The sequence below is a fragment of the Luteimonas salinisoli genome, assembly GCF_013425525.1.
Classification (GTDB): Bacteria; Pseudomonadota; Gammaproteobacteria; order Xanthomonadales; family Xanthomonadaceae; genus Luteimonas; species Luteimonas salinisoli.
Genome location: NZ_JACCKA010000010.1, coordinates 1 through 45,315 on the forward strand (window position 1 = coordinate 1; position 45,315 = coordinate 45,315).

Here is a 45,315-nt window from a genome sequence, read left to right on the forward strand (position 1 = left end):
CAGGCGCAGGCCGCATCCGCAACGCCGCCGCCCGCGCCGGCGGACCGTCGCCGCCCGGACCAGCGCTGGGACAGCCAGCCCGCTCCGGCCGAGGCGGCCACCGACGTTTCCGAGCGGTGAACGCGCTGGCGCGGCCGCGGCCGTGAGCACGTCCCTCGCCTGCCCAGCACCATGTCGTGACGTCCCGCGTCCGCCGTCGCGGTCGCGGTCGCGGCCGGGAGAGCCAGCACGCCCCCGCCGTGGCGGACCGGAGGCGCGGATGGCGAGCGCCCCGCCGGGGCCGAGGCCATGAGCGCGCCCGTCGCCCCCCCGGCCAAGGATCAGCCCCTGCCGCACCCGCCGCCGCCGACGCGGCCGCGCGCGCCGGTCTCGGTGGTGGTGCTGGCCGGGCTGGCGTTGGGCTACACGCTGTGGGCCGCGCAGGGCGTGGTGGTGCCAGTGCTGCTGGCGATGTTCTTCGCCCTGGTCGGCAACCCGATCCTGCGCGCGCTGCGGCGGGTGTGGATCCCGCGCTTCATCGGCGCGCTGCTGGTGCTGGCGATCGGCATCACCGCCACGGTGATGCTCGGCCGCCAGCTGGTGGTCCCGGCCAGCGAGTGGATGCAGCAGGTGCCGCGCGAACTGCAGCTGCTCACCCCCAAGCTGAAGGAGATGGCGGCGCCGATGCAGCGCGCCAACGAGGCCGCGCGCACCTTCGCCGAGGCCACCGATGGCAGCGGCACGCATCGCGTGCAGATGGTGACCATCCGCGAGAACGATCCGTGGAAGCGGCTGTCGGCCACGCCGCGGCTGCTGGCCTCGGTGCTGGCGGTGGTGCTGCTGACGTTCTTCTTCATGGTGTACGGCGAAAGCCTGCAGCGGCACGCGATCGCGCTGCTGCCGCACCGCCACCAGAAGCGGCTGACGGTGGGGATCCTGCAGTCGATCGAGATGGAGATCTCGCGCTACGTGCTGACCATCACCGTGATCAACATGCTGCTGGGCGCGGCGCTGGCCGGCACGCTGGTGTGGCTGGGCGTGGGGCCGCAGGAGGCGCTGCTGTGGGGCACGATCGTCGCGGTGCTCAACTACGCGCCGTACGTGGGCCCGGCGATCGGCGCGGTGCTGATGCTGCTGATGGGCTTCGTGACCTGGAACGAGGTGGGGCCCTCGCTGCTGCCGGTGGTCATCTACGTCGCCCTGCAGACGCTCGAGGGGCAGCTGCTGACGCCGATCGTCCTCGGCCGGCGGATGGCGCTCTCGCCGCTGGTGCTGATCCTGGCGCTGATGCTGTTCGGGTTCCTGTGGGGCATCCTCGGGCTGCTGCTGGCGGTACCGCTGCTGGCCTGCGCCAAGCTGGTGCTGACCCGCATCGAGGGCCTGGAGGGCTGGGCGCGGCTGCTCGAATAGCCGCCCGGTCTTCTGCAACGCTCCCGCCGCCGCGGAAAACCTGCCCCTGCAGACGCGATCCGCCTCTGTAGGAGCGATCCATGGTCGCGAAGGCCGCGGGAGGCGCCGGCCGGGTCGGCGGCGATGCCGGGTACGGCCAGACGCGCCGGCTTTCGCGGCCATGGGCCGCTCCTACGAGAGCCCGTCGAATCGCTTGCAGCAGAGGCCCCGCGTCGATCGCTTCCCTGGAGCGACCCATGGTCGCGAAGGCCGCGGGAGGCAGCGGCCGAGTCGGCGACGATGCCGGGTGCGGCCAGACGCGCCGGCTTTCGCGGCCATGGGCCGTTCCTGCGGGATACACCGCCTCGGGTGCGCACGGGCCTTTCATGGCGGACGGTACAATGGCCCGGTGAGCTTCTTGGTCCGCGCCATCACCCTCGATCTCGACGACACCGTCTGGCCCTTCGCGCCGATCGCCGAGCGCATCGAGCGCGTGCTCGACGACTGGCTGCGCGCCCACTGCCCGCGCACCGCCGATCGCTTCCCCGCCGCGGCGATGCGCACGCTGCGCGAGCAGGTGTTCGCCGAACATCCGCAGCTGGCCCACGACCTGTCCACGCTGCGGCGGATGACGCTGGAGCGCGCGCTGCGCGAGAGCGGCGACGACCCGGCGCACGCCGAGGCCGCGTGGGAGGTGTTCTACGCGGTACGCAACCAGGTGGAGTGCTACCCCGACAGCGTCGCAGCGCTCGAGCGCATCGCCGCGCGCGTGCCGGTGGCGGCGGTGACCAACGGCAACGCCGACCTGGCGCGCATCGGCCTGGACGCGCACTTCCGCTTCAACCTGACCTCGCGCGAGCACGGCAGGGCGAAACCGTCGGCCTGCATCTTCCACGCCGCCTGCGCGCGCCTGGAGTGCGCGCACGGGGAGGTGCTGCACGTCGGCGACCATATCGAAATGGACGTGGCCGGCGCCGCCCGCGCGGGGCTGCGCAGCTGCTGGATCAACCGCGAGGGGCGCGACTGGGCGCATCCCGAGATCGATCCCGACCTGCAGTTCGACACCCTGGCCGCGCTGGCCGACTGGCTGGACGCGCACACCGCCCCCCGACACGACAGGACCGCCCCCGCATGAGCTTGCCGACCGGATTCGTCTCCCCCGATGCCGCGGACGCGCCGCGCGCGCTGCACCTCGTCGACGCCGGCGCCCTCGACGCCTGGTGCGACCGCCAGGGCGCGGCGACCGCGCGCTGGGTGCGCTCGCAGGGCTGGGACGCCTCGCCCGGGAGCGTGCTGCTGCTGCCGGGCGCGGACGGCGGCGCGGACGGCGCGGCGCTCGGCGTCGGCGAGGGCCTCGACCCGTTCTCGTACGCGCATGCGCCGATGGCACTGCCGCCCGGCGACTGGCGACTGGCCGACGACGGCGGCCTCGCGGCCGAGGCGCGCGCCGCGCTGCTGGTGGGCTGGGGCCTGGGCAGCTACCGCTTCGACCGCTACAAGCAGGCGCCGCGTGCGCCGGCCCGGCTGGTCGCCGAGCCGGATGCCGAGAGCGCCGACCTGGTGACCGCGTGCTGCCGGGTCCGCGACCTGGTCAACACGCCCACCGAGCACATGGGTCCAGACCAGCTCGAGGATTTCGCGCGCGCGCTCGCCGAAGCGCACGGCGCTGGCTTCGAGAGCATCGCCGGCGACGCGCTGGTGGCGCGCAACTTCCCCGCCATCCATGCCGTCGGCCGCGCCTCGCACCGCGCACCGCGGCTGCTGCAGCTGACCTGGGGCGACGCCGCGGCCCCGCACCTGGTGCTGGTCGGCAAGGGCGTGTGCTTCGACACCGGCGGCCTGAACATCAAGCCGGGCGAGGGCATGCGCAACATGAAGAAGGACATGGGCGGCGCCGCCCACGCGCTGGCCCTGGCCGGGCTGGTGATGGCGCGCAAGCTGCCGGTGCGGCTGACCCTGCTGGTGCCGGCGGTGGAGAACGCGATCGGCCCGGACGCGTTCCGCCCCGGCGAGGTGATCGCCACCCGCAAGGGCCTGTCGGTGGAGATCGACAACACCGATGCCGAGGGCCGGGTGGTGCTGGGCGATGCGCTGACCTACGCCGGCGAGCTCGAGCCGGAGCTGGTGATCGACTTCGCCACGCTGACCGGCGCGGCGCGCATCGCCCTGGGCCCGGACCTGCCGGCGCTGTACAGCAACGACGACGCAGTGGCCGGTGCGTGGCTGCAGGCCGGCGATGCGCAGCGCGACCCGCTGTGGCGGATGCCGCTGTGGCGGCCCTACCTGCGCTATCTGACCAGCCGCATCGCCGACCTGGCCAACGCCGGCTCGCGCATGGCCGGCTCGGTGACCGCGGCGCTGTACCTGGAGCGTTTCGTGCCGCCCGGCACGGCCTGGGCGCACCTGGACGTGTACTCCTGGAACGACAACGACCGCCCCGGCCGCCCCGCCGGCGGCGAGGCGCAGGCGCTGCGTGCCGCCTGGGCGATGCTGAAGGCGCGCTACGGCTGACGTCGCGGCCGCTCGCCTTCGGCAGCACCCGCCACCCGTAGGAGCGGCCCATGGCCGCGAAGGCCGGCGTGGCCTGATCGCGCTGGCGACGCCGCACCGCATGACGCCTCAAGCCGATATGCGGCGTACGTCATCGCCGGATGACGCGTGGGCCTTCGCGGCCATGGGCCGCTCCGACGGGGGCGCTGCGCTGGCTTGCGGCCTGAGGGTCCGATGGCTCAGGCGGGCAGGTCGAAGAGGAGGAGATCGGCGGGCGCGTCGTCGCCTTCGATGCCGTCGATGCGCAGTTCGCCGGATTCCTCCGCCCAGCCGATCGCATCGCCCGCCGCCAGGCGCCGGCGGCCCACCTCGGCCTGGCCGCTGGCGACGTGCAGCCAGTAGCGGTGCGAGGCGTCCATGGCCCAGGTCACCGATTCGCCGGCGCCGAGTTGAACGCCGCGCAGCCAGGCCTGCTGGCGGATGGCGATGCTGCCGTCCTCGCCGTCGGGCGAGGCCAGCGCCGCCCAGCGCGCACGGCGCGCGGCCGGGTCGAACGCGCGCTGCTGGTAGGCCGGCTCGGCGTTGAGGCGATCGGGCTGGATCCAGATCTGCAGAAAATGCACCGGCTCGACGTCCGAGCCGTTGTACTCGCTGTGCTCTATGCCGTGGCCGGCGCTCATCCACTGCAGCTCGCCCGGGCGCAGCACGCCCTCGCCGCCGCCGCTGTCGCGGTGCGCGAGCGCCCCGGACAGCACGTAGCTGAGGATCTCCATGTTGGCATGCCGGTGCGGGGCGAAGCCCCCGCCCGGCTGCACCCGGTCCTCGTTGATCACCCGCAGCGCGCCCCAGCCCATCCAGTGCGGGTCGTGGTAGTGGCCGAAGGAGAAGCTGTGGCGGCTGTCGAGCCAGCCGGCGGCGACATGGCCGCGTTCGCTGGCGGGTCTATGGATGCGCATGGCGGCGAACTACTCGGCGTCGGTGTCGCCTGCGGGCGCCGGGACCATCGCCTCAGTGGTGATGCGCAGCTCCACCTCGTCGCTGACGTTGGGCGCGTACATGCCCAGGTCGAAATCGCTGCGCTTGAGCGTGGTGGTGGCGTCGAAGCCGATCGCTTCGCGCTTGGTCATCGGGTGGGGCTTGGCGGCGTTGAGGGCGACGTCGAGCACCACCGGGCGGGTGATGCCCTTGATGGTGAGGTCGCCAGTGACCTTCAGTTTGCCCTCGCCTGCCGATTCGACCGCGGTGCTGCGGAAGGTGGCCTGCGGGTGGTTGGCGGCATCGAAGAAGTCATCGCTGCGCAGGTGGTCGTCGAACTTCTGCACGTGCGAGTTCAGCCCCGACAGCGGCAGGGTGACCTCGACGCTGGACGCGGAGACGTTCTCGGCGTCATAGACGATGGCGCCCTCGACCTCGCCGAAGTGAGCGATGGGATTGGAGAAGCCGAAATGGCTCCACTGCGCCACCACGTCGGTGTGGTTGGGATCGATCTCGTAGGTGACCGGCGCGGCGAGCGCGGGTGCGGCGGCCAGCGCCAGGGCGGCGGCGAGGAGTGCGGTCTTGAACAAACCGGAAGAGCGGAGGGGCTTCATGGCGGGAGGGCTCCAGGTGACGGACGACCGGTGGAAGGACGGCTGCGGTGCAGCCGGGGCTGCGGGGTCGGGTGCGCGCTGGCGTTCCGGAACCCGCTGATCTTGTAACGCTGGTTGAAACACTCTGGGTGGAACACGCTGGTTGGGTGGAACACGCTGGTTGGAGCATGCCGATGGAGAGCAGACCGATCGAGAACAGACTGATCGACGACACGCGGGTTCGGAACTGGCTGCCTTGGAACGCGGTGGTTGTGGAGCGCTGCCCCGGCGGATCACTCGATGCGGCAGGCCTCGTCGAACGACAGCCGCGGCGAGCGCTCGAAGATGCTGGCCGGGTCGCCCTTGCCGAGGTTGACCAGGAAGTTGGAGCGGATGGAGGTGCCCTTGAAAAATGCCTCGTCCACCTTGGCGGCGTCGAAGCCGGTCATCGGCCCGGTGTCGAGGCCCAGCGCGCGCGCGGCGAGGATCAGGTAGGCGCCCTGCAGGGTGCCGTTGCGGAAGGCATGGTCGCGCCGCTTCTCCTGCGGGCCCTCGAACCAGCTCTTGGCATCGGTGTGCGGAAACAGGTACGGCAGTTTGTGGTGGAAGTCGAGGTCGTAACCGACGATCGCCACCACCGGCGCCTCCATGGTCTTCTTGCGGTTGCCCTCGTCCAGCGCCGGCTCCAGCTTCGCCTTGGCCTCCTTCGAGCGCACGAACACGAACCGCGCCGGACTCTGGTTGGCGCTGGTCGGCCCCCACTTCAGCAGCTCGTAGAGCTGGCGCAGGGTGTCGTCGCCCAACTCGCCGCTGAAGCGGTTGTAGGTGCGGGCGGTGCGGAACAGGCGATCGAGGGCGGAATCGTCGAGCACGTCGGTCATGTCGGGCTGTCTCCTGGCGCGGCGCGGCCGCTCGTGAAGGTGGACCAGTGTAGAGTTCCACCGATGAACTCGCAGCCATGACTCCGGAACGGATGGTCGCAACCGTGGAACAACGCAGGGCAGGAGCCGCAGGATTGGCGCCGCCGGTGCAATGCTGGACGCTCAGCGACGGCCGCGCCGGCAACGCGCGCCAGGCGACGGCGCTGGCCAGGGCGCTGGGGCTGGCGGCGCGCGACTGGCTGCTGGAGCCGCGACCGCCTTGGGGCTGGGCCGCGCCGCGCCTGCTGCCCGGCAGCGAGAAGGCGTTCGGCACCGGTTTCGCCCAGGCACTGGCCGCGCCGCCCACCCTGGCGATCGGCTGCGGCCGCCAGGGCGCGCTGGCGACGCGACTGTTGCGCACGGTAGGCGCGCGCACGGTGCAAATCCTCGACCCGCGCGTCGACCCGGCGCACTGGGACCTGGTGGTGGCGCCGGAGCACGATGCGCTGCGTGGGGCCAACGTGGTCGGCATGCTCGGCAGCCTGCACCCGGTCGACGATGCCTGGCTGACCGCCTCGCGCACCGGCTTCCCGGCCTTCGCCGACCTGCCGCGCCCGCGCACCGCACTGCTGCTGGGCGGCAGCAGCCGGCATACGCGCTTCGACCGGCTCGCCTTCGACGCGCTGTCTTCGATGCTGCAGACGGTGCTGGCGCAGGCGGGCGGCAGCGTGCTGGCCACCACCTCGCGGCGCACCCCGCGCGACCTGGGCGAAGCATTGCATCGGCGCTATGCGGAGACGCCTGGGGTGGTCTGGACCGGCCCGGACGACGGCCCCAACCCCTATCCGGGCCTGCTCGCCTGGGCCGACCGCATCGTCTGCTCGCCGGACTCGGTGAACATGATCTCCGAGGCCTGCGCCACCCGCGCGCCGGTGTTCGTCTTCGACCCCGCGCGCGTGGGCGGCCGTCCGCGCCGCTTCCTCGACGCCCTGCTCGCCCGCGGCCGCGTGCGCGCGATGGACGCCACGCTGGCGCCGTTCGAAGTCGAACCCCTGCGCGAAACCGCACGCGTCGCCGCCGAAGTGCGCACGCGCCTGGGGATTCCGGCATCGCCCACACCGTCTCCATAGGATTCGGGCGCCGGGCCGACGCCAACGGCCCGCTCACCGGCCACTCCACCGCGACACCCCTGTAGGAGCGGCCCATGGCCGCGAAAGCCGGCGCCGCAACCAACGCCCGGGATCACCGCCGACCCGACCGAACCCCTAGCGGCCTTCGCGGCCATGGGCCGCTCCTACGGATCTGCGGCGATCTTCTCCAGACGGGCCTGGATCTCCTCCTCCGGCAACCACTGCCCTCGCACCATCACGCCGGCGCGCCTGCGCACGTTGCCGATGTCGTCGAACGGGTTGGCTTCGAGCAGGATCAGGTCGGCGCGGCGCCCGGGCGCCACGGCGCCGAATGCGTCGGGCGTGCCGAAATACAGCGCCGGGTTGCGTGTCCCCGTGGCGAGCACCTGGTACGGCGTGAGCCCGGCATCGACCATCATCCGCATCTCGTGGTGGATCGAGAACCCGGGCACGTTGAAGAACTGCGGCGCATCCGACCCGAGCGCGATCGGCGCGCCGGCATCGTGCAGCGCCTTGAGCAGCCGGCGCCGCACCTCGACCAGGCGTCGCGCAGCATCGGGCTGGAAGTCGGCGCGCGCGGCGAACTCCCGCTTCGCGCGCGCCCACCCGTCGCGCACCTCGCGCGGCATGTAGCGCATCTCCGGCCAAGCGATCATCGCCTCCGGCGATTCCACCGATGCCAGGTGCTCGACCAGGCTGAGCGTGGGCACGTTCCAGCTGCCCGCCGCAGCCGTCAGGCGCACCGCCTCGTCGATGCGGCCGGCGTCGATCAGGGCGGCCCAGCCGCTGCCGAAGAACCCGGGCTCCAGCCCGTCCGTCGCCGCACCCTCAGGCACCAGGAACTCGGCATAGCGGTCGAAGTGATCGATCGAGGTCTGCCGCGCCTCCAGCGCGCGCACCAGCCCGACTTCCTCCGGGATGTGCCCGCCGAACGGCATGCCGACCGCGCGCGCCGTCTCCGCCATCGCCTCGTAGGCGGCGGCCGGGATGCTGCCGAGCTTGATCAGGTCGAAACCCGCATCGTGGTGTTCGTGCACCATGCGCGCGGCGTCGGCCGGCGTCCCCGCCTGCTCGGCGTTGAGCCAGGGGCTGGCCGTGAACAGCGTCGGCCCCAGGAGATCTCCGGACGCGATCCGCTCCCGCAGCGCCAGGTGATAGGCGTGCCCGGCCATGTTGCGCACCGTGGTCACCCCGTTGGAGACGTACAGGAACAGCACGTCTTCCGCATAGCCGGGATCGTCCGGTCCCGGCACGTGACCGTGCATCTCCGCCAGCCCCGGCATGAGATACCGCCCGGAGCCGTCGACGCGCTGGGCGCCCTCGGGGATCTCGATCTCGGCTGCCGGCCCGACCGCCACGATCCGATCGCCTTCGACGATCACCGTGTGGTCCGCAAGGACCGCTTCGCGATCCATCGGCAGCACGTTGACGGCCGTGAACGCGATGATGCCGGCATCGGTACCGGCGCCAGTCGCAGGCGCGACCTCGGGTCCGGCGCCTGTCTTCGCCCCGTCGGCGGGCGGCGATGGCGCGCACGCGCACAGTGCGGCGAGCACGAGGCCGGCAGCCCACCGGGGCGCGCAAGACCGCATCGAGATCGCCGGCAACGATGGCATTGGCGTTCTTGGTTCTACGGAACTGGGACCTTAACCACGCGTGTCGCAAGTACGCAAGTACAAGTGGCGGGCCAAGGTGTCGTCATCGCTACCGAGGTCCGTCAGTTCATCCCCACCAGCTTCACGGCTGGCGCAAGCACCTGATGCTCGGGTCGACGTCTCCCGTGACAGAATCGCCGCCGTCTCCGAGCCTGTTTCTGACCCTTCTCCATTGCGGGCGAATTGTCCCTGGCACGCTTTTCCGTCTCTTGCACGTTTCTCCCTGGCGTCGATCGCCGTATCAGGCCCGCCCCGGAAAACGGGTCGGAACCGTAGTGCCGTTGTGCGCATTTACTCCTGGAGGCTAGGTTCGTCAACTAGCTGCTGCAAGGATTCTCCGACCCACCTCCGACGACACCGGGCGCACAAACCTAATCTCCGGGCGACGCGAGACCTGGCCTTTCTTTTTATTGGTCAACGACTCCCACGCAGCGAGAGAAAGTCTACTCTGACCCCTGCTTTCCCTGTTTTCGACCCCTTTTTTCGGAACGGGCCGGAACCGCAGTGCCGTTGTGCGTATTTACTCCCGAAGGAACCGGTCGTCAACAGATTCTTTCGACAACTTCGCAGAGGCCTTTCCAACCTCTGTCATGAACTTCGTTCCGGACAGGAACACGCCCACCCTCAGCGTCCAACATGAATTTCTTCCTCAAGTACCCTCAGATCCTCCAATTTTCCTGCTCTTTCGATATTTCCAGTTGGGTCCGCTCGCTCATAGCGACCAACCACGCTAACCAATACCGAGGACCTGCCATCCAGAATCTTCCTGGCGCTGTCAACGCACGCCTGGTCTGCGATCGCGACGCTTTCGACGTCAATAAAGTTCTCTGCCGCAAAATGATCACGATGAAGGACGCATGAATCGAACTCCACAGACAACACCGACTTTACGGCCAAGTACTGCCCCCGATAGGACTCCGGACTGGACAGCAGCCTAGGAAACGAGACAACGCACAACGGCACTCCATAACCGTCTTCAACCGAGAAACAAGAGTCCTCATTAGGCCTACTAACGGGAACTGATTCGCCGCTGCCACGAATACACCCCGACAACGCCAGCATCGGGATAATGAGCAACACTCTAGCGAATACGTTTTGCATGATCTACGTAACCATCCCATGTCGACACGCCAGGAATTTTTCCAACAACGGAAGTATTGAACGAGTAGATGCGCCCATCTGGACGAGAAACATACGCAGTCTGGTGGGCACCAGAGAACCCCCTTTCACTCCAGGCGAACGCCAGGTCGTCTCCTGAGAATCTAGATGCCACTGGATGCGTATGCAACGATCCCGCCACACGACCCCCGGCCAGACTCTGACTCAATCGAAGAGTGACACCGCAACCCAATGCTCCGTGCCCACACATCTGACCATCGCTGACCACCGTCCCGGCTTCATAGTAGTCGCCATTCTTGAAGAATCGCACGCCGACCTCGACATCATATCGGTCCGTTACGGGTTGCAGCGCATCCGATGTTGCCGTCGCAAGATCGTCCAGCACCGTGTACTTGCGTGACCGAACAGCCTCCATAGCTGCCTCGCCCTGCTCAATTGCGAGCTCCTTCAGATGCTTTGAGTATGCCCCTTCGCGGCCGCCGTCCGGACTTCTGGAACGACCACCCCCCATCATCGCCGCCTGGATCGATCCACTTATCGCCCCATTGGCGAATTTTCCACCGCTCAGCGCTGAAATCGTGCCGCCGATTAACGCGCCTTTGACTCCCCTAATCGCTCCGTTGCGATGCCCCGCCTGGGGCATGAACGCCGTGGTCAATCCGGCAGCCATGAAACCGCTGCCAAAACTTCCACCCTGCAAAGATTCTACGATACCGCCGGTGATCGCTTGGGTCGCCACCATCTGCATGTACCCCCAATCATTGGCGATCGCTGCCCACCCGAGCCCAAAGCTAACACCGGCAGTGAAGGCCCCATACACGCCGCCACGCAAACTTCCCGTTGAGGCATAGCCAGAGGCCGCTCCGAACGCCATTGCCATACCCAGCTTCGCAAAGAATCCTCCATCCATCCCTGCGGTCACATAGGTCCCGACGATCGCAATCGCAATTCCCAAGATCTTTCTAAAACTGATCATTCCCGTCGGATCCGTATAAACCAACGGGTTGTTGAACACATACGTGTACGCATTCCACCCCTGCAGGTTCCCCGGCGCCTGGATCACCGGGTCCGGCTGCAGGAAGCGGTGCAGGGTGGGATCGTAGATCCGGCCGTTCATGTGGATCACGTCCAGGCCGTCGAGGTGCTCGTGGCCGGTGTAGCCGCGTGGGGTGATTGCGGCGGCGGTGCCGGCGGCGGTGGGGTCGGTATAGCTGCGCCTGGATCCGTAGGCGCGGTAGTCCTGGCTGTTCTGCACCACGCCGCTGGCGTCGGTGATGCGCACCACGCTGCCCAGGTGATCGTGGAACAGGTAGCGGTTGGTCGCGGTGCTGCCGACGATGGTCTGCAGCATGACGCCGGCAATGTTGCGCTTGATGGTGGTGGCGGCGCCCTCGGTGACGATCTCGACGTTGCCGATGTACAGCGTGCGCCGGCCGTTCTGGTCCTCGCGCTTGTAGCGCTGGCCATCCGGGCCGTACCAGAACCGGGCGCGGGTGCCGTTGCCCAGCCGGACCTCGTGCGCCTTGTCGTCGAGGCTGTAGTGCACGGTGCGGTCGTTGGCCGTACCCGGGGCGTCGCGACTGGTCTGGTTGCCGCGCGCGTCGTAGTAGTAGTGCATGTCGCGGTACTGGGCCACGCGGTGGGGTCTGGCGCCGGTGGTGTTGCCGCTGCCGTAGCCGCTGTTGCCGGCGCCCAGTCCACAGCCGGCGCGGCCGTCATAGACGTAGTTGTGGTTGCCGCCGTCCTCATCGCGGCGGCAGGGGTTGCCCAGGCGATCGTAGCTCTGCGCCAGCAGAGTCTGGTTGACGGTGGCGCCGTTGCGCATCGTCAGCTTGGCGCTGCTGAAACGGTTGAGGTTGTCGTAGGCGAAGGTCTCCAGGTAGCGGCTTTCCTTGCGCTGGGTGCTGAGGTTGCCGGCCATGTCCCAGCCGTAGGCCTCGTCCATCAGGTTGCAGGTGGTGGCGTTGCCGGCGCAGATGCGCGCGAGCCGGCCGGTATTGGCCCAGTATTCGCGCGACACGCGCATTGCGTCGTTGTAGCTGCGCCGCTCCTCGGTGACGTTGCCCCAGGCGTCCGCCTCCAGGTGCTCGAGATAGGTGTTGGCGCTACCGGGGCAGTTGCCGCTGGTATCGGCCTCGTTGCTGTTGCACACCGCCCGGGTCATGCCGCGCGCGTTGAAGGAAGATTTCGACCACCTGCCCGAAGCGTCCAGTACCTTCCAGGGCCGCCCCAGGCTGTCGTACTGGACGGCGGTGGGATAGCTGGTGCCATCGATGACCGTTGTCGCGCCCAAACCTCGGCCCAGGCTGTCGTAGGTGTAGCTGCGGCTGTAGCTCAGCGCGGTACCGGACTGCCCCTGCCAGGCCAGGTAGGTGCCCCAGATGGTCTCGTTGGCCGGCTGGCCACGGCCATTGGCGGCGGTGTCGAAGTTGAACGTGGAGCGCGACTCGATGGTGCCGTCGGCGGTCTTGACGATGCGCCGCCAGACCCGCCCGCGACCGTCGATCTCGTTCTCGATGCGATTGCCGATGCTGTCCTGCTGGGCGATCAGCTCACCCAGGGCGTTGTACTCGAAATGGGTCGTGCCGGAGTCCGGATCGACCTGCCGAATCTTCCGGCCCGCGGCGTCGTAGTAGAAGGTATTGCGGATCTGGCCGCGCCCCGAGTCGCGGTGGACATAGAAGAGGCTGCCGTCCGCGTAATAGCTGTACACGGTGTCGGTGCCGATTGCATCGGTCACCTTGGTCAGCTCGCCCAGGCCGTTGCGGGTCTGGGTGGTGGCCTTGCCGCGCTGGTCGGTCACGGTGGTCGCCAGGCCGGCGTAGGCCGTCTGGACCGTGCTGGTGTCCGCGCCGGTCACCAGGGCCGGACGCCCGAGCGCGTCGTAGGTGGTGGTGTTCCAGGCGCGCCCGGCGGTGCAGACGTTCGCGGCGACCGACGGCCCTGCGCCGCCCGCCGTGCTTGCGGTACCCGCCAGGAAGAACGGATTGGACACGCGCCGCGGCCGGCCGGCCGCATCGTAGTCGGTGCAGACCGCGGACGCGTCCTTGCCGCTGACGCCCACGTTGAAGCTCTGGGTGGCCTGCAGGATCGGACGGCCCAGCGCATCGAAGTAGGTCCACTGCACCGGCGCCGCCTCGGGGGTGATCTGCTGGCGGAACTTCGCGCCCGCCGGACAGGTGATGGTGCCGCCGCACCAGCGGTAGTGGGTGCGGCTCTCGACACCGCCGGCGGGATCGCCAGGGGTGCTTCCCGGCACCGTTTCGACCCAGGTGTAGAAGGGGCGCCCGAAGCTGCCGGTCACCGCGAGGGTATCGACGCCGTTGACGTCGTAGGCCTGGGTGACGTCGCCGAAGATGTTCCGCGCGACCACGGTCTGGGTCTTGATCTCGATGCTGCCCGAGGCCGACTGGAACGGCTCGTAGGTCGCCAGCGCGTAGCGCCCGCGGCTGTCGAAGGTGGTGCGCGAATAGCGGTGCACCGTCTGCAGGTTCGCGGGACGGAAGGTGAACCCGCCCGTCGTGCACGGCGAGACCGGCGCCGCGCAGGTCACCGTCTGGACCACGTTGCCGAAGGCATCGCGGGTGTACTCCTTGCGGATGTCCTGGTCGGCGCCGGCGTCGCGCTGCGAGCGCTCGACCCGCAACAGCCCGGTCACCGGGCCGCTGCCGGTGTCGTAGGCGAAGTCCGCGGTGCGCACCACATCGTCGCGGCTGGGGCGACGATGGGTGACGGTACTGCTGGTCATGCGCCCGAGGCGCCACAGCGTGGCGTTGTCGGAGTAGGCGTTCTGGGTGATGACGGTGGACATCGGCGACGACGCCGTGCCGGTATGGGTATCGACCGAGGTACTGACGACGTTGCCGTACGCGCCATAGTCGAACGTGGTGACGACCTTGCTGGTGGTGGCGCCGGTGAACGGGTCGCGCAGCGTCTCCTCGGTGCCGAGCGTGCGCACGTGCAGCGGCCGCTGCACGCCGGCCGCGAACAGGGCCGTCCCGGTGCCGATATCGCCGTCCGCCTCCCATTCGTGCGTACTGGTGGAGAACACCGAGCCGCCCACGCTCGGGAAGCTCTGCCCGGGGGTGGCGAAGCAGGCATTGGTGATGGCGCTCCCGTTCAGGCAGGTCGGAATTGCGAAGCTCGCACCGGCGACGACGCGCTTGTTGGTCGACGTCGGCATGCCGATGAAGGGAAAGTTCTGCGCGTAGTTGCTGCCGACGACGACGTAGCCGCCGGATTGATTGGCGTCGTAGGTGACGATCTGCCGGAAGCCGAGGAAGCCGCGCCCGCCCGCCTGGACCTTGGCGCCGGTATAGCGGTAGTGCACCGTGGCCAAGGCGTTCGGCGCGCCGGCCTGCGGCGAGCTGCTGGAGACCCGCGCCACGGCGTAGATCGGCGCCAGCAGATCCATGACCGGCGAGCCGCGGCCCCAGTTGAGCGCGCGCGATCCGGTATCGCGGCGATGCAGATCCTTGTTGGTCAACGGCGCGAGGACGATATTGGTTTGCGCGCCCAGGCCGTTGGTGATGCGGGTGATCGTGTCGCGGGGCACGTGGCGACTATTGCTCCGCGAGACGTACACCGTGGGATTGTTCTGCAGGCGCAGCGACATGAAGTCGAGGTGGCCATCGCCATCGAAGTCGGCGAACAGTGGCGTCATCAGGTTCTGGTTGCAGCCGCTGCCCTCGCAGATCCTGGCGTTGCCGCCCGGGAGCAGGGCCGATGGGCCGTAACCTCCGTTGGGAAGGGCGTACTTGACGTAGTAGGTCTTGTTGGATCCGGACACGCCGACGTGCACCATGTCGGTGCGGCCATCGCCGTTGACGTCGACGAATCGCGCATGTTCGCGGTAGTCGCTCAGCGCCAGGGTGCCGCCCCACTGGAACCCGCGGCCGTTGTTGAGCAGATACTGCCAGTCCGAATTGCCCGCGTAGCGGACGTAGATGTCGGTGAGCCCGTCGCCGTTGGCGTCGCCCATGACGATCGTCTGGGGCGTGCCCTCCGCCGGGATCCCGTAGTCCGCCACGGTCACGCTGCTGGAGGTCTGGGATTTGACGGTGAAGGCGTGGAGGCGCTTGCTGTGGTTGGTGACCCAGCACTGCCCCCATTCATTGGCCGCAGCCATCACGGCGTCGGACACATAGGGCAGGACGACCGAGCCGGGCTCCTCACCGGCCAGCGCGGCAGTACGGCCACCGAGAGGAATGATGTCGTCGCACCCCGGGCCGTAGTTGTAGAAACGGGTATGGGTGGTGACGTGGATCAGCAGGTCCGATGCCGCGTCGCTGTTGAAGTCCGCCATCTGCATGAAGCCGGACTTGGTATTGGGGATGCCGGAGACGTAGCGCTCGCAAAAGGAGTTCGGATTGGTGAAGCAGGCCTGCGGCAGCGGCGGCAGCGAGGCCTCGTCCACGGCAACGACGCGCTCCGACCCCCAGGCGAACGCAGCCCCCTGCCGCTGCATGGTGCGCGCGCGCAAGGCGCCATCGCGCGGATACAGGATGTCGACCAGGCCATCGCCGTTGAGGTCCGCCAGCTGGATCTGGTCGTCGACGGCGGTGGAAGACGGCACGAAGATGCCGGCGATCAGGTTCTGGGCGGTGTTGAAACCGGTGCCGTTGGAAGGATGCAGCCGCCACCCCTGGCCGGTGCCGGCGGAAACCATCAGGTCGTCGCGGCCGTCGCCGTCGTAGTCGAACAGGTGCCAGGCGCCCTCCCCGCGCGAGGCGATAGCGGCGGGAAGACAGGCGCTGCTCCAGCCCTCGAACGTGGGCCGCCCGGAGGCGTCGAGGCGCGAGAGTCCGGTGACGATCCAGTTGGTGGAGCATCCGGAACTGGACCCGCGCAGGTACACGATGTCCGGGCGGCCGTCGCCGTCGATGTCGCCCAGCTTGAATCCGGCCAGGCTGCCCATGTCGGTGACCAGATTCGCCGGCTTCTCGACGGTGGCGAACTCGTGCTTGCCCAGGCTCCACTCGAACGTGGTCGGGGCCATGCACACCGCGGCGCTGCTGTCGCGGCACTCCTGCAGGCCGATCAGCTGATCGAACTGCGAGCCCGGGGCGCTCGCCGCATAGGTCAGCACGTAGTAGCGCGCCTGGTTGGCGACAGTGCAGCCGCTCGCCGCCGAGGCGCAGGAGGTGATGCTGGTCAGCCGGTAGCGCTGGGTATGAGTGCTGCCACCCGCCTGGTAGCCGAAGCCCCATTTCGACGACGGCAGGGCGGTGTAGTTGAAGACGATCTTGGCATAGGGGGCGAGCGCGCTGCCCGACTGGCCGGTCAGCACCGTCTTGCCGGTATAGCGGACTTCCTGCAGCAGGTGTTCGGACGACCCGCCCGCCGTTCCCGGGTTCTCCAGGTAGGTGTAGTCGATGTAGTTGCCGGTGGAGTCCTGGAACCGGGTTTGCGCCCACACCAGCGCCTTTGCGGTGTGCCCGGGTGCGTTGGTCTGCACGTATCCGTCCGGCCGGTTGGCTGCGGCATCGGAGCTGCGGTCGCCGTACCAGGACGTCGACCCGTCCTTCCTCGCGACGGTGAAGAACGCCGGCCCGTTGCTGCCGCCGGTGGGCGTGTAGGCGCATACGCGCTGGAAGGACTCGATCTCGGTGCGCAGGGTCTGGACCGACATGCCCGAGACCGCGGGGCAGGCCGCGCCTCCGGTGCCTGGCACCAGGCGCTGGCCGTCCAGGCAGTAGCGGTCCGTGGCGGTGTAGTTGATCGCGGCCGGGTTGCCGTCCACCGGCGCGCCGCCGCTGATGAAGTCGCCCGCCTCCCGCGTGGCGCGGCAGCGGCCGATCGCCGACAGGCCGCCGATCGACCAGCCCTTGCCCAATGGGCCGTACCCGCCCTGGCTGGAGTAGTTGAGGGAAAGCTGCGGCATCACCCCGGCGGTGCCGGGGACGCCGTAGATCGGCACGGAATAGGTCGCCGCCCCGGATTCGTCGACCCGGAACTCCGCCGCCGTCGCGGCGACCTCGTCGGAAAGAGAGTCGGCAACGATGGCGGTGGAGGCCGCGCCACCGCCGGGATCGGCGAGCGCCCGCGACCGCTGCAATGCGATCTGCCACATGACCAGAAAGACGAATGCGACGAGCACGAACGCCGGTGCCTTCGCGCGACGCGACAGCTTCATCAACGCCATGGTGGCGGCTCCCCCCGAAACCGCAGGGCGCGCATCCGGGCGCGCCTGCCTCCATGCCACTGCCGTCCCTGGCGTCGATCGCCGTGTCAGGCCCGTCCCGGAAAACGGGTCGGAACCGCAGTGTCTTGGTGCGTGTTTACTCCCAGGATCGGTGGATCGTCAACAGGATTTTTGCATTCTCTCCCGGCCCCCGATCGACGCGCGTGCGGACGGCCCTATATGTATGGAATGCCCGCTCGACGGCGGCTGCCGCCTCAGCCGGACGACCCCGGAAGACCGAGATCCCGCCAGGCCTGTTGGATCGCCGCACGCGTCGCGGCCAGGGGCTCCGACTCCGGCACCAGGCGCGGCCGGCGGTCCAGGGTGCGCTCCAGGCCGAGCGCGAGGAGGGTGGCGTGCGCCTGCACCAGGGCATCGGCGGTCGCGGCGGCCAGAAGCCCGGCATCGCACGCCGCCTGCAGCAGCGCCGGGGTCGCGCGCGGCGCCAGCAGCGCGGGGTGCGCATGCGCCTCGCGCAGCACCAGGTACTGCAGCATGAATTCCAGGTCGACCAGGCCGCCTTCGCCCTGCTTGAGATCGAAGCCGCCCGGTCCGCTGCGGTCGAGTTCGGCGCGCATCCGGGCACGCATCTTCGCCACGTCCGCGCGCAGCTCCGCCGGGTCGCGCACCCGCGCCAGTGCGGCGCGGCGTACCTGGCCGAAGTCGCGGCACAGGGAGTCGTCGCCCGCCAGGCAGCGTGCGCGCACCAGCGCCTGGTGCTCCCAGGTCCAGGCGCGCTCGCGCTGGTATTCGTCGTAGCTGGCCAGCGAGGAGACCAGCAGGCCGCTGGCGCCGTCCGGGCGCAGGCGGATGTCGACGTCGTACAGGCGGCCCGGGCCAGTGGCGGTGCCGAGCAGGGCGACGATCTTCTGCGCCAGGCGCGCGAACCAGCGCGTGGCATCGAGCGGCCGGGCGCCGTCGGACTGCGCCTCGCCGGCGGCATCGTAGAGGAACACCAGGTCCAGGTCGGAGCCGATGCCGAGCTCCTCGCCGCCGAGGCTGCCGTAGCCCAGCACCGCGAAGCGCGCGCCCTCGATGCCGCCATGGGCGCTGCGCAGTTCGCGCTGCGCCAGTTCCAGCACCACCGCGACCACCGCGTCGGCCAGCCACGCCAGCTGCCGGGCGCTGTCCTGCGCCGGCTGGCGGCCGTCGAGCGTGGCCAGGGCGACGCGGAAGCTCAGCGCCTGGCGGGTCTCGTTGAGCGCGAACAGCACCGCCTCCAGATCGCCGCGCTTGAGGGCGGCGCGGCAGGCGGCATCGAGTTCGGCGCGCTGCGGCAGCGGCCCCTCGGCGCGCGCGTCGAGCAGTTCGTCGAGCAGCAGCGGGTGCGCGGCCACGCGCTCGGCCAGGAACGCGCTGCGGGTGACCAGGTCGATCAGCCGCGCCAGCGCCTGCGGTTGCTCGTCGAGCAGCGCCAGGTAGCTCACCCGGCGCAGGATGTTGTGCACCAGGGCCAGCAGGCGGCGGACCGCCAGCAGCGGCCGCTCGGCGGGGGCGCTGGCCTGCAGCAGCACCGGCATCACCCGGTCCAGGCGCTCGCGCGCGCCGTCGGACAGCTCGCGTACGCTCGGCGAACGCACGAAGTCGCGCAGCGCGGCGTCCACCGGCTGCGCTTCCGCGAAACCGGCCGCCTCGAGCACGGCGGCCTGGCCACCCTCCGGCAGCGCGCGCCAGTAACCGGCGATGTCGCTGTCGACCGCCGGCTGCTGCCGCCGTTGCGCCAGCAGCGCGGCGAACTCGCCGGCGACGCGGCCGCGGTGGGCGCGCAGTTCCCGCTGCAGCGCGTCCCAGTCGCGAAAGTCCAGGCCGTGGGCGATGCGCGCGCGCTCCAGCGGCTCTGCCGGCAGCAGGTGGGTCTGGGCGTCGCGCAGCATCTGCAGGCGGTTTTCCAGCCTGCGCAGGAAGCGGTATGCCGCCGATAGCGCCTCGGCGCTGTCGGCGGGGATCTGGCGCGCGTCGCGCAGGGCGCGCAGCGCCGGCTGCAGGCGGCGCTCGCGCAGGGCGGGCTCGTGGCCGCCGCGGATCAGCTGCAACACCTGGGCGAGGAACTCGATCTCGCGGATGCCGCCGGCGCCGCGCTTGATGTCGTCCTCGAGTTCCTTGCGCGCGACCTCGGCGGCGATCGCCGCCTTCATGCCGCGCAGGCCGTCGAGCGCGCCGTAGTCGAGATAGCGGCGGTAGACGAATGGGCGCAACGCATCGAGAAAGCGCGCGCCGGCATCGAGATCACCGGCCACGGGGCGCGCCTTCTGCCAGGCGTAGCGCTCCCAGTCGCGGCCCTCGCGCTGGAAGTACTGCTCCATCGCCGCGAAGCTGAGCGCCACGCGGCCGGCGCTGCCGAACGGCCGCAGGCGCAGGTCGACGCGGTGGCAGAAACCGTCGGCGGTGATCTCGTCGAGCAGCCGGGCCAGCGCCTGGCCCAGGCGCGCGAAGTACTGCTCGGCGGCCAATGGTCGCGTGCCGTCGCTTTCTCCTTCTTCGGCGTAGCCGTAGACCAGGTCGACGTCGGAGCTGAAGTTGAGTTCCTCGCCGCCGAGCTTGCCCAGGCCGAACACCACCAGCCGCACCGGCGCGCCCGAGGCGGCGCGGACCACGCCGTGGCGCGCCGCGAACTCCTCCTCCAGCGCGGCCAGCGCCAGCTGCAGGCAGCCGTCGGCCAGCCGGGTGGCCCCGGCCAGGGTATCGTCGACGTCGTCGAGGCCGAGCACGTCGCGCCAGACCAGCCGGGTGGACGCTGCGGCGCGGTAGCGGCGCAGCGCGGCGCCCCAGCCCGCGCGGTCCTCGGCCCGGAGCGCGGGAGGCGGCAGCGGTGCCTGGCCGTCGTCGTCGAGCAGGCGCAGCAGCAGTTGCGGCTGCCGCACCAGGGTATCGATGGCGAAGTCGCTGGCCAGCGCCACGCGCCGCAGGCGCCCGGCGGCGGCCGGCGCGTCGGCCCGGCCGGCGTCGTTGGCGAGCGCTTCGCGCAGCCGGGCGAGGGCGCGGGCCGGGATCGCTTCGAGATCGGAGGGGACGGCGGCATCTGCGGGCATGCGCCGATTGTGGCATTCGAAGCCGGGCGAGCCGGGCTGCGCGCATGTCGGGAGCAATCTCGCGCCCGCAATGCCCAGCGAAGGAATCCCAGGGCCGGGAGACCGGGACCCCGCGAAATAAAAAAGCCCGCAACCGGAAAACCGGTCGCGGGCTTTGCTCCCTCCCCCACGTCGGGTGCGGGGCAATCGTGAACGAAGTGTTAGTCGGGTTGCACGCTGCAGTGCAAAACGATACTTGGCAGTACACGAAAGGACCTGCCTTGCAAACGTTTGCAGCGCTGGCGGATGTCCTCGCAGGAGCCCGCCATGCGCGCGCAGGCCGAGGGCGGGTGAATGCGGCTGGAATCGCCGCCCACCTCATCGGAAACGCCCGCGGCTTTCGCGGCCATGGGCCGCTCCTACCGAAGCGGCAGCACTGTCCGATATTTGTAGGAGCGTGCCACGCACGCGAAAGCCGGCGCGGCTGGGGATACCCGGAATCGCCGCCCACCCGGCCGGAGACGCCCGCGGCTTTCGCGGCCATGGGCCGCTCCTACAGGGGGGCGGGGGATTGCGCTGGTAGGCGCAGCATGCGCGCGCGGATGCGCGACACGGTTCGCCTTCCGGCGCTCGTTCAGTCCGGCCGCGGGCCGCGGCGCAGGTCGCGGAGGATCTCGCGCGCGGCGTTGCGCCCAGGCAGGCCGGTGACGCCACCACCCGGATGGGTGCCCGAGCCACAGAGGTACAGCGCATCCAGGGCGCCGCGATAGTCGCCCTGCCCCAGCAGCGGCCGCGCCGAGAACAGCTGGTCCAGCCCCAGCACGCCGTGGAAGATGTCGCCGCCGATCAGCCCGAACTCGCGCTCCAGGTCCAGCGGCGACAGCGCGCGGTAGCCGAGCACGCTGCGCCGGAAGTTGGGCGCCACCGTATCGACGGTGTCGATCATCAACTCCGCCACCGTCTCGCGATGCGCATCCCAACCGCCGTCGACCTCGGGGTGCACGTGCTGGCAGAACAGGCTGGCGACATGCTGCCCGGGTGGCGCCAGGCTGTCGTCCAGCGTCGAGGAGATCACCAGCTCCACCACCGGCGCGCGCGACCAGCCGGGGTTGTGCGCCTTCGATTTCGCATCGAAGAACGCCTGCTCGAAGTAGCCCAGCGACGGTCCGACCAGGATGCCGCTCTGGTGGTGCGGCTGCAGCGCGGTCCCTGGCGCGGCGGCGAAGTCCGGCAGCTCGGCCAGCGCCACGTTCATCCGGAAGGTGCCGGAGGCGCAGCGGTAGCCGGCGATGCGCTGCACCGTGTCCTCGTCAAGCTGGCCCTGCGGGACCAGGCGCTGGTAAAGCAGCTTGGGGTTGAGGTTGGAGACGATGGTGGCGGCGCGCAGCTCGCGGCCGTCTTCCAGCGCCACGCCGACCGCGCGACCGCGCTCGCCGTGGCCGCGTTCGACCAGCACCTGCGCCACCGCCGCACCGGTCTCGATGCGGACTCCGCGGGCCTCGCATTCGGCGGCGATCGCCGCGGTGATCGCGCCCATGCCGCCGATGGCGTGGCCCCAGACGCCGGACTTGCCGTTGACCTCGCCGAACACGTGATGCAGCAGCACGTAGGCCGAGCCCGGCGTGTACGGGCTGGCGAAGTTGCCGACGATCGAGTCCCAGCCCAGCGCCGCCTTCAGAGGTTCGGACTCGAACCAGCCGTCGAGCAGGTCGCCGGCGGACTTGGCGAACAGATCCAGCAGGTCGCGGCGGCCGCGCATGTCCAGCCGCCGCAGCTGCTTGGCGGTGGCGTAGGAAGCCAGCCAGTCGGCCAGGACGAACCGGTCGGAGAGGTTGGGCGGCGCGCGCAGCATCAACTCGCGCAGCACCGCCACCACGCGCTCGAGCATGGCGTTGTAGGCGGGCAGGCGCTCGGCATCGCGCGCCGACCAGCGCGCCACCTCGGCCTGGGTGTGTTCGCCGCCGAGCCGGAACGCGCGCCCGTCCGGCAGCGGCAGGAAGTTGGCATAGGGCCGCTCGACCACGCGCAGGCCGTGTTCGACAAGGCGCAAGTCGCGGATCACCCGGGGGTTGAGGAGGCTGACGGTGTAACTGGCGGTGGAGTTGCGGAAGCCGGGATGGAACTCCTCGGTGACCGCGGCGCCGCCGACCACGCCGCGGCGCTCGAGCACGGTGACCCGAAGCCCGGCACCGGCCAGGTAGGCGGCGCAGACCAGGCCGTTGTGGCCGCCGCCGATGATCAGGACATCGGGATTCCCGTGGCTCATGCCGCTCCTCGTCGATTGCGATACCGCTTCACCAGTGCCGCGCCCGCGGCGCTCCTGCCGTTGCTCCACCGCCCATCGGCCCGCGTCGCGGCTGCCGTCGTTCCCACACCCCGGCGCATCACTCGGCCGCAGGGGCGTGGCCGGCCAGCATCCGCTCCACTACGTCGGCCAGCGCCTGGGCCGCCCGTGGGCGACCCAGATCTGCGGCGGCCTGCGCCGCCCGCTGCAGCCGCTGCGGTGCGGCGAACAGGTCGCCGAGCAGAGCCGCGAGCGATGCGGCGGTCAGCGACGGCTCGGACACGCACCAGCCGACGCCGGCTTCCGCCAGCGCCTCGGCGTTGCGGCGCTGCTCCAGGCGCGAGCCGCCGTGCGGGATCGGCACGAACACCGCCGGGCGGCCGACCGCGAGCAGGTCCGCGGCGGTGGTGGCGCCGGCCCGGGCGATCACCAAATGGGCCGCGCGCAGGCGCACGCCCATGTCGTCGAAGAACGGACGGATCTCGGCCTGGACGCCAGCCCCGCCCAGGCGCACGGCGATCGTCTCGGCATCGTCGCCCTTGTACTGCAGCGCCAGGCGCAGGCGTGCGCGCAGCGAGTCCGGCAGCGCCAGCAGCGCTGGCGGCACCACCTCGCCGAAGACCCGCGCGCTCTGGCTGCCGCCGACCACCAGCAGCTGCAGCGGGCCGGCATCGGCGATCTCCGGGTAGGGCGCGCGCGCGTCGAGGATCGCGCGCCGCACCGGATTGCCGGTCTCGACGATGCGCGCCGGGTCGAATCCTTCCGCCCCATCGATGCGCGGGAACGACGTCGCCACGCCGGAGGCGAAGCGCAGCAGCTTGCGGTTGGCCAGGCTCAGCCGGGTGGCCTGCTCGTGCAGCAGCAGCGGCAGGCCGAGGCTCTTCGCCGCCAGCGCCGGGGCGAAGCTGGGGTAGCCGCCGAATCCGACCATCAGCGCCGCGCCGCGGCGACCCAGGTCGCGCCGTGCCCGCCACGTGGCGCGGGCGATCGTCCATGCCGCGGCCAGCTTGCCGACCGGACCGCCCGCCAGGCTGCGTGCCGGCAGCACCACGTGATCGAGCCCCTGCAGAGCCTGGGTGTAGGCGGCGCCGCGGCGCTCGGTGTAGATCACCGCGCAGTGCCCGCGCGCGATCAGCTCGCGCGCCAGCGCCTCGGCCGGGAACAGATGGCCGCCGGTGCCGCCGGCGGCCAGGGCGATGGTGGCGTTGGAAACGTTCCGTGCAGGGCGCGGGCCCATTGTCGGCGCACCGAATTCGAGCGGGCTGCGACTATAGCGACTGCGCGCCGCAGGCACCACGACGCACAGGCGCAACGCTCCTCCGGCACGGCCCCGGCCGGCCGCGAGGCGCGAGGGACGCAACTCGCTCCTGGCGCCCCCGGGGCCTGCCGAGGCGCCGGCCGCATGGTCGCGACCGGCGTCCCGCGTGCTTCCGGCTGTGGTGCTACAGATCCACGCCGAAGCCGATGCCGCCCGAGCGCTCGCCGCCGCTGAAGGCCCCGCCGAGCGAGAACGAGGCGCGCTGGCCCACGCGCCGGCCGTAGCCGATCGACAGCGCCTGCTCGCCGCCCTGGAAACCGGCGCCGACCGCGATGCGCCCGCGCGGGCTGGCGCTGCCGGCCGCATTGATCGCCATGTTGAGCATCGCCGAGCCCATCGCGCCCTGGCGGTCGATGCGACGGTCCTGACGCTGCAGGCGTCCGTCCAGGTCCGCGAAGCTGTCCTCCAGCGCGTCCAGCCGCCCGCCGATCGCGCCCGGGTCGAAGCCGGCGAGCTCGGCGATGCGGGTGTCGGTGTAGCTGTTGGCAGCTCCGAGGGTGGCGGTGTCGCCCGCACCCATGTCGGTGCGGATCGCGGTCTCGCGATTGTCGGTATAGGCATTGGCCGCGGTGCCGCCGGTGGCCACCGCGGTGTCCGTGTAGGCGTTCGCGGTGGCCAGGGTCGCCTGCAGCTGGCCGAGATTGACCGCATCGGTGGTGGCGGTGCCCGCGGCGACGTTGGCGATCTGACGCTCGCTGCCCGCGCGTCCCACCGAGACCGTGTTGTCGCGATCGGCGAGCGCACCGTTGCCGAGCGCGACGCTGTTGAGCCCGTCGGCGGCGCTGTTGGCCCCGATGGCGATGGCAGCGTCGGCGCGGCTGCGGGCGCCAAGACCGAACGCGATGCCGTTGGTGCCCAAAGCCTGGCTGGCCGGCCCGATCGCCATCGCCCCCCCTCCCGCGGCGTTGGCGCCCTCGCCGAACGCGCTGGACAGGATGCCCGAGGACTGCGCGCCGCTGCCGACGGCGATGCTGCGGTTGCCGTCGGCCGTCGCCAAGCGTCCCAGCGCGAGCGCGGTCTCGCCCGATGCCGTGCTGAGCGCGCCGATCGCGGTTGCGCCCCAACCGCTGGCGCCGCTCTCGTAGCCGAACGCGCTGGAGTGCGAGCCCGTCGCCACCGCGTTCGCTCCGACCGCCACCGCGTGCGCCTCCTCGGCAAGGCTGCCGACGCCGACCGCCACGCTGCCCTCGCCCATGGCGACGTTGCCCACGCCGAGCGCCACGGCATCGTCGGCCGCCGCCTGGTTGTCGGAGCCGATCGCGACGGCGCGCTCGCCGGCGGCGGTGTTGCCGGAGCCGAAGCTGCTGCTGCCATCGCCGCTGGCGACGTTGCTCTCGCCGTAGGCGCTGCTGCGCTGGCCGTCGGACTGATTGCCAAACCCGACCGCGCTGCTGTCCGCGCCGGTGGCGCTGTTGGCGTAGCCGAAGGCGTTGGCGAACGCGCCACTGGCGGTGTTCTGCCGGCCGAACGCCGCGCTGCGGCTGCCGCTGGCGTCGTTGTGGCTGCCGACAGCGCTGCTCAGCGTCCCTGCCGCCTCGTTGGCCACGCCGCAAGCGGTCGCGTTTACGCCACCGGCAACGCTCGCGCCGGTGGAATCGGCCCCGGTCAGCTCGCAGGTTTCCCCGGCGATCACGGGGGCGGACAACAGCCCGGCGGCGATGGCCAGCGCCAGCCGGCAGGACAACGGAACGAGAACGACGCGCATGATGGACTCCCAGGTCGACATGAAGGAAAAGCGCGGACGATCCGCGCCCGTCCATGCATTCGAGATGGCTGGCCTTCGCGTGCCAGAGACGTCGCGTGGCGGGCGGCGGACGCCACCTGAGGCGCCGCAGGACCGGTTCGTCACCAGCCGAGGTGCATGACTCGGGGCAACCCGCCGCAGTCGCCACAGGGCCGCCGGGACTCCGCGACCCCGTCTCCGCGCCGGTGGGCGACGATCCGGCACGAGCGCGACCGCTTCCGATGCGGACGAGCCGCCGGGCCGCTACGATGGGTCCCACCTTGCGCTGCGGGCCATTGTCATGACCGGGGCCGATCGGGAAGACCTCGCCCTGCTGCCCAGGCACCCGGGCGACGACGATGCCACAAGGTCGGCGCGCGTATACACGCTGCGCGACGCCGGATCGGCGGCCGGCTGCGCTTCACCGCAGTCGCCGGTGGCGTGACCCGCGACCGCCTCGCCCTGCGAATGTCCGCAAAGAGCCTCGACCGCATCCACGAAAATCCAGCCCGATGACTAAGCCTGCCGACACGACCGACGACCCCGGCCACTGGCAAGCCGCCATGGCGCTGGTCGGACGGTTGCTGGACCTGCCCGAGGCCCGGCGGCTGCAGGCGCTGTCGGACGCAGAGGCACCGGAAGAGGTGCGCCGGCTGGCCAGCCGCCTGCTCGTCGCCGCGCAGCGCGACAGCATCCTCGACGCGCCGCTGCCCGCGCCGCCGCTGCCCGAGCATCTCGGCGGCCATCTCGCCGGGCGCCGCCTGGGCCGCTGGCTGCTGGTCGAGCTGCTGGGCGAAGGCGGCATGGCGGTGGTCTACCGCGCGCGCTCCCTGCAGGCCCCGGTGGGACAGCCGGCCGCGCTGAAACTGCTGTCGATGGCCGCCGCCACCGCGGCCGGCCGCGCGCGCTTCGAACGCGAGATCGACATCCTGGTGCGCCTGCGCCACCCCGGGATCGCGCCGGTGCTCGATGCCGGTGTGGCCGACGACGGTACGCCCTGGTTCGCCATGTCGCTGGTCGAGGGCATCGACATCGCCGCCTGGTGCCGCGAACAGGGGCTTGGCGTTCCGCAGCGCGTCGAACTGCTGCTGCAGGTCTGCGACGCCGTCGCGCATGCGCACCGGCACCTGGTGATCCATCGCGACATCAAGCCGTCCAACGTGATGGTGGATGCCGAGGGCCGCGCGATCCTGCTCGACTTCGGCATTTCCCGCATCCTGGCCGAAGGCGCGGCCGAGATCACCAGCACCGGCCTGTACGCCTTCACGCCGCGCTATGCCGCACCCGAACAGCTCGATGGCGGCGCGATCACCACCGCCACCGACGTCTACAGCCTGGGCAGCCTGCTGCATCTGCTGTTGCTGGGCAGCGCGCCCCAGTTCCCGCCCAGCGCGCCCCATGCCGAGTGCATCGACCCGGCGACGATCGCGCGGCGCGAGAGCGACCGCGCACTGCGCAAGGCCCTGGCAGGGGACCTCGGCGCGATCCTGCGCAAGTCCCTGGCGCGCGACGCGGGGCTCCGCTACCAGGGCGCGGCGGAACTCGCGACCGACCTGCGCGCCTGGCGCGACGGCCATCCGGTGACTGCACACCGCGACAGCCGCTTTTACCGCCTCGGCAGGCTGGCCGCCCGGCATCGGCTTGCCAGCGGGCTGGTGATCGCCCTCACCATCAGTCTCGTCACCGGCATCGCCGCATTCGCCTGGCAGGCCGAACACGCGACACGCGAAGCCGAAGCGGCGCTGCAGGCCAAGGCAGAAGCCGACGCATCGCGCCTGAACACCGCGCGGGCATTGGAACGCGCGAACGTCCTCAACCGTTTCATCATCGACCTGTTCAGCGCAACGCAACCGGATCGCCCGCTAAACGAACTGCCCACTACGGAGGAGCTGCTGGAGATCGGTGCCGCGCGGGCCCGCGACCCTGCAAGTGGGCCGCCGGAAGTGCGCGCGCAGATGCTGACCGTAATCAGCCGGATCCATGGCCGGCGCGCACGTCGCGAGATCGGTATCGCGCTGGTGGACGAGGCGATCGGGCTCGCGCGTTCCGATGCGGACGCAGACGGAGAAGTGCTGGCCCGGGCGTTGATGGTGCGCGCGGACTACGCACGCGGGAAATCAGGAAACACGTTGGCCGCTGCGCTGCTCGACGAGGCCGAACGTGCCGTAGAAGGCGCGGGCCCACCCTCGCCGACCTTGCTGGAAGTCCGCCTGGAGAAGGCCCTGCTGTTGAGCAATACCGGCCGCATCCATGAAGCTATCGAGGCGACCGGGGCGCTGCTGGCCGAAGCCGGGCAACGCACCGACCTGCCGGACGGCTTCCTGGATCTGCTGCTCAGCGACCAGGCCGCCAACTACCTCGATGCGCAACTCCACGCATCGGCCTACGAGCATTTCGAAGAGCTGCTCGCGCTCCGCCGGCAGCAGAAGGACGGCAACCTGCTGCGCTACACCGTATCGCTGGCGAGCAGCGCATTGAACCTGCTGCACCTGGGCGATTTCGCCGAGGCGGGACGCAGGCTGGACGAGGCACAGCGCCACTACGACAGCCTGTTCGACGCACCTAACAGCTATCGGGCCGCCGCACGCTTGATCCGCGCGATGCTGTTGACCCGGCAACGGCGGTTCGACGAAGCGCTGGCGGAGGTCGAGGCGGGCAACCGGGAATGGGCCCTCAGCACTGGCAGCGATCCCGCGGAGTTTCCTTTTTTGGCCTACTCCCGGATGGAAGTCATGGAAGCGGCGGGACGTGCGGAACAGACCGAAGCCGAAGCCGCCCGGGCCCTGGCTTTGTTCACGCCGATGGCGGCGGACCATCGCAACAAGATGATAAAAATCGAATCGGTCCTCGCCCAGGCCGCGTGCCGGCGCGGCGAAGTCGAGACGGGGAGCGCGCTGATTGCCTCTGCGCGCGCGCGCGCGGACGTCCCCGCAGCGCGCGACGTCATCCTCCTTTCCGGCCTCGAAGAGGCGCAGGCGAACTGCCTTGCCGCGGCGGGCCGGCTGGACGGGGCCCTGGCCGCACTGGATGCTGCCGGCCGCTTCGACGCGCGCTACGCGCCGGGGAACGCCCAAGACCTTGCCCGCCGCGCGGCACTGCGCGCACAGCTGCTGGAGGCCGCCGCCGATCCCGCGGGTGCCACGGCCTGGACAGCGCGAGCGCAAGCGCTGCTGGAGGGCCTGGAACTGCCGCACGGGCGCCCATGGCCGCCCTCGTCTCCGTAAAGCCCGCGCCGCTGGCCCTTTTTCCGCCGGATTCCGAATGTTCAGGTAAGCGGCCCTGCCGCAACCTGCACACGAGGAGTCCGCCATGCCCTGCCAACGTTTCCTGCCCAGGCTCTGCCTTGCGGTCCTTGCCCTGTCCCTGTCCGCCACGGTTTCGGCGCAAACCCTGGCCGATCGCCTCAAGCGTACCGTCGAGCGCGCCGCGACCAGCGAGGTCGAGCGCAAGGTGGACCAGGAGACCCGCCGGGTCACCCGTTGCGCGCTCGGCGACGAGCGCTGCGTCCGCGAAGCCGAACGCCGCGGCGACCGGGTCGAGATCGTCGGAGGCGGTGCGGCCCAGGCCGGCGCCTCGGCCGACCCGGGCGGCGACCATCCGCTGATCGCGCCCTATGCCGGATCCAACCTGCGCGAGCGCAAATACGACGCCTACAACGAGTACCAGCGCATCGTCGGCTTCGCGCAGCGGCAGAACCGCACCGAGCGCCTGGAAGGCCGGCTGACGCGGCTGCGCTACGACAATCCGCGCGGGCGCTCGACCTTCGAGATCGAGCGCAACTACCGTGACGCGCTTGCCGCGCGCGGTTTCCGCGTGGACTACGAATGCCAGCGCCGCGACGCCTGCGGCAGCATCGCCAACCCCGGCTGGAACACCATCAACGGCATGAACGTGGGCATCGCCGGCGACCTGCGCTATTTCACCGGCAGGCTGGCCTACGGCGACGGTAACGCCTACGTCTCGGTCGCGGTCAACCCGCACATCACCTACGTCCACGTGCTGGAAACCGCCGGCATGGACACGGGCATGGTCGGCGTCTCGGCCGATGCGCTGGCCGCGGGGTTGGCGCAGGACGGCAAGGTCACCCTCGATGGCATCTTCTTCGACACCGGCCGCGCCACGCTCAAGCCCGAGTCGAACCCGTCCCTCGACCAGGCCGCGCAACTGCTCAACCAGCAGGCATCGCTGAAGCTGCTGGTGGTCGGCCACACCGACGGCACCGGCAGCGCCGCATCGAATATGACGTTGTCGCAACAACGCGCCGATGCGGTGCGCAACGCGCTGCTGGCACGCGGGATCGCAGCCGCGCGCCTGGCCGCGCAGGGCGTCGGCAGCACCGTGCCGGTTGCCAGCAACGACACCGAGGCCGGCCGTGCGCAGAACCGGCGCGTGGAACTGGTGAAACAGTGATGCACCGCCTCGTTGCCGGCCTGCCGTCGGCGGCGGCTGGATGGCAGGCGCAGGCGCAGGCGCGCGATGCCACGCCAGCGGTGGCGGTCAGGGTGCGGCCATGAGCCGCGGGCGCGTCCTCGCAGTGGGCATCGTGGCCTTGCTGGCCGGTGCCGCGGCGCTGGCGTTCTTTGGCGGCGTGCCGAATCCCTTCGACCCCCCGGGACCGCCGGGAGGCATCGAGATCGTCGACTCGGACACCCGCGAGCTGGACGAGACGCGCGACGGGGTCGAGCCGCCGGACCCGTTCGCCATTCCCAAGCCGGCAGACGACAAGCCGGGCCTGCCCGGCTGGGTCGATCCGTTCCAGATCCCGCATGACCTGGCGCCGAAACCGCCGCTGCCGCCGGGCACCCTGCCGGGCTGGGTGGACCCGGACTGGTCCGGCTACAAGATGCCGCCCGACGCCGGCACCGCCGAACGCGACGCGATCCGCGCGCGGCGCCTGGCGCTGTTCAACCGCGACAGCCCGTTCCCGGCCAATCCCCCCGGCGACAGCGGGCTGTTCCGGTTCGACCTGCAGATCGTGCAGTTCCTCGACAGCAGCCGTGCCAAGGGCAAATTCACCCAGTACGTCAACAGCCGCGACGGCAGTATCGCTCTGCTGGAACCGGAACGGGTGCTGCAGGCACTGGGCGGTCGGCCGATCCCGGAGGTCGCCCTGGCCTTCGTGCTGCTGCGCCCGGGCGGCAATGCGCTGGTCTGCGGCAAGCACAAGGATTTCGGCGAGGCCTGCATCAAGGGCGGCGGCGACATGTCGGTGGGCGACGGCCTGCTGCTGGACTACACCGGCGCGATGTCGTGGTTCAACAGCATCGCCCGCACGCCGCAGTCGATGCCCGCCACCAATGCCAATACGCAACCGAGCGAACTGGACCGTCCCTTGCGCGGCAAGCTGCCCGAGGGCGGCTACCTCAGTCTGTGGCACGACCCGGTCGCCAGCCGGGTGCAGACGCAGGTACCGTGGCTGGGGCTGGGCGCGGGGCTGTTCAAGGACTATCGCACCCGGGTCAACCGGGTGGCGCGGGTGATGGTGGCCGAAGGCGCCGACGTCGACGGCGGCGATGTCGGCTTCCGCCTGGTCGGCATCCAGCCGGCGGATCGAAGTTTCGACACCTCGCAGTACCGCATCGTCACCGGCTTCACCACGGCCGGACTGGACGAAGCGCGCGCGATGGGACTGGGCATCATGACCGACACCATGCAACAGGCGCAGGAAATCTCCGCCGCGCTGCGCGCCTGCCAGCCCGACGACCCCGGCCGCCTGTGCCGCCGCAAGCACAGCGAGCAGATGCAGCAGCTGCAGGACGACAACGCCGCGCAGATCCGAGACTGGGCGCAACGGCACGGCTTGCCGGTCGAGGACTGAGACGCGTGACCCGCCAGCGTCGCCGAAGGCGGGCCGCGGCACGCTTCGGCCGCGCCGAGGCGCCCTATTCCATGAGCATCTGCAAGGCGGCGCGGGCCGTGGCCCATTCCCGCTTGAGGGTGCGCTCGGAGCGGCCCAGCAGCGGCACCAGCTCGGCATAGTCCAGGCCGGCGAAGTAGCGCAACTCCACCAGCTCCTTGCGCGCGGGATCGACCCGGCCCAGCTGCTCCAGCGCCGCGTCCAGGGCCACCAGCTCGTCGGGCCTGAGCTCCTGTGCCAGCTCGTGGTCCAGCTCGATCCGAACCAGGCCCCCGCCGTGGCGCTCGGCGAGCACCCGGCGGGCATGGTCGACGACGATCCAGCGCATCGCCTGGGCCGCGGTGGCGAAGAAGTGTTTTCGGCTCTCGAGCGAGGGCGTGGCGCCGCCGCCGCACAGGCGCAGATAGGCCTCGTTGACCAGGACGGTGGGGGTCAGCGTGGACTGGCCGTCGCGCAGCAGCCCCCGCGCGGTCCGGCGCAACTCGGCGTAGAGCATGGCGTAGACCTGCGACAGGCTCTCCTGGTCGCCATCGCCGGCCTTGTCGAGCAGCAGCGTGATGTCCCCCGTCACGATCTGGTCCCCCGTCGCGATGCTGCGATTGTGCGGGCGCGCGGCCTGGATGAACACCCCGCCCGGCCGCAGGACACGGGCCGCCGCGCTCGGCCGGGCCTGTCCCGGTGAACCGCTCGACGACCCGTTCTGGTCCGGCCACGGCCGCGGCCGCTAGCGAAAGAAGGCTCTTCTCCCAATTCGGGGACCGTACCTGCCGGATGAGCGCGTGCGCACGACGCCGGGCGGACGCCCGATTCCCTCGGTGTGGAGAAGAACCAAAAAAAAAACGCCCCGCATCGCTGCGGGGCGTCTTCTTCTTGCAGTTGCAGGCTGGCGGGCCGTCCCGCTCGCCCCGCCCCTCTCCGCAGGGAGAAGGAGAAGCGCCGGGTCGCGGCTGGGCCGGATCAGAAATCCATGCCGCCCATGCCGCCCATGCCACCGCCCATGCCACCGCCGCCGCCAGCCGATTCTTCCTTCTTCGGCAGCTCGGCCACCATGGCCTCGGTGGTGATCATCAGGCCGGCGATCGAGGCCGCGTTCTGCAGCGCCATCCGGGTGACCTTGGTCGGGTCCAGGATGCCGAACGCGATCATGTCGCCGTACTCGCCGGTCGCGGCGTTGTAGCCGTAGTTGCCTTCGCCGCCGCTGACCTGGTTGAGCACCACGCTGGGCTCCTCACCGCAGTTGGCGACGATCTCGCGCAGCGGGGCCTCCATGGCGCGCTTGGCGATGTTGATGCCGTGGGTCTGGTCCTCGTTGGCACCCTTCAGCTCGCCCAGCCCCTGCAGCGCGCGAATCAGGGCGACGCCGCCGCCCGGGACCACGCCCTCTTCCACCGCCGCACGGGTGGCGTGCAGGGCGTCCTCGACGCGGGCCTTCTTCTCCTTCATCTCGATCTCGGTCGAGGCGCCGACCTTGATCACCGCCACGCCGCCGGCCAGCTTGGCCACGCGCTCCTGCAGCTTCTCGCGGTCGTAGTCGGAGGAGGTCTCCTCGATCTGCGCCTTGATCTGCTTGATGCGCGACTCGATGCCGGAGGTGTCGCCGGCGCCGTCGATGAGGGTGGTGTTCTCCTTGGTCACCTGCACCTTCTTGGCGCGGCCCAGGTCGTTGATGGTGGCCTTCTCCAGCTGCAGGCCGACTTCCTCGGAGATCACGGTGCCGCCGGTCAGCACCGCCATGTCCTCCAGCATCGCCTTGCGGCGGTCGCCGAAGCCCGGGGCCTTGACCGCGCAGACCTTGACGATGCCGCGGATGGTGTTGACCACCAGGGTCGCCAGGGCCTCGCCCTCGACTTCCTCGGCGACGATCAGCAGCGGCTTGCCGGCCTTGGCCACGCCCTCGAGGACGGGCAGCAGGTCGCGCACGTTGGAGATCTTCTTGTCGTGCAGCAGGATGAACGGATCGTCCAGCTCGGCCGACATCGACTGCTGGTTGTTGATGAAGTACGGCGACAGGTAGCCGCGGTCGAACTGCATGCCCTCGACCACGTCCAGCTCGTTGTCGAGCCCTGAGCCTTCCTCGACCGTGATCACGCCTTCCTTGCCGACCTTCTTCATCGCGTCGGCGATGATGGTGCCGACCGACTCGTCGGAGTTGGCGGAGATGGTGCCGACCTGGGCGATCGCCTTGTCGTCGGCGGTGGGCTTGCTGATGTTCTTGAGCTGCTCGACGGCGGCGATCACGGCCTTGTCGATGCCGCGCTTGAGGTCCATCGGGTTCATGCCGGCGGCGACCGCCTTCATGCCCTCGCGGATCAGCGCCTGCGCCAGCACGGTGGCGGTGGTGGTGCCGTCGCCGGCGTTGTCGGAGGTCTTGGAGGCGACTTCCTTCACCATCTGCGCGCCCATGTTCTCGAACTTGTCGGCCAGCTCGATCTCCTTGGCGACGGACACGCCGTCCTTGGTGATCGTGGGGGCGCCGAAGCTCTTCTCGAGCACGACATTGCGGCCCTTCGGGCCGAGGGTGGCCTTGACGGCGTTGGCGAGGGCGTTGACGCCGCGCACCATCTTGGAGCGCGCATCCTCACTGAAGCGGATTTCTTTGGCAGCCATGTTCTAACTCCGGGAATCGAGAATGGGGAATAGGGAATGGTCAAAAGCACAGGACACGTGCTGGCGGGATGGGGAGACAGGAGGGGAGCCGGCGCCGAGGCGCTCTTGCGATTCCCGATTCCCCATTCCCGTGCTGAGCCTCAGCTCAACACGGCGAAGATGTCGTCCTCGCGCACCACCAGGTAGTCGTTGCCGTCGAGCTTGACCTCGGTGCCGCTGTACTTGCCGAACAGCACCTGGTCGCCGGCCTTGACCTTCGGCGCGCGGACGCTGCCGTTGTCCAGGGCCTTGCCCTCGCCGACGGCGACGACTTCGCCGCGGATCGGCTTCTCGGTGGCCGAGTCGGGGATCACGATGCCGCCGGCGGACATCTTCTCTTCCTCGGTACGCTTGATGACCACGCGGTCGTGCAGCGGCTTGATGTTGCTCATATCGATCCTCGTTAAGTGATTGATCGGGTTGACAAAATTACGGCGATTTCAGCACTCGCCCCTGGAGAGTGCCAAGCTCGCGCGGACGACAAAACCCGGCGCGGGCCGGGATGCAGCCGAGATGGGACCGGCCGGCGGCCTTTCAAGGGCCGCCGACGAAAAAATTTCGGGCGGACGGAGCGGGGAAACCGGACTCAGAACCGCCAGGCGGCCAGGAACATGGTCTCGCCGTCGTTCGGCTGGTGCAGGCTGGCGTTGGAGATGTGGCGGGCCAGCAGCGAGAACCGGCGCCAGCGCCAGCCGGCCGTGGTGACGAACTGCGGGTCGCCGGACAGGGCGTCGGTCTCGCCGGCCTGGGCGCCGATGCCGAAACCGAGGGTCAGGCCGTTGTCGGTGCGCTCGTAGCGCAGGCCGGCGTGGGCGACGGTGACCTCGTCCTCCAGGTCCAGGCGGGTGTCGTCGCGGCCGCGGACGTGGATCGCGCCCAGCTCCCAGCGCAGCACGGCGTTGGACAGGGGCCGGAACTCCGGCAGCCATGCGGCCGAGACCGCCGCGGTGGTCTCGTTGTCGCGGGTGACCGAGACGCCACCGGCCACTTCCACCTGCGCCTGCGCCCAGGCGGCGGGCGCTGCCAGCGCCAGGGCGAGCACGAAGGACAGCAGCGGAAGGCGGGTCAACGACATGGCACGGCATCGGCGGGAAAAAGGGCGCACAGCTTAAACCGCGGCCGCGTCCAGCGGCAGCCGGAACCGTTGCGCGGCGCGCCATGGAGCGTTCCGCGGCCGTCGCCGCGGCGGCCTCGGCTACCCTATGCTCCCCGCCCGGAGCCCCAGCCGTGTCCGTCCTGCTCTGCCTGTGCGCCTGTCCCGACGGCGACGTCGCCGACCGCATCGCCGCCGCCCTGGTGGACGAGCGCCTTGCCGCCTGCGTGAGCGTGCTGCCCGGGGTGCGCTCGGTGTACCGATGGGAGGGCGCGGTGCAGCGCGAGGCCGAGGTGCTGCTGCTGGCCAAGACCGCGCCGGCCCGGCTGCAGGCGCTGACCGCCCGGGTGGTGGAGCTGCATCCCTATGAACTGCCGGAGGTGATCGCGGTCGAAAGCGCGGGCGGGCTGCCCGCCTACCTCGACTGGATCGCCCGGGAGACCACCGTGGAGCCGCAGGCTTGAAATCGCCATTGCCCCGGTGGCGGCGCGCCGCCGCCGTCCTGATCGGCCTGTGCGCGCTGCTGGCGGTCCCGGCCTGGGCCGCCGTCGACCCCGACGACCTGCTGCCGGTCGACGAAGCGTTCGTCCTGGACGCGCGGGCGCCGACGCGCGAACGCGTCGAGATCCGCTTCCGGGTCGCCGACGGCTACTACCTGTACCGGCACCGCATGGCGGCAGCGGCCGACGGCTTCGACGGCGCGGGCCTGCAGCTGCCCGACGGCAAGCGCCATGTCGACGAGTTCTTCGGCGAGGTGGAGACCTACCGCGGCACGGTGACCGCGGTGCTGGAGGGCGGCGCCCCGGCCGGCGCCTCCGCGCTGTCGCTGGAGGTGAAGTTCCAGGGCTGCGCCGACATCGGCGTGTGCTATCCGCCGCAGGCGCGCACCCTGCGCGTTCCCCTGCCTGCCGCGGACGCCGGCCCCGGCGGGGCGGACGGCGACGGGCGCCTGGCGGCGCTCGGCCGTGCCCTGGGCGCGGGCGCGAGAAACGTGCTCCCCGTCCTCGACGGGACCGCCTCGCAGCCGCTGCCGCCGGAGCGGGCGTTCGGCTTCGAGGCGATCGCCGCCGACGGCGACACCATCCTGATGCGCTTCACCCCGGCACCCGGCTACTACCTCTACCGCGACCGCAGCGAGTTCGGGATCGAGGGCGCCGCGGGCATCGCCGCGGGGTCGCCGCGCTGGCCGGCCGGCACCGGCCATCGCGACGAGTACTTCGGCGAGGTGGTGGTGTATTTCGACCAGGTGCACGTGCCACTGCCGCTGCGCCGCGACCATGGCGATGCCGCCGAGGTCGTGCTCGTCGCGACCTTCCAGGGCTGCCAGGACGAGGGCATCTGCTACCCGCCGATGACCCGCAGGGCGACGGTGGCGCTGCCGGGCAGCGCCGCCGGCGCGGCGGGAATGCCCCCGTCTGGGGCGGCAGCGCCCGCGACGGCGGCATCGGCCGCGGCGACGGAAGCGGCCCCTGCCCCTGCTCCTGCCCCTGCCCCGGACCCGGCCGCGATCGCGGACGCGGCGGCCCCCGCGGGATCCGGCGCCGCGGCCGATGCGGAGGGAACCACTCCCTGGACCGCCGCAGCCGACGCGGAGGAAGCCGCTCCCTCGACCGTCGCGGCCGGCGGTGCCGCGGGCGACGCTCCGCGGTCCGGCGCAGACGCAGCGGAGCTCGCCGACGACAGCCGGCTGGCCGCGGCCCTGGCCGGGCCCGACCGCCTGCTGGCCCTGCTCGGCTTCCTCGGCGCCGGGCTGCTGCTGGCATTCACCCCCTGCGTGCTGCCGATGATCCCGATCCTGTCGGGGCTGATCGCCGGCGCCGGCACCCGCCTGGGTACCGGCCGGGCGCTGCTGCTCTCGTTCGTCTACGTGTTCGCCAACGCACTGGTGTTCACCGCGGCCGGGGTGGTCGCGGCGCTGCTCGGCGCCAACCTGCAGATCGCGTTCCAGACCCCCTGGGTGATCGTGCTGTTCGCGCTGCTGTTCGTGGCGCTGGCGCTGTCGCAGTTCGGACTGTACGAACTGCAGCTGCCAGCGGCGGTGCGTGCGCGGCTGGGAGCGCTCAGCGACCGCCAGCGCGGCGGTTCGCTGCCCGGGGTGGCCGCGATGGGGGCGCTGTCGGCCCTCATCGTCGGGCCCTGCGTGGCGCCGCCGCTGGCCGCCGCCGTGCTCTACATCGGCGAGACCGGCGACCCGGTCTTCGGGGGCGCCGCGCTGTTCCTGCTGGCGATGGGCATGGGCCTGCCGCTGCTCGCCTTCGGAGTGGCCGCCGGGCGCGGCCTGCCCACCAGCGGCCCCTGGATGGTGGCGGTGCAGCGGGTGTTCGGGATGGTGTTCCTGGGTCTGGCGGTGTGGATGCTGTCGCGCATCGTTCCCGGGCCGGCGACGTTGGCGCTGTACGGGCTGCTGGCGCTGGGCGCTGCGGCCTGGGCCTTCTCGGCGCACCACCAGACCCCGCGCGCGCGCCTGCTGGCGCGCTACGCCGGCATGGTGCTGGCGGTGGTGGGCGCGGCGCAGCTGTTCGGCGCCCTGGCCGGAAGCCACGACCCGCTGCGGCCCCTGGCCGGCGCGCTGGGCGGCCCCCAGGGGCAGGCGCAACTGCCGTTCCGGACGATCAAGACCGTCGCCGACCTCGACCGCGAACTCGCCGCCGCGCAGGCGGCCGGGCAGCCGCTGATGTTCGACTTCTATGCGGACTGGTGCGTGTCCTGCAAGGAAATGGAGAAGTACACCTTCACCGAGCCCGAGGTGCACCGGGCGCTGGCCGGGTTCGTACTGCTCAAGGCCGACGTGACCGCCAACGACGCCGACGACCAGGCGCTGATGCAGCGTTTCGGCATCGTCGGGCCGCCGGCGACGCTGTTCTTCGTCGAGGGCGCCGAGCGCCGCGCGCTGCGCCTGTTCGGGTTCGAGAAGGCGCCGCTGTTCGCAGCGCGCGCGCGCCGCGCCGCGCCGGTGGCGGAGGCGCGCTGATGCGCGGCGCGACCAAGGTGGTGCTGGTGGCGCTGGCCGCCGGCGCGCTGGGCGTGGCGGCCAGCCTGCTGATCGGCGGTCCGGGGCCGCTGCTGCGCACCGAGCCGGGCCAGCGCCTTGCGCAGCGGCTGCTGCAGGCCAACGCGCCGCCGCCGCCCGGGGGCGTGGCGGTGGCCGAGCGCGGCGGGCAGGTCCCGGTCTTCTCCGTGGCGGCCCTGGACGGGGGGCAGTGGGTCCTGCCCGGCGATTTCGCCGGGCGCCCGCTGCTGGTGAACGTGTGGGCCAGCTGGTGTGGCCCGTGCATCGAGGAAATGCCCGAACTGGACCGCTACGCCCGCGCCCAGGCCGGGGCCGGGACCCGGGTGCTGGGCATCGCGCTGGACGACGCGGACGCGGTGCGCGGTTTCCTCGAACGGGTGCCGGTGTCCTACCCGCTTGCGATCGACACGCCCGGCAATGCCGACGCCGGCGTCCGCCTGGGCAACCCGCGCGGCGTGCTGCCCTACTCGGTGCTGGTCTCGGCGGACGGCCGCGTGCTCAAGCAGCGGATCGGCCCGTTCGAGCACGGCGAGATCGAAGCCTGGGCGCAGCATTGATCGGCACGCCCTCGTCGCGCGGCCGCACTGCCCCCGAAGCCCCCTCGTAGAGCCGAGCTTGCTCGGCTGCGCAAGCCTCCGAAGCCCCTCGTAGAGCCGAGCTTGCTCGGCTGCGCGCCCCCCGAAGCCCAGAGCAGCGGAGCAAGCTCCGCTCTACGGAATGCGGGCCGCGCCGGCGGCACGACCCCGAGGGGGCCGGATCAGAAACTCAAACAACCGCTTAAATTCGCCGAAGATCGGCGAACTGGACAGCAAACGGCGGTTGTCGCAGACTGCGCGCCTGTTTGTGCCGGTCCCCGCATGGCCCGATTACTGCTCCTGCATGGCCCCAACCTCAACCTGCTCGGCACCCGCGAGCCGGAGGTGTATGGGCGCATCACCCTGGCGGAGATCGATGCGGACCTCTCGGGCCGCGCCGCCGCCGCCGGGCACACTCTGGACTGCCTGCAGTCCAATGCCGAGCACGTCCTGGTCGAACGGGTGCAGGCGGCCCGCGACGACGGTACCGCCTTCGTGCTGATCAATCCCGCGGCCTTCACCCACACCTCGGTGGCGCTGCGCGATGCCCTGGCCGCGGTGGCGATCCCCTTCATCGAGATTCACCTGTCCAATCCCCACGCCCGCGAACCGTTCCGCCACACCAGCCATTTCAGTGACCTGGCGGTGGGCGTGGTCAGCGGCTTCGGCGCCGACAGCTACCGATACGCGCTGGACGCGGCGCTGGCGCGCCTGTCTGGAGCGTCCCGATGACCGGCGCGAGACGACGGATACCCGCGCCGGCGCTGGCCGCCGTCCAGGCCGCGCTCGCTGCCGCCATCGACTGAAACGCGCCACTCCCCGACCAACGAACCACGAGGCCCGCCATGGACCTGCGCAAAATCAAGAAGCTGATCGACCTGCTGGAAGAGTCGAACCTCTCCGAGATCGAGATCAAGGAAGGCGAGGAGTCGGTGCGGCTGTCGCGCGTGCTCACCGGCGCGCCGGTCGCCTATGCCCCGGCTGCCGCGGCGCCGCCGGCCCCGGTGCGCAGCGAGGTGGCGATGCCGATGCAGTCGCCGGTCGAGGCCGCGACCGGCGGCCGCGCGCCGTCCGAGACCGGCGGAGGCGAGCCGGCGCCCGACGGCCATACCGTCAAGTCGCCGATGGTCGGCACCTACTACGCCTCGCCCGCTCCGGACAAGCCCGCCTTCGTCAGCGTCGGCCAGAGCGTCAAGGCCGGCGAGACCCTGGGCATCATCGAGGCGATGAAGATGTTCAACCCGATCGAGGCCGACGTCTCCGGCACCGTGCTTGCGATCCTCTGCGAGAGCGGTCAGCCGGTGGAGTTCGACCAGCCGCTGTTCGTGATCGGCTGAAGAGCCGGGAATCGGGAATGGAGAATCGGGAATCGTCAAAGCGTCCGCACGAACGCCTGGACGCCTGGCGGGATTCGATGGATCTCGTCGAGGCTGTCTATACGTTGACGGCGTCGCTTCCCCAGTCCGAACGCTTCGGCCTCACGGCGCAGATACGCCGTTCGGCCGTGAGCATCCCTTCGAACATTGCCGAAGGCGCCGCGCGGCGGTCCACTCCCGACTATCTGCGCTTTCTGTCGATCGCTCGCGGATCCCTCGCGGAACTCGACACCCAGATGAAGATCGCGGAACGCGTCGGTTATCTCGATTCGAGCCGGAGCCTGGAGGAGCGCATCGACATGGTCTTCGCGAAACTCACGGCCCTGATGAATGCCCTGTCCCGACGAGAGCCCCAGCCATGACTGCTCTTACCCATTCCCGATTCCCGACTCCCAATTCCCATGCTTGACAAAGTCGTTATCGCCAACCGCGGCGAAATCGCCCTGCGCATCCTGCGCGCCTGCCATGCGCTCGGCATCCGCACGGTCGCGGTGCACTCGACCGTGGACCGCAACCTCAAGCACGTGGCCATGGCCGACGAGTCGGTCTGCATCGGCCCGGCGCCCTCGGCGCAGAGTTACCTGGACATGCCGGCGATCATCGCCGCGGCCGAGGTGACCGACGCGCAGGCCATCCACCCCGGCTACGGCTTCCTCAGCGAGAACGCCGACTTCGCCGAGCGCGTGGAGCAGTCCGGCTTCGTGTTCATCGGCCCGAAGGCCGCGACCATCCGCCTGATGGGCGACAAGGTCGAGGCGATCCGGGCGATGAAGGAGGCCGGCGTGCCCTGCGTGCCCGGCAGCGGCGGCCCGCTCGGCGACGATGCCGAGACCAACATCGGCATCGCCCGCGACATCGGCTATCCGGTGATCGTCAAGGCCGCCGGCGGCGGCGGCGGGCGCGGCATGCGCGTGGTGCACACCGAGGCGGCGCTGGCCGCCGCGATCTCCACGACCAAGCAGGAAGCCAAGGCAGCGTTCGGCAACGACATGGTCTACATGGAGAAGTTCCTCGAGAACCCCCGCCACGTCGAGATCCAGGTGCTGGCCGACGGCCAGGGCAACGCCATCCACCTGGGCGAGCGCGACTGCTCGATGCAGCGCCGCCACCAGAAGGTGGTGGAGGAGGCCCCCGCGCCGGGCATCAGCGAGGCGCAGCGCGCGGAGATCGGCAAGGTGTGCGTGGAGGCCTGCCTGCGCATCGGCTACCGCGGCGCCGGGACGTTCGAGTTCCTCTACGAGGACGGCCGCTTCTATTTCATCGAAATGAACACCCGCATCCAGGTGGAACACCCGGTCACCGAGATGGTCACCGGCATCGACCTGGTGCGCGAGCAGCTGCTGATCGCGGCGGGCAGGCCGCTCTCGATCCGGCAGCAGGACGTGGTGCTGCGCGGCCACGCCATCGAATGCCGGATCAACGCCGAGGATCCGGACACCTTCATGCCCTCGCCGGGCCTGATCCAGCATTTCCATGCCGCCGGCGGGCCGGGGGTGCGCGTGGACTCGCACATCTACGAGGGCTACCGGGTGCCGGCCAACTACGACTCGATGATCGGCAAGCTGATCGTTCATGGCGCCGACCGCGAGCAGGCGATCTGCCGGATGCGCGTTGCGCTCAACGAAATGGTCGTCGACGGGATCCGCACCAACATCCCGCTGCAGCAGCGGATCATGCGCGACGGCGGCTTCCAGGCCGGCGGCCGCAACATCCACTACCTGGAAAAGCGCCTGGCCGAGCGCCGCGACAAGTCCCTGTCGATCGGATGATGCCCGCCGCCGCCGCGCGCGGCGGAATTCGCGCTCAGCGGAACTCGAGCGCCCCGGGAGCGTCCACCGGCGCTTCCAGCGGCGTCAGCTGCAGCGCGCCTTCCGGCTCGATGAGTTCCGGGGACGGGACGCGCGTGCCGGGAATTGGCCGCACTCCGGCGGCCGAGGACTGGCTGACCACGGTCACGTACTCGCTCGATCCGTCCGGCCACACCACCCGGAAGGTGCTGCCCGGCGGCAGCGACGAGAACGGCGCCCCGCTCTGCGCGCGGTAGACCGCGGCGATCTGCGCCGCCCCGCTCATCCGCACCTCGGCGGGCGCGTCGACGGTGGTCACCGCGACCCGCGACAGCTCCCGGTAGTTGTCGTTGAGCGCGTCGATCATCACCCCGGCGGCGGTGACCGAATAGGCGACGAACAGCAGCACCCAGAAATAGAACTTGATCCTGTGCACGAAGCGAACGTTCTTCATTTTTTCACCTCTACATCCCCATCGCCTTCCAGCAGCGAGTCAACCATCTCATCGACGACCTCCGCCCCCCTTCGCGGGATCGCGCCTTCATACACGAACGTCTCGAAATCCTCGGCCGGGTCCTGCGAACACACCCCGCCGTTGGCGCAGTACTCGGTCATCAGCGACCCCTGGGCGCCGCAGTCCTGCCCCAGCCTACACGCCGCGAGCTGCCAGGCCAGTTCCGCCAGCTGGTCGCCCGCCACCATGCCGTCGTAGGCGGCATCGCCGCTGGCGAGCACACCCATGGCGGGCGAGAGCGCCTTGTAGGCCTCCGGGTCGTCGGATCGCTGCACGCGTTCGGCGAGGTCCCGGCGGTAGCCGGCAGCCTCGTCCAGCGGCTCGCCGGCCGCCAGCAGCGCGGCCTCGGCAGCGAGGCTCCCCGCGCCGGCGGCCTCGCGCTGGCGGACCAGGATGGCGGCCGCGCCCAGGCCGTCGCGGGGACCGAAACGCCCGCAGCGCCTGCTGACGCGCTCGCGCGCGGCCACCATCGACTCCGAGGTGCGCAGCTTCATGCGTCCGAACAGATCGGTGTCGCCGGCGTAGGCGGCCGGGTCCCCGGCGTAGGGCGCGCAGTATTCGTAGACACGGCTGACCAGCCAGATCGCCTCGGGATCGCCGGCGCGCGCCGCCGGCAGCAGCGCCTGCAGATAGGCATGAAGATCGTCGGCACGCTCGAACGCGCTGCGCAGGGCGTCCCGGCGCGCCTGCGCGACGGAGGCGCCCGTGGCGGGGGCCGGCGGCAGTGCCTGGGCGGACGGCGCGGAACCGCCTGCAGGCGGCGTCCGGGAGTCGGCGATTTCCGCGTCGTCCGCGCCGTCCGGGCCGGCGCCGGGCGTTGGCGCCTCTTGTCCGCGCAGCCACAGCGCCAGCCCGGTCAGCAGCGCCAGCGCGGCGAGGACGGTCAGCAGCTTGCTGGGCGGTGGGCTGGCGGCGGGCATCTGCAGGGCTGTCCACGGCATCCGGGGCGGCCGCTCCCGCGCCCGGTATGCCGTTGTCGTCAGCATCCCGGACATGGGTCGGTTTCCTCGCTGCGCATCACCGGATCGGTCTCCTGCGCCGGTACCGACGCACCAGATGACCGGCGCGCGAGGAGCGGCCGATCGACGAGGCCCGAGACGCGGCCGACAACACGCCCGCGCACGGGCCTCGCGCGCCCATCTTAGTGGAACCGCACCGCGGGTGCCCAGCCGCGCGCCGGTTCCGCGACGGCGCGCACTTTACGCCCGCAGCTGCGCACCGCAACATGCGTCCAGCCCACCTGCGCGGATCCCATGCCGTATCTGGAATTGTCGCTGCGCTGCAGCGAAGCCGAACAACCGCGCTACGAACGCGCCCTGGAGGACGTCGGCGCGCTGGCCGTGACCATGGTCGATGCCGATGCCGACACCGTCGACGAGCGCGCCATCCTCGAACCCGGGGTGGGCGAAACGCCGCTGTGGAACACGCTGCAGCTGAGCGCGCTGTTCGCGCACGATGCCGATGCGCTGCTGCTGCTGGCCGCGCTGGAAGCGTTCGATCCCGCCCTCGACTGGACCCGCGCCGGCTTCCGCAACGTCGAGGACCAGGACTGGGAACGCGCCTGGATGGACCGCTACACGCCGATGCGGTTCGGCGCACGCACCTGGATCGTGCCCTGGAACAGCGAGATGCCGGCCGGCGCGGACGCCGAGGATGCGGCAGTGGTGCGCCTGGATCCGGGCCTGGCGTTCGGCTCCGGCACCCACCCGACCACCTCGCTGTGCCTGCAGTGGCTCGACGCGCTCGCCCAGGCCGGCGAGCTGAAGGGCCGCGACGTGCTCGACTACGGCTGTGGCAGCGGCGTGCTGGCACTGGCGGCGCTCAAGCTCGGTGCCGCCGGCGCGCTCGGTATCGACAACGATCCGCAGGCGCTGCAGGCCAGCAGCGACAACGCCCGCCGCAACGGCGTCGACGCGCGCCTGCTGCTGCGGTCGCCGCAGCAGGCGCCGGCGGGCGCCTGGCCGGTGGTGGTCGCCAACATCCTCGCCGCGGCGCTCGACGCCCTGGCCGAGGACCTGGCGGCGCGGGTGACGCCGGGCGGCCGCCTGGCGCTGTCCGGCATCCTCGACGGGCAGCAGGAAGCGCTGCTGCGGCGCTATCGGCCGTGGTTCGAATCGCTGGCGGTCGCGCACGACGGCGACTGGGTCCGCATCGACGGTGTGCGCCGCCGTGATTGAATGCCGCATCGTCCCCATGCGCGCACCTGCCTCCATGCCCTCGCACCTCCCGGCTTCCGCCCTGCCAGCACCGCGCAGCGCCACGCCGCCGCGCGCGGCGGCCGCCGCGGCATAACTCTGGATGTTCATCAACTGTCCCAATTGCGCCGCACTGGTGGCGACCGACCTGGCCACCGACCTGCCGCCGGAGCGCTGCCCGCGCTGCGGTTTCGCCCTGCGCGACCGCACCCCGGCTTCTCCTGAAGCGGCGCCTCCCGCAGCGGCTGCTCCCGAACCGGTTCCTTCCGCACCCGTACCGGCTCCGCCGCCGGTCGCCGCCGCCCCCGCGCTGCCGCCAGGACCGCCCGCGACCGAACCGACTCCGGCAGCGCCCCCGCCCGGCACCGGCGCGCCGTTCGTGCCGCTGAAGCCGCCCCGCCCTCCGCTGCTTGCGAAAGCACCGCCCACACCCGCCGCCGAGGAACGCGCCGACAGTCCGGTCGACCAGGCCGGCACTGCATCCACGGCCACCTCTGCGGCGGCCGCGCCTGCGGTCGCGGCGCCTACCGCCGCCCCCGTGGCACCGGCGCCAGCG

General features: G+C 70.8%; 31 protein-coding genes and 3 pseudogenes. 17 read left to right on the plus strand and 17 right to left on the minus strand.

Annotated features, from left to right (window positions below; all coding sequences use genetic code 11):
• Window positions 1-288: 288 nt before the first annotated feature.
• The 3 genes from H0E84_RS01450 (at window position 289) to H0E84_RS01460 (ending at window position 3,879) form a co-directional block, all read left to right on the plus strand.
• Window positions 289-1,389 (plus strand): AI-2E family transporter, encoded by a 1,101-nt coding sequence (locus tag H0E84_RS01450; protein ID WP_180676849.1) that lies wholly within the window; start codon window positions 289-291, stop codon window positions 1,387-1,389.
• Window positions 1,390-1,777: 388 nt separating this feature from the next.
• Window positions 1,778-2,503 (plus strand): HAD-IA family hydrolase, encoded by a 726-nt coding sequence (locus tag H0E84_RS01455; protein ID WP_180676850.1) that lies wholly within the window; start codon window positions 1,778-1,780, stop codon window positions 2,501-2,503.
• Window positions 2,500-3,879 carry a leucyl aminopeptidase family protein gene (locus H0E84_RS01460; protein WP_180676851.1) on the plus strand — a complete coding sequence of 460 codons (1,380 nt, stop codon included), beginning with the start codon at window positions 2,500-2,502 and terminating at the stop codon, window positions 3,877-3,879. The genes H0E84_RS01455 and H0E84_RS01460 overlap by 4 nt, the downstream gene beginning before the upstream one ends.
• A gap of 218 nt (window positions 3,880-4,097) precedes the next feature.
• Here the strand turns inward: H0E84_RS01460 and H0E84_RS01465 are convergent, their stop codons facing one another.
• From H0E84_RS01465 to H0E84_RS01475, 3 genes are all read right to left on the minus strand, one after another.
• Window positions 4,098-4,814: a pirin family protein gene (locus H0E84_RS01465; protein WP_180676852.1), complete on the minus strand. Its 717-nt coding sequence runs from the start codon at window positions 4,812-4,814 to the stop codon at window positions 4,098-4,100.
• 9 nt (window positions 4,815-4,823) lie between these two features.
• On the minus strand, window positions 4,824-5,447 hold the full coding sequence (locus H0E84_RS01470; protein WP_180676853.1) for a YceI family protein: 624 nt from the start codon (window positions 5,445-5,447) through the stop codon (window positions 4,824-4,826).
• 272 nt (window positions 5,448-5,719) lie between these two features.
• The gene (locus tag H0E84_RS01475; protein ID WP_180676854.1) at window positions 5,720-6,307 is read right to left on the minus strand and encodes a malonic semialdehyde reductase; all 588 of its coding nucleotides are present in this window, start codon (window positions 6,305-6,307) and stop codon (window positions 5,720-5,722) included.
• Window positions 6,308-6,453: 146 nt separating this feature from the next.
• On the opposite strand from H0E84_RS01475, the gene H0E84_RS01480 reads away from it, so the two are divergent.
• Window positions 6,454-7,416 (plus strand): mitochondrial fission ELM1 family protein, encoded by a 963-nt coding sequence (locus H0E84_RS01480; RefSeq protein WP_345776246.1) that lies wholly within the window; start codon window positions 6,454-6,456, stop codon window positions 7,414-7,416.
• 164 nt (window positions 7,417-7,580) lie between these two features.
• Here the strand turns inward: H0E84_RS01480 and H0E84_RS01485 are convergent, their stop codons facing one another.
• Complete coding sequence (locus H0E84_RS01485) at window positions 7,581-8,972, minus strand: amidohydrolase family protein (RefSeq protein ID WP_180676855.1); 1,392 nt, start codon at window positions 8,970-8,972, stop codon at window positions 7,581-7,583.
• A 735-nt stretch (window positions 8,973-9,707) separates the two neighbouring features.
• Between H0E84_RS01485 and H0E84_RS20125 the strand changes: the two genes are divergently transcribed.
• The gene (locus H0E84_RS20125) at window positions 9,708-9,932 is read left to right on the plus strand and encodes a hypothetical protein (RefSeq protein WP_219339540.1); all 225 of its coding nucleotides are present in this window, start codon (window positions 9,708-9,710) and stop codon (window positions 9,930-9,932) included.
• 220 nt (window positions 9,933-10,152) lie between these two features.
• On the opposite strand, the gene H0E84_RS01490 is transcribed toward H0E84_RS20125, so the two are convergent.
• From H0E84_RS01490 to H0E84_RS01515, 7 genes and pseudogenes are all read right to left on the minus strand, one after another.
• Window positions 10,153-17,325, minus strand: a complete 7,173-nt coding sequence (locus tag H0E84_RS01490) for an FG-GAP-like repeat-containing protein (protein WP_180676856.1) — start codon at window positions 17,323-17,325, stop codon at window positions 10,153-10,155.
• 263 nt (window positions 17,326-17,588) lie between these two features.
• Window positions 17,589-20,402 (minus strand): bifunctional [glutamate--ammonia ligase]-adenylyl-L-tyrosine phosphorylase/[glutamate--ammonia-ligase] adenylyltransferase, encoded by a 2,814-nt coding sequence (gene glnE / locus H0E84_RS01495; RefSeq protein WP_180676857.1) that lies wholly within the window; start codon window positions 20,400-20,402, stop codon window positions 17,589-17,591.
• A 200-nt stretch (window positions 20,403-20,602) separates the two neighbouring features.
• A complete protein-coding gene (locus H0E84_RS01500; RefSeq protein ID WP_180676858.1) occupies window positions 20,603-20,791 on the minus strand; it encodes a hypothetical protein in 189 nt (62 codons plus the stop codon).
• 224 nt (window positions 20,792-21,015) lie between these two features.
• The gene (locus H0E84_RS01505) at window positions 21,016-22,647 is read right to left on the minus strand and encodes a phytoene desaturase family protein (protein ID WP_180676859.1); all 1,632 of its coding nucleotides are present in this window, start codon (window positions 22,645-22,647) and stop codon (window positions 21,016-21,018) included.
• 118 nt (window positions 22,648-22,765) lie between these two features.
• Window positions 22,766-23,902, minus strand: a complete 1,137-nt coding sequence (locus H0E84_RS01510) for a UDP-N-acetylglucosamine--N-acetylmuramyl-(pentapeptide) pyrophosphoryl-undecaprenol N-acetylglucosamine transferase (RefSeq protein ID WP_180676860.1) — start codon at window positions 23,900-23,902, stop codon at window positions 22,766-22,768.
• 205 nt (window positions 23,903-24,107) lie between these two features.
• Window positions 24,108-24,503, minus strand: a pseudogene (locus H0E84_RS20780) (YadA C-terminal domain-containing protein); the annotation flags it as partial.
• Window positions 24,504-24,563: 60 nt separating this feature from the next.
• Window positions 24,564-25,709: pseudogene (locus tag H0E84_RS01515) on the minus strand (ESPR-type extended signal peptide-containing protein); the annotation flags it as partial.
• A gap of 298 nt (window positions 25,710-26,007) precedes the next feature.
• On the opposite strand from H0E84_RS01515, the gene H0E84_RS20130 reads away from it, so the two are divergent.
• The 4 genes from H0E84_RS20130 to H0E84_RS01530 all read left to right on the plus strand — a co-directional run bounded on the left by H0E84_RS20130 (window position 26,008) and on the right by H0E84_RS01530 (window position 31,524).
• A complete protein-coding gene (locus H0E84_RS20130; RefSeq protein WP_219339541.1) occupies window positions 26,008-26,151 on the plus strand; it encodes a hypothetical protein in 144 nt (47 codons plus the stop codon).
• Window positions 26,152-26,218: 67 nt separating this feature from the next.
• Window positions 26,219-28,930 carry a serine/threonine-protein kinase gene (locus H0E84_RS01520; RefSeq protein ID WP_180676862.1) on the plus strand — a complete coding sequence of 904 codons (2,712 nt, stop codon included), beginning with the start codon at window positions 26,219-26,221 and terminating at the stop codon, window positions 28,928-28,930.
• 85 nt (window positions 28,931-29,015) lie between these two features.
• On the plus strand, window positions 29,016-30,116 hold the full coding sequence (locus H0E84_RS01525) for an OmpA family protein (RefSeq protein WP_180676863.1): 1,101 nt from the start codon (window positions 29,016-29,018) through the stop codon (window positions 30,114-30,116).
• A gap of 100 nt (window positions 30,117-30,216) precedes the next feature.
• Window positions 30,217-31,524: a hypothetical protein gene (locus tag H0E84_RS01530; RefSeq protein WP_180676864.1), complete on the plus strand. Its 1,308-nt coding sequence runs from the start codon at window positions 30,217-30,219 to the stop codon at window positions 31,522-31,524.
• 64 nt (window positions 31,525-31,588) lie between these two features.
• On the opposite strand, the gene H0E84_RS01535 is transcribed toward H0E84_RS01530, so the two are convergent.
• From H0E84_RS01535 to H0E84_RS01550, 4 genes are all read right to left on the minus strand, one after another.
• A complete protein-coding gene (locus H0E84_RS01535) occupies window positions 31,589-32,134 on the minus strand; it encodes an ECF-type sigma factor (protein ID WP_345776247.1) in 546 nt (181 codons plus the stop codon).
• A 386-nt stretch (window positions 32,135-32,520) separates the two neighbouring features.
• A complete protein-coding gene (gene groL, locus H0E84_RS01540) occupies window positions 32,521-34,170 on the minus strand; it encodes a chaperonin GroEL (RefSeq protein ID WP_180676865.1) in 1,650 nt (549 codons plus the stop codon).
• A gap of 140 nt (window positions 34,171-34,310) precedes the next feature.
• Complete coding sequence (gene groES / locus H0E84_RS01545) at window positions 34,311-34,601, minus strand: co-chaperone GroES (RefSeq protein ID WP_180676866.1); 291 nt, start codon at window positions 34,599-34,601, stop codon at window positions 34,311-34,313.
• Window positions 34,602-34,795: 194 nt separating this feature from the next.
• On the minus strand, window positions 34,796-35,284 hold the full coding sequence (locus H0E84_RS01550) for an acyloxyacyl hydrolase (protein WP_180676867.1): 489 nt from the start codon (window positions 35,282-35,284) through the stop codon (window positions 34,796-34,798).
• 152 nt (window positions 35,285-35,436) lie between these two features.
• Here H0E84_RS01550 and cutA point away from each other — a divergent pair, with 152 nt between their 5' ends.
• From cutA to accC, 7 genes are all read left to right on the plus strand, one after another.
• Window positions 35,437-35,766 carry a divalent-cation tolerance protein CutA gene (gene cutA, locus H0E84_RS01555; protein WP_425600443.1) on the plus strand — a complete coding sequence of 110 codons (330 nt, stop codon included), beginning with the start codon at window positions 35,437-35,439 and terminating at the stop codon, window positions 35,764-35,766.
• Complete coding sequence (locus H0E84_RS01560) at window positions 35,763-38,273, plus strand: protein-disulfide reductase DsbD (RefSeq protein WP_180676869.1); 2,511 nt, start codon at window positions 35,763-35,765, stop codon at window positions 38,271-38,273. The genes cutA and H0E84_RS01560 overlap by 4 nt, the downstream gene beginning before the upstream one ends.
• A complete protein-coding gene (locus H0E84_RS01565) occupies window positions 38,273-38,869 on the plus strand; it encodes a TlpA family protein disulfide reductase (RefSeq protein WP_180676870.1) in 597 nt (198 codons plus the stop codon). Before H0E84_RS01560 ends, H0E84_RS01565 begins: the two co-directional genes overlap by 1 nt.
• 300 nt (window positions 38,870-39,169) lie before the next feature.
• Complete coding sequence (gene aroQ, locus H0E84_RS01570) at window positions 39,170-39,619, plus strand: type II 3-dehydroquinate dehydratase (RefSeq protein WP_180676871.1); 450 nt, start codon at window positions 39,170-39,172, stop codon at window positions 39,617-39,619.
• 113 nt (window positions 39,620-39,732) lie between these two features.
• Complete coding sequence (gene accB, locus H0E84_RS01575) at window positions 39,733-40,224, plus strand: acetyl-CoA carboxylase biotin carboxyl carrier protein (protein WP_180676872.1); 492 nt, start codon at window positions 39,733-39,735, stop codon at window positions 40,222-40,224.
• 17 nt (window positions 40,225-40,241) lie between these two features.
• Window positions 40,242-40,625: a four helix bundle protein gene (locus H0E84_RS01580; RefSeq protein ID WP_180676873.1), complete on the plus strand. Its 384-nt coding sequence runs from the start codon at window positions 40,242-40,244 to the stop codon at window positions 40,623-40,625.
• 39 nt (window positions 40,626-40,664) lie between these two features.
• Window positions 40,665-42,032, plus strand: coding sequence for an acetyl-CoA carboxylase biotin carboxylase subunit (accC, locus tag H0E84_RS01585; RefSeq protein WP_180676874.1), 1,368 nt, complete (start codon window positions 40,665-40,667; stop codon window positions 42,030-42,032).
• 121 nt (window positions 42,033-42,153) lie between these two features.
• Here accC and H0E84_RS01590 read toward each other — a convergent pair.
• Together H0E84_RS01590 and H0E84_RS01595 are read right to left on the minus strand one after the other, a co-directional pair.
• Window positions 42,154-42,504: pseudogene (locus tag H0E84_RS01590) on the minus strand (hypothetical protein); the annotation flags it as partial.
• Complete coding sequence (locus H0E84_RS01595; protein WP_257644009.1) at window positions 42,501-43,505, minus strand: hypothetical protein; 1,005 nt, start codon at window positions 43,503-43,505, stop codon at window positions 42,501-42,503. The pseudogene H0E84_RS01590 and the gene H0E84_RS01595, both read right to left, overlap by 4 nt.
• 312 nt (window positions 43,506-43,817) lie before the next feature.
• Between H0E84_RS01595 and prmA the strand changes: the two genes are divergently transcribed.
• The gene (gene prmA / locus H0E84_RS01600) at window positions 43,818-44,741 is read left to right on the plus strand and encodes a 50S ribosomal protein L11 methyltransferase (RefSeq protein ID WP_180676875.1); all 924 of its coding nucleotides are present in this window, start codon (window positions 43,818-43,820) and stop codon (window positions 44,739-44,741) included.
• Window positions 44,742-45,315 lie beyond the last annotated feature (574 nt).

Bases quoted from the DNA above. Each gene is read 5' to 3' on its own strand.
- accB (WP_180676872.1), top strand. From the start codon at position 39,733: ATGGACCTGCGCAAAATCAAGAAGCTGATCGACCTGCTGGAAGAGTCG.
- aroQ (WP_180676871.1), top strand. From the start codon at position 39,170: ATGGCCCGATTACTGCTCCTGCATGGCCCCAACCTCAACCTGCTCGGC.
- H0E84_RS01500 (WP_180676858.1), bottom strand. From the start codon at position 20,791: ATGGCCGCGAAAGCCGCGGGCGTTTCCGATGAGGTGGGCGGCGATTCC.
- H0E84_RS01520 (WP_180676862.1), top strand. From the start codon at position 26,219: ATGACTAAGCCTGCCGACACGACCGACGACCCCGGCCACTGGCAAGCC.
- H0E84_RS01530 (WP_180676864.1), top strand. From the start codon at position 30,217: ATGAGCCGCGGGCGCGTCCTCGCAGTGGGCATCGTGGCCTTGCTGGCC.
- glnE (WP_180676857.1), bottom strand. From the start codon at position 20,402: ATGCCCGCAGATGCCGCCGTCCCCTCCGATCTCGAAGCGATCCCGGCC.
- H0E84_RS01510 (WP_180676860.1), bottom strand. From the start codon at position 23,902: ATGGGCCCGCGCCCTGCACGGAACGTTTCCAACGCCACCATCGCCCTG.
- H0E84_RS01465 (WP_180676852.1), bottom strand. From the start codon at position 4,814: ATGCGCATCCATAGACCCGCCAGCGAACGCGGCCATGTCGCCGCCGGC.
- H0E84_RS01460 (WP_180676851.1), top strand. From the start codon at position 2,500: ATGAGCTTGCCGACCGGATTCGTCTCCCCCGATGCCGCGGACGCGCCG.
- prmA (WP_180676875.1), top strand. From the start codon at position 43,818: ATGCCGTATCTGGAATTGTCGCTGCGCTGCAGCGAAGCCGAACAACCG.
- H0E84_RS01505 (WP_180676859.1), bottom strand. From the start codon at position 22,647: ATGAGCCACGGGAATCCCGATGTCCTGATCATCGGCGGCGGCCACAAC.
- H0E84_RS01490 (WP_180676856.1), bottom strand. From the start codon at position 17,325: ATGAAGCTGTCGCGTCGCGCGAAGGCACCGGCGTTCGTGCTCGTCGCA.
- H0E84_RS01580 (WP_180676873.1), top strand. From the start codon at position 40,242: ATGGAGAATCGGGAATCGTCAAAGCGTCCGCACGAACGCCTGGACGCC.
- groES (WP_180676866.1), bottom strand. From the start codon at position 34,601: ATGAGCAACATCAAGCCGCTGCACGACCGCGTGGTCATCAAGCGTACC.
- groL (WP_180676865.1), bottom strand. From the start codon at position 34,170: ATGGCTGCCAAAGAAATCCGCTTCAGTGAGGATGCGCGCTCCAAGATG.
- H0E84_RS01550 (WP_180676867.1), bottom strand. From the start codon at position 35,284: ATGTCGTTGACCCGCCTTCCGCTGCTGTCCTTCGTGCTCGCCCTGGCG.
- H0E84_RS01470 (WP_180676853.1), bottom strand. From the start codon at position 5,447: ATGAAGCCCCTCCGCTCTTCCGGTTTGTTCAAGACCGCACTCCTCGCC.
- H0E84_RS01565 (WP_180676870.1), top strand. From the start codon at position 38,273: ATGCGCGGCGCGACCAAGGTGGTGCTGGTGGCGCTGGCCGCCGGCGCG.
- H0E84_RS01475 (WP_180676854.1), bottom strand. From the start codon at position 6,307: ATGACCGACGTGCTCGACGATTCCGCCCTCGATCGCCTGTTCCGCACC.
- H0E84_RS20125 (WP_219339540.1), top strand. From the start codon at position 9,708: ATGAATTTCTTCCTCAAGTACCCTCAGATCCTCCAATTTTCCTGCTCT.
- H0E84_RS01595 (WP_257644009.1), bottom strand. From the start codon at position 43,505: ATGCCGTGGACAGCCCTGCAGATGCCCGCCGCCAGCCCACCGCCCAGC.
- accC (WP_180676874.1), top strand. From the start codon at position 40,665: ATGCTTGACAAAGTCGTTATCGCCAACCGCGGCGAAATCGCCCTGCGC.
- H0E84_RS01525 (WP_180676863.1), top strand. From the start codon at position 29,016: ATGCCCTGCCAACGTTTCCTGCCCAGGCTCTGCCTTGCGGTCCTTGCC.
- H0E84_RS20130 (WP_219339541.1), top strand. From the start codon at position 26,008: ATGACCGGGGCCGATCGGGAAGACCTCGCCCTGCTGCCCAGGCACCCG.
- H0E84_RS01450 (WP_180676849.1), top strand. From the start codon at position 289: ATGAGCGCGCCCGTCGCCCCCCCGGCCAAGGATCAGCCCCTGCCGCAC.